Below are 57671 nucleotides of genomic sequence, written 5' to 3' on the forward strand. Positions count from 1 at the left end.
CTTCAATGGAGTCTTTTATTAAAATGGTGCCGAGCTTGCTGGATTTTCAAGCAGACTTAAGTTTTGATAAAAATATAATGACTGCAATCATGAATAACTTTTTACAATTACAGGGCAAAAGTTTGTCAGGACAGGAAGCCGAAGCCATGTTTGCTGGTTTTGAAACATCAGGGCAAGGCAAGCGCGATGGCAATAACATGGTCATGAGTATGCAATATAAGTTCGGTCAAAAGCTTTTTGGTCAAGCCATACAAAAGAAATAAGCAACAGGTAGTAAGTCGTTAAGTTTGAAAAAAATAAAACCGTCATAGATTGGTGGTTTTATATTTTTAGCTGCGGAATCATGATGTTCACTTTATCGGAACACAGCGGCCTAGCCATTGTTGAACAGTTGAAAAGTTGCTAGCGTCAATGGGCAACTAGCCAATCAAAACAACAATAGGAAAGACACGATGTCACACGATTATTTTTTTAGACGGAAACTTGTTCAATCATCCATGCCTAAATGTTCTTGGGTAAAACACAGTTTTGTTATTAGCATTTTTTTAATCGCTGTTCAGTCTATAGCTTTTGCGGGTACTTCAATTTCAGATCAACGTTTGTCGAATGAAACGCAAGGTAAAAAACAATTTAGTGAAGAAACCTTAGATATTATTGAGAGTGAAGCAGCTAAACCCAAAGAAGAGCAGCAGAAAAATTCAAATCATAAATCTAATCGTAATAATAAGATCATTCAAGAGACCCAGCTCGAAGGCTCAACCATGAGTGATTATTTGCTTCAAAAGAAAAGGGCAGCGGATCAGGTCGGGTTAATACAATCTCCAGAAGTGGCACCGATTAACCGTATTGTGCTGCAAGAGCGCCACGAAAATATTCGAGTAACGTATCCAGATGGCGTTGTGGTTGAAATGAAGCACTGACGTGCTTCATTTCATAGATCAGGAATAGCTAAAGTTAAACCTTAGATTTGTGGATGAGTGATTTTCCATGCACGATGAATTTTGCTGTTACGTTTAAAGTCTAGACCAATGGTTTCATTGCTGATTTCTTCAACATCAAACATTGCCATGATCACATCGTCCATCTCAAAACCACGGTAGTTGTTTGAGAAGTAAAGCGTACCGTCAGTGGTTAAACGGTTCATGGCACGTTTAAGTAAAGACATATGGTCGCGTTGGACATCAAAAGTACCATAGAACTTTTTAGAGTTTGAGAAGGTTGGTGGGTCAATAAAGATCAGGTCATATTGCTCGTGACCTTCTTTTAACCATTCAAAACAGTCACTAGAGAAGAACTGATGTTGTTCATCTGCATGATCTACAGTCAAACCATTTAGTACAAAGTTCTCTTTAGACCAGTTTAGGTAGGTATTTGACAAATCGACACTGGTCGTACTTGCTGCACCGCCAAGCGCTGCATGTAAGCTCGCTGTAGAGGTATAGCTATATAAGTTCAGGAAGTGTTTACCTTTGGCTTCTTTGGCAATCCGTAGACGCATTTGACGATGGTCAAGGAACAGACCTGTATCGAGGTAGTCTGTTAGGTTCACCAAAATCTTTGCTTTGCCTTCTTGAACGATAAAACGTTTAGACGCGGTACTTTGTTTGGTGTACTGATTTTTACCTTCTTGGCGGGCACGTGTTTTAATGAAAATCGCATCACGACCTAAGCCTGTCACTGCACGAATCGCTTGAAGTGCTAAGTTAAAGCGTTTTTTGGCTTTTTCAGGGTCAATTTTTTTCGGTGGTGCATATTCTTGTACGTGTAAACGATCACCATACAAATCTACCGCGACATTAAAGTCTGGCAAATCGGCATCATATAAACGTAGGCAGAAAATATTTTCTTTAACTGCCCATTTTTTAAGATTCTGCATGTTTTTTTGCAGACGGTTAGTAAAGTCTTCTGCACCTTCAATTTTTTCAAATTGTTGAGGTTCCCAATGCTCGAGGAAAGGCTTTTGAACTGCTGCAGGTTTGACTGTACCAAAACGGACGTAAATTGGGAGCTTACCATTCATCAAACGCAAAATTTGTGGATCATTAAAGGCAAGGACATCGGCCTGTTCAACTTGTGCTGCAATAATTGCAGCAGGCTGATTTGGGAAGTTCTTTTGTAATAATGCTGATAGACCTAAATACAGTGCGCGGTTAGAGGCTTTATCACCTAAACGCTCGCCGTATGGAGGATTAGTGACAACAAAGCTTTTCTTACCTGTTGTTTGGAATTCTGGCCAGTCTGCAAGTGTACGTTCTTCAATTTTAATTTGATCAAGTACAGATTCGAAACCTGCCGCGATAATATTTTGTTTGGTTGCTTTTACCGCTTCCCAGTCTGCATCAAATGCATAGAATTGTGGGAGTGGGTTTTCAAGTGCGGCTTTATGACGTTCAGCAGCTTCGCCTTTGATCGACATCCAAAGTTCATGGTCATGACCATTCCAACCATTAAAACCAAAACGACGAACAAGGCCTGGCGCGCGGTCAGTCAAAATCATTAATGATTCAATGATAAATGTCCCTGAACCACACATTGGGTCCAAAATAATATCGGGTTGATGCTGTTTAAGTTTTGCTTTCTGTAAGATAGCAGCCGCTAAGTTTTCTTTAATCGGCGCATCTGTCATGTAGCGACGGTAGCCGCGTTTATGCAGAGAATCACCTGATAAATCTAAGCAATAAGTATGTTCAGTTTTGCCAGCTAATACATACAACGTAATTTCAGGTTGCTTAATGTCAATGCTTGGACGTTTGCCCACAGCTTCCATAAAGGAATCGACCACACCATCTTTAACACGTAAAGTTGCAAACTGAGAATTGACTTTAATGTCACGTTCAATATGTAAACGCACGGCAAATGTACTTTGTGGTGCAAAAATAAGTGACCAATCAAAGTTTATTGCACCTTCATAGAGCTCTTCCGCTACATCACGTGCATCATGTGTGAACTCTAATTCATGTGTATGAATGGGGGTGAGTACACGTGAAGCCAAACGTGACCACATGCAAATACGGTATGCATCTTCAAGTGTGCCTTTGAATACAAGACGACCCGGGAACTGTTCAATATTTTGAACACCTAAACCTTCAATTTCCTCGCGGAGTAAGGTTTCCAGTCCATCTGCACAGGTAACCCAATATGTAGAAAGACGCGGTTTCGAATTCATGTAAATTTCCAAAGGCAAAAAAGCAATCGCATATTTTAACGTATTTTCGTGGATTTGGGCGGACGATATTGCGCTGAAACGGGAGAAATATCGGTAGATTTGAATGACTTTATCAAATTTATTCTGTGTACATTGTGAGAAATATCACTTAATGGTACAAAAATTGCTATAACCCTGATCAAAATTCGATCTTTATAATATTGATATCATTAGGGGTATTTATGACAGGGCTGGCAATCAATAGTCAATCAAACGCATTTTCAATCGCCACTTTAATCTACGCGCGCTTACGTCGTGTGTCAGGACGGGTTATTGACGCATTATATGTGGTTGAAAATGTCGAATATGCACGCTTTGTTTCTAACTTGGCTTTGGCAACGGCTGATCCTGAATTATCTCGTTTGGTTGCGCGGCTTTACAGCGAGTTGAATTTGCATGAAGCTGCCGTTTCTGAAGCAGAGGAACTGACGGACAGTTCAGTACAGCCTGAAACGGCAGAAATTTTAATGAGCGAACCGACTGCGGAAGATATTTATAAAGCGCAGGTTGCACATCGTTATATCGGCGCATTGCGTTAATTCAATCCTGCTGTGAGCAGTAGGTATATTTTTCTTGCTGCGCACAGCCTGAAGTATCAACCATCTTTCCATGTTTCAAGAGCTGTTGAACTGTGCAGAAGGCGGTTGTTCATAGCTGAACTTTATCTGTTTGAAAGTATTCAATTCAATCAAAAATAAGGACGGATGGAAGTCCTGTTTGAAGGTTTTTTGAAAGGGGAAAGGTGAAGTTTAATTTAAACCGTTTAATTTATCTAATTGAAATGATAGATAGGAATTTGAAAATTCATTTTGAATAACATCATGCGTTTGCATTGAACGTTGAAAACTTCAACTGCCATTTGCCAAGATTCTCTGTATAATGCGTTAACTTAACGATAAGGAATCTCTCATGCACTTGGCGGCATTGCATACACCGAGCCAGATTCAACTCAACCAAGATGGTAACTTAAAACATTTCCTCACCATCGAAGGCCTTTCTAAAGAAACTCTCACAAAAATATTGGACACTGCACAGTCCTTTTTTAATGACCAAAATCAGCTGATTACCAACAACCTTTTAGAAGGTCGTACGGTAATGAACCTGTTTTTTGAAAATTCAACACGTACCCGTACCACTTTTGAAGCGGCAGCAAAACGTCTGTCTGCAAACGTATTGAACATTGATATTGCACGTTCAAGTACATCAAAAGGCGAGACACTGCGTGATACCTTGTGGAATTTAGAAGCGATGGCGACCGACATTTTTGTGGTTCGTCATTCATCGTCAGGCGCGCCGCACTTTATTGCCAAAGATGTTTGTCCGCATGTGGCAATCATCAATGCAGGTGATGGCCGTCATGCTCATCCTACGCAAGCCATGTTGGATATGTTGACGATTCGCCGCGAAACCAAAAAGAATTTTGAAGACATTTCCATTGCCATTATTGGTGATATTAAGCATTCTCGAGTTGCCCGCTCAGATGTCGCTGCATTGCAAACATTAGGCTGTAAAGATATTCGTGTGATTGCGCCAAATACTTTGCTGCCTTACGGTTTTGATGACTATGGCGAAGGCGTTCGTCTGTTCAACAACATGGAAGCCGGTATTCAAGACTGCGATGTGATTATTACTTTGCGTATTCAAAATGAACGTATTGATTCTCCTGCGCTGTCATCTCAAGCTGAATTCTACAAAATGTACGGTTTGAATAAAGAACGCTTGGCATTGGCAAAGCCTGACTGCATTGTGATGCATCCGGGACCGATGAACCGTGGTGTTGAAATTGATTCGAGTATTGCTGATGGTGCTCAGTCAGTGATTTTACATCAGGTAACCAATGGTATTGCGGTACGTATGGCAGTACTGGCTTTGGCAATGCAAGGTCAGTTGCAAGAAAAAGGTTTAATTGAAGCGATTGCGGTTTAAGGGATAGTCATGAGTATTGTTAAAGTTGAAAATGTACGTGTCTTAGATCCAATCAATCAAACTGACAGCGTACAGACGGTTTATATTGAAAATGGCCGATTGGTTGCCGAAAGCAATGCCGCTGAAACCATTGATGGTCAAGGCAAATGGCTGATGCCAAGTATGGTTGACCTTTGCGCGCGTTTACGAGAGCCGGGTCAGCAACAGCATGGCACTTTAAAGTCAGAAGGTAAGGCTGCACGTGCGAATGGTATTTTGCATGTGTTTACCCCGCCTGACTCAAAACCGATTGTGCAGGACAATGGCGCATTGATTCATGGCCTGGTGGAAAAAGCCATGATTGATGGTGGCATTTATCTGCAGGTGATTGGCGCGCAAACTCAAGGCTTGTTAGGCAAGCAGCCGGCGAATATGGCAGGTTTGAAAAAAGGCGGTTGTACAGCAGTATCGAATGCCAATGCGCCATTTATGGACGATGATGTGGTGATTCGTACTTTGGAATATGCAGCTGGTCTGAACATGACCGTTGTGTTCTATGCCGAAGAACCGCAGATTGCCAAAGATGGTTGTGTGCATGAAGGCTTTGTCGCATCTCGTCAAGGTTTGCCAATGATCCCTGCATTGGCGGAAACCGTAGCCATTGCAAAATATTTATTGATGATTGAAGCTACTAAAGTGCGTGCGCACTTTGGTCTGTTGTCATCAGGCGCATCTGTCGAATTAATTAAACATGCTAAAGCGAAAGGCTTACCGGTGACTTGCGATGTAGCCATGCACCAATTGCATTTAACTGATCAGTTGATCGACGGCTTTAATTCACTTGCGCATGTGCGTCCGCCGCTGCGTTCTGAGCAAGATAAAGACTTGCTCAGACAAGCGGTAAAAGACGGTGTGATTGACGCGATTTGTACACATCATGAGCCGCTGAGCAGCTCTGCGAAAATGGCGCCATTTGCTGAAACACAGCCCGGTTTTACCGCATTTGATACTTATGTGCCTTTTGGTATTCAACTGATTCAAGAAGGCCTATTAAGCCCACTGGAATGGGTTGAGAAAGTCACACTCGCACCTGCTAAAGTAGCCAATATGCAACAACGTTGGGCAGATGAAGCGGGTTGGGTGCTTGTTGATCCAGAACTTGAGTGGACCATTAATAAAGACACGATTGTGTCAAATGGTAAGAACACACCATTAATTCAGCACACAGTCAAAGGCAAAGTGCTTCAAGCTTTTTATGCCGTTTAAGCTGAAGCTCGACATGGAAAGATATTGAGTCTTAGTATTTTAATAAGACATTAAAAAGTCAGCTTCGGCTGGCTTTTTTTTATAATAATTAAAGCGAATAGATCGCAAATAGAAGAAGAGTTGAAAATCTTGACAAGTCCGAACAAATTATTACATTTGATCAAAAAATAAGCATATAAACTAAAGTACACATGAAAATAATGACAACTGCATGGAGTACAAATATGAATATAGACTTATTAGCGCTGATTAAGCAGCACGTCTCCTCGATTGTGCTGGACGGTGATACACAATATTTAACTGAAAAAAATTCAGCCATTAGCCAATTTATTCCATTCCTGTTAAATATTTTTCGATCCAAACCTGAATTTATTGATGCCTTTCAAAAACAGTTAAACCCTCGTATTAGTGATATATTTTCGGCAAATCCCACATTAAAAGATCAATTTTTGCAACATCTCGGTGGCGGTACGGCCCCAACGTCAGAAATAGAGCAAACCTTAAACCACTCTATAGCTCCAACTTTAGGGGCACTTGAAAATGAAGCGGGTTCATCTGATCCCGTCGCAATCACGCATTTACTTGATAATCATGCAGATAGCATTTTGGCGGCACTACCACAATGGGCAGTGCCTTTACTCGCAGGTTTAGGGGTAAACACTGCAGCTGGCCGTACGTTACACCAAGCGCCTGTTGTTGAACCAACACCTGTTATCGTTGAAGAAAAACGTTCGAATTGGTTATTGCCGATTATTGCACTGCTTATATTATTAGGTCTGCTCGCATTTTGGTTTAAGTCTTGTACTAATAAAGAAGAACCAACCACCTCTGCAACAACAGTTGCACAGCCTGCTGCATCTCAGCCAGCACATTTGCAATTTAGCACCGGTACAGATGGGCAGTTAACCAACTGTCAAATTCAAACTGGTGATTCAAATTATCTTGAAATTTTGCAGCAACAAGTCAAACAGATCTTTAACTTTAATACGGGTTGTGGTGCTTCATCTGATGCCAGTTACCATACGCAATTTATTGATCAAGATACCATTCCAACGATTCTGCAAAAACTTAAAGGTGTACCAAATACCACTTTAACCTGGACTGAAAATCAGTTATCGATTTTGTCGCAAAATCCTGCGGATGCTCAAAACCTTGCCAATCAAATTAAGCCTTTAGCAAAAAATATGACGGTATTGGTTCAAGAAGGCGTGAGCGAACAAACAGCAGTAGATAACAGTATTACTGATGCACAAAAAGCATTAGCGAGCATTAACCCTGAACAAGTTCGTGCGCTAGATGTTGCGACTGCGCTGAACTTACAAATTATTAATTTTGCGACAGGTTCATCTGATATTCCTGACGTAAATAAATCGATTTTGGATCAGGCGGCAGCATTGCTGCAGCGCGCTACAGAAGTACATCTGACTGTACAAGGTCATACCGACGCTGTGGGTAATGCGGAAGCGAATAAAGCTTTATCGCAAGAGCGTGCACAAGCTGTGGTGGATTATTTGGTGTCGAAAGGCGTTGATCCTGCACAGCTTCAAGCGGTGGGTTATGGTCAAGAAAAACCGGTAGCAGAAAACAGCACCAAAGAAGGTCAATTCAAAAACCGTCGTATTGAGTTTGAAGTTTTAAATACCGAGAATGGTAAAGTACGAGATGTTACCAATGAAGGCGTGACTGAAAAGGCCAATTAAAACCGTACTAAATGAGATGATATATAAAAAATCCCTGCACATGCGGGGATTTTTCTCGTCAAAGCGCTGTAGTTTTGAGTAAAATACGCGCGAAGAATAAAATCATAATGGTAATTATACAATGAAAAAAATAGTCATCACGAGCCTCATGTTGTCTGCGGCATTGATATCCGGCTGTGATAATTTTAAAAATAAAAAAGATGCTGAGGCCAAAACGGAAGCGCCTGCTTTGGAAGATTGGAGTTGTACTGCACAAGCCAATATCGACCAATTGCAAGATCATTTAAAAAACGAATATCTCAAAGAATTAAACAAAGAAATACGTCAGTCCGATTATGAAGCCGATCAGCAACTCATGGATCTGATTGTAAAAAATCTAAAATTTAACATTCAAAATGTCACGACTTTAACTGAAGACCCTAATAAAGCCAAAACATTGGAATGTAGCAGTCAATTGTTGGTGGTTTTCCCGAAAGGATTACAAAAGCGTGCTGAAAACGCCTTTGCTGAACGACCATGTGACGAAGGCTGTGAAGAACGTGGTAATTATACTTTGAATGATTCACTCGAAGATGGTGAGTCAGGCTTAAGCATGGACAATGATCAGCTTAAAGGGAACTTTAGCTATAGCATCACTAAAACGGACAAAGATGGTTTAAGTTTAAGTGTCCCAAGTCAAAATGACGTAATTGATAGCGTTGTAACAGTGACACGTCATGCGGTGCTATATGCGGCATATAGTGCTCAAAATAAGCGAGATGAAGAATCCTATCAGCAAGGGATGGAGAGTCAATCTCAACAAATGAGCCTTGCACAAAAGGCAATGGATATTCGTAAGAAAGAGCTAGATCAGGATAATGCAAAAGTAGTAGATCGTCTCAATCAGACATGGGATCGTTTTAGTGATGAACAAAAGGCGCAGTTACAGCAAGATCAAGCAGACTGGTTTGAAAAGCGTGATATCGACTGTAAAGTGCTTGCACAAAAAAGTGTTTATTCATTAAATGAAAGTGAAAAAGAGACTTATCAAAAGCATTCGCAATACTGGGATGATGCGATGAATACGCAAAATCAAGAGTTGCAATATACCAAATGTTTTAATCAGAAAACTACAGAACGAATTGTGTATTTAAATAACGTGTTTAATTGATCTAAAAGAAGAAAAGCCCTCAATGAAGGGCTTTTTTTGAATCTTAGTTTATTGCTTGATGATCAAAACAGGAATTGGGCACTGCGTTAAAATATTTTGTGCCACGCTGCCTAGCATGGCTTTTTTCAAACCTGTGCGTCCATGTGAACCCATGATGATTAAATCCGCAGAGATTTCATCAGCCACTTGTAAAATCCCTTCAGTTGGCGATACACCATGAATCAAACGAGTTTTAACTTCGATACCATCACGTACAAAGGTTTGTTTGATATCTTCTAAACGCAGCTGAGCACTTTTTTCAGCTTGCATAAAATATTCAGTGATTGCAGGTGCAACAGCGTAGAAATCGACACCAACGAATGGATCCACAGCAACAACACTAACAATGGTCACTTGTGCATTTTGACTTTTAGCCAAGCTGAGCGCATGTTCAACAGCAGAATATGAAATTGGAGATTCATCCACAGGGACTAAAATTTGTTGATATTGACTCATATCTGCTTCCTTAATATTTTAAATGTTATCAATCTAATCTTGCTCTATTCACGATATTGTATGAATTAGACAAAAGGGTAAGCCTATGGGTGAAGGGTGTGCTGAATAGAAAAAAGCCCACATGATGTGGGCTTAGTCATCTTAAGCTTTTACAACCAACACAGGTAATTCAGTATTACTGAGTACATCTTGTGCGAAGCTGCCGAGCAGCATTTTCTTAAAGCCTTTGCGACCATGCGAACCCATCACGATCAAATCAGCTTTGACTTCATTGGCTGCTTCTACTACACCTTCAGCAGAAACTTGGCCTTTAATAATCTTACTTTGTGCTTCTACACCCACTTCAGTTGTAATTTGCACAGCTTCTTTCAATGCAGATTCTGCATTTGCATAAGCTTGTACGAAATATTCTTTCATGATTGATGAAGAATAATAGAAGTCTGCATCGGTAAATGGGTCTTCAGCAACAAGGCTGATTAAAGTGAGTTGGCTGTTAAATGCCTTGGCAATAATTGCAGCTTTTTTAACTGCAGAAAACGAGATTTCTGAACCATCGACAGGTACTAAAATGTTTTGATATGACATGGAACAATCTCCTGTAATTTTGCTTTTAAACCCTATAGATTATTGATAACACATTGTCGTGCATGGTTCAATTTATTAATCTAAAAAATATTGTAAATTCATAAAATTACATAAATTAATGTCGATAAATCGTCAAATAAATCTGAGCAAAAAACTCGGACTTTGCTCAAAAAATATTAAAATAAAATCGACTAATTTTCTCGGATTTTGAGCTTAAAAGATCAATTTGAACTTTATGAAAATAAGCCTAAACTATATACAATTTTAAATCTAAGATTTATAACAGAATTGATGCGATTGGATAGTTTGATATGTCATATAAAGCAGGGTTGGTTGTACTTAGCATGTGTTCAGTGTTGCATTTGTCTGGTTGTCAAAACACGCAAAGTAGTACCAAAGTGATTGCAGGTGCTTTTAATTTATCGACACAAGTTCAAAAGACCTTCATCAACCTACATGCTCCTGACAATGTTATTGTGCAGTCAAATATTCAATATCTACAAAATCCAAATTTAAACTTGGATATCTATCAACCTGAAACAAGTATGGCGATTGCACCAAGACCAACGATTGTTTGGATTCACGGGGGCGGTTGGGTCTCTGGCTCAAAAGAACATGCAGGGGGATATTTTAAACGGCTCGCAGCCCAAGGCTATAATGTGGTTTCGGTTCAATATCAGTTTGCACCTGAAGCCATTTATCCTGCACAGCTCAACCAAATAGATGCAGCACTGACGTTTTTGAATCTACATGCGGCACAATATGGCATTGATTCGCAAAATATGTATTTGGCAGGGGATTCTGCAGGTGCAAATATGGCCAGTCATTATGCCGCCTTGGTTACGAATCCAGATTTTGCGCAAGCGTCAAAGATTCAACCTGTATTAAAGCCTTCACAGCTTAAAGGGCTGATTTTACATTGTGGTATTTATGATTTAAACAGCTTTGTAAATACTGCACCCGACGAGATTGGACTGATCGAGTGGGGCGTCTATAACTTGGTTCAGGCCTATACCGGAGACAAAAAAGATGATGTCGAGTTTTTAACGCGTATTTCAACAGCCTCAAATATTAATGAAAATTATCCGCCAGTATTTATCAGCGGTGGTAATAAAGATTTTTTAACCAAAACGCAATCTGAGCCTTTTGTAGAAAAATTGAAGGCAAATAATGTACCTGTGACAGCGGTATTTTATCCAGATTCGAAAGAATTTTTGGTACATGAATATCAATTTATGATGAGTAAAAAGGCCAGCCAACAGACCTTTGATCGTACTTTAGAATTTTTGCAACAACACACACAGACCGTCAAAAATTAAAAACAGACTTAAAAGGCTTGCAGAATACTCTCTAACTCAATAACATACCTACCAGTTGGTATGTTTATTTTGGAATGATTAATGAATTCGGTCACTTTAGCTTATGGCTTACTGTCATTGGCGATTATCTCAGAAGTCATTGGTTCGACATTTTTGGTGAAGTCAGAAGGCTTTACCAAACTTGCGCCTTCATTGGCTGTCGCAGTTTTATTCTGTTTGGCATTTTATTTATTGTCTCAGGTGATTAAAGTCATACCACTTGGTATTGCTTATGCCATTTGGGCAGGCGTTGGTATTGTTTTAACCGCACTAATTGGCTACTTTATCTTTCGTCAAAGTTTAGACCTCCCAGCCATGTTAGGGATAGGCCTGATTGTTTCAGGTGTGGTCGTGATCAACCTGTTTTCAACTTCAGCTGGACATTAATATGGATAATCCGCATCAGCGCAAGAAAGAGCCTCAACTGATACGCCAAAGTATTTTGCAGCATGCAATCCGTCTTGCTGCTGATAAAGGTGTTAATGGGGTGTCGATTCAAGCCGTTGCGGATTTAGTTGGGGTTACAAAAGGTGGTGTATTTCATCATTTTTCAAATAAGCAAAAGCTCTTAGAGTCCATGATTGTGATGCTTTTGGCTCAATTAGACGAGGTCGTTGATCGTTTAATTGAGGAAGACCCTGAGCCATACGGTCGTTTTACCCGTGCCTATATTGAAATTACCTTAGAAAAACAAATCATGGGTTTGCAACAGTCATGGTCCGCGATTTCGATGACCATGCTGACCGATAAAACTTTTAATGAATATTGGATCGAATGGATGAACACACGCTTAGAGCGTCATCATCAGACCGATTCGGATATAGAACTCAAAATTGTACGTTATGCAGCTGATGGTATTTGGCTCACCGCTTTTACAGAAGTGGAAGATGAAAGTGAAACCCAATTATTAAAACAAGAACTGATCGCCCGAACGTATCGAGCGAAATAGATTAAATAACTGATGTTACACACGTAAAAGTAATTACGCATTTTTAAAATGATTTTTAAGTCTATTCGACGGAGGCTTACATCTAGGGATTAAATAAAGGGATTAGCCTTCGGTTGGAGGTGCTTTTGTTTAGGTAAAATGAGAAGCGTGCTTCGTAAGGAAGCCATCTTGCGGAGCATTGCTCCTCACCGCAAAACTTGTTCACTAGTGTCTAATTATTCAAAGTATCGCAAAAACATTTTTGATTAGAAATAGTCCTATCTCAAACACTTGCGGATGACGTTACCGCGTATCATTCTTTTATTTGAAGCAAATTATTTAACTGAGGGCTTAATTTCTCTTATATTTGAAAATAGCATGTACGACTAAACCAAAGACCAAACCCCAAAACGCGGAACCAATACCAAAAAATTGTACGCCCGATGCACTAAATAAGAAGGTGAGTAGAGCAGCGTCACGTTCACTCGCTTCTTGGAAAGCAATGACGATGTTGTGTCCAATGGTGCCGAGTAAGGCAATGCCTGCTAAAGCGGTAATAAACACCAATGGGAAAGCGGTTAAGAAACTCACCAAAGTGGCTGCAAACAGGCCCATCAAAATATAAAAGAAGCCACAGGTCATACCTGCGATATAGCGCTTTTTCTCATCGGGGTGGGCTTGGTCATCTAGACTGATGGCGGCACTAATCGCAGCAATATTGACACTAAAACATCCAAATGGCGCGAGTAGCGTTTGGGCTGTACTAGTCCAACCAATCAGTTGATTAACATGGGGTTGATAACCATAACTTTTAATCATGGCTAAACCTGGTAAATACTGAGAGGCCATATTGATTACAAAGAGTGGTAGTGCCAAACCCAGTATTGCTGAGATCGAAAATTCAGGTGTGACCCAAACCGGCTGTGCGAGTTCTAAATTAAGTGCAGGTAATTGAAAGCCAAGTAACAATGGGCAAAGCATGATGCCAATAATCACCGTAATGACAATGCTATAACGTGGTAACAGTCGTTTACTGAGGACATAAGCCGCGAGTAAACCAAGAACGAATGCCCATTCATTTTGTAAACTGACAAATAGCTCAATACCAAATTTAAGGAGTACGCCCGCCAACATCGCACTGGTTAGACTTTGCGGGATATAGCGCAGTATTTTTTCAAAAATGCCTAAAAATCCAAGTACTGCTGTCAATAAGCCACAGACTAAGAAAGCACCTAGGGCTGCATTCATGTTGTAACCATTTGCAGTCGCTAAAATCAGTGCCAGTCCTGCAGTGGACCAAGAAGTCGCAACGGGATATTTAAATTTCCAAGACAGAATCAGCCCGCATAAGCCGATACCCAAACCTAGAGCCCAAAACCAAGAGGTTATTTCTGCGGTGTTGGCACCGAGCAGTTGTGCAGATTGGATCACCAAAACAGCCGAGACGCTGATCCCGACAAAGAACGTAATAAAACCTGCAAAAGCAGCTGGAATGGAAAAGTCTTGGAGTAGTTTTTGCATAATGATCGAGCTATGAGTATTGTTGGCGCAGATTTAAGATGACATTTTTCAGGATGATACGCTCAAGTCCTGTACAGTAAAAGTGCTCATCGAGATATTATGGAAATACTTTATTTATTCACAAATGACACTTTAATAGAACGAATCGACAACCCACATTGTGGATGTTTAAACCATTCATAACATTAAAGGGATTTAGTTTTTCTAAGTAAAAAACAGAAATACTTTGCCCATGTCGGTTACATGGTAGATGTCGCAAGCTTTAGACCAAATCCACAAAATAGAAGACCAACAGCTGCGACACAGCATGCCGTAAATTTATAGCGATGGCCAAAATAGGTAGCCAGTTTTGCACCCGAAAAGATCAAAATCGTTAAATAGCTCATACTGATAATTTGCAGCACGATCGCGAGTGCGGTGAAAGTAATCGCAGGATATGGATATGCAGGATCGACGAATTGTACAAAGAACGATAAGTAAAAAAGAATGGCTTTCGGGTTTAAAATACTGATGGTTAATGCAGTCTTAAACGGTTTCAATTCATTCAAACTCAGTTGTTTGGTGTCGAGTTGTTCTGGCGTTTGAACGGCATTCCATGTTTGGTAGGCAGCCTTGAAAAGTTTGATACCTAAATAACTTAAATACAGCGCACCGACAATTTTTAATAATAAGAATAACCAAGGGAAGGCATGAAGTAAGGATGCAGCACCGAGAGCAGTGAGTAAGATTAAGATTAAATCGCCAGTATAAACGCCAAAAGCGCCTAAATAGCCGACCTTAATGCCATAGCGAGAAGCAACAGACATGACATAAAGTGAATTTGGCCCGGGTAAAATCACAATTAATATCGTACCAATAATAAAGGTCGTTAAGTCTGTGATTCCAAACACTGAAGACACTCAAATAAAAAACCGAAGCTGTAGTATACAACTTCGGTTCTAGATGAAACTGAAAATTTCTAATTTATGCTTTTATTTCAGCATCTAAGCCAAAAGTTTGACGCAGTAAGCTACTTAATTGCTCACGGGCTTTAATAAAGCCATCAATACCGCCTTGTAATAGTTGGAAAGACATTAAGTCTTTTTCAACTTCAGCTTTGAAAGTTTGCTTGTCGAGCACTTGTACATCGTGTTGACAGTGTGCATGTGCATGATGATTAGACAGTTGCACTTCAACGGTACGCTGATCTTTTTCCAGTTCTGCCAATAAATTTGGTGAAACTGTCAATAAATCACATCCTGCTAAGCCGAGCACTTGATCAATACTACGGAAGCTAGCACCCATAATTTCAGTTTTGATGTCATGTTGTTTATAGTAGTGGTAAATCTGCTTAACTGATAACACGCCTGGATCTTTCTCAATCGGGTAGCTATCCACATTTTCAGCTTTTTTGTACCAATCTAAAATACGGCCGACAAATGGCGAAATCAGCGTGACTTGAGCATCTGCGCAGGCTTGAGCTTGATGCAAACCAAACAACAGAGTCAGATTACAGTGAATGCCTTCAGCTTCAAGGGCTTTAGCGGCTTGAATGCCTTCCCACGTTGAGGCAATTTTAATTAAGATACGATTTTGATCGATACCATACTGTGCATATAAAGCCAATAACTCTTTAGCTTTTGCAATGGTGGCATCAGTATCATAAGACAAGGCTGCATCGACTTCTGTAGAGACACGTCCTTCGATCAATTTTAAAATTTCTACACCAAATTTGACCGTAAGAATATCGATGGTGCGCTCAACCAGCTCATCATTTTGATAACCTTCTTTACGCGCTTGTTCAAAAGCACTTTCAATCAGTTCTTTATTTTCAGGTTGATTTGCCGCTGCTGTAATTAAAGATGGATTTGTGGTCGCATCCAATGGACGGAATGTATTAATCGCAGCTAAATCACTGCTGTCAGCAACAATCGTTGTTAGGCTTTTTAATTGGTTTAACGCATTTTGAGTCATTTGAAATCTAGTTCTTAATGTTCTTGGTGTACATACTTTTATAACACAATCTGTTTAGAACCCAACCAAAAAACGCCTAATTAGGTGGTCTAAATCGTAGTTTTTCGTGAATTTCGGATGTGATTAATCAAAAAATGAGCAGCCGAGCCGAGTGGTTTTTCACGGTTCCAGACCAAGTCGACGAAATATTCAAATTTGGGTGTGAAATCTTGAAAGCTTAAGATTTTGAGTTGATCTTTGAGCGTCGGATTTTCATTAAACATCTCTAATGGAAGCACACCCCAACCCAAACCTTGAATAATCATAGAACAGGCTGAGTGGTGGTTATCTGTACGCCAACTGTGTTTGGAAAATAACAACTCTGGTTTGATGCTTTTATCACGACTTGCAACCACGATTTGCCGGCTTTGCAAAATTTGCTCAAAACTGACTTGCTTAAATTTCGACAGGGCATGTTTTGTCGCAGCAACAGGAACCAATGCTTCACGCTTCAATTCGACAAATTGTTCATAACTCTCAAGCTGTTCACGTTCAAACATTAGAGCAAGCTGCGCTTGACCCTGTAATAACATCTTTTGGGCATCTTCTTGAGGCGCAGAAAAAATATTGATTTGCAAAGATGGAAAATGAGTTTCTAGCAAAGAGATATAGTTGGTCCACTGCGTATGTAGTAGCTCTGATACCACCACGATATTCAGTGAAGACTCTAAACCATGACTCAGCGCAATTGCATGCTGTTTCCACTGATTAATTTCTATCAATAATTGTTCAGTTTTTTCATACAGGTTTAGCGCTTGAGCGGTGGGCACAGGTTCACGACCAACGCGCTCAAACAGTTTAAGGTTGAGATCAATTTCGAAATTTGCAATGGACATACTGACCGCCGAAGGTACTTTGCCGAGTTGTCTGGCAGCTGCGGAAAATGATCCTGTTTCCATGACTGTTTTAAAAATCATCAGTTGTTCTTGATTAATATTCATGTGCATTCAAAAAATAAAGAAATACAACCTTTCAATAATATTGAAAGAACCTGACTCGATTAATCAATAATATAAAAATAAAATGTGTTTTTTACAAATAATAGAGTGTTTCAAAATGACGATTTCCAAGAGAAGGATTATTCATGCGCTAAGCTATGAGATCATCCTATTGGTGATCATTGCTATTGCACTAAGTTTTATTTTTAAAGTTCCGATGGAGGTGACAGGTACGCTCGGTATTGCGATGGCGGTCACTTCTGTGATTTGGAACATGATTTTTAATCATTATTTTGAAAAATTTGAAGCAAAAAGAAAGTTAAAAAGAACCTTTGGTGTACGTGTTTTACATGCAATTGGATTTGAGGGCGGTTTAATGCTTGCAACCATCCCAATGGTGGCTTATGCCATGCATATGACCTTATGGCAGGCGATTTTGCTCGATTTTAGTATGACCATGTGTATTTTAGTCTACACATTTATTTTCCAATGGTGCTATGACCAGATCGAAGCGTACCTAGGTTACCAACCACAATATCGTTAAATTTCAATAAGAAAATCACATTGGCCTGTATTGCTAAGTACAGGCCTTTTTTGCATTAAAATAGTGCAAAAAATTAAAAATAACAATATATAGGCTTTGTTGCACAAACCTATCTGTAAAGGCTTTTTCAGCGATATAATTTTCAAATGAAGAAGCCTACACACAAAATCTACCGCACAACCAATTGGCCCGCATATAACCGAGCACTCATGAGTCGCGGAAATATTGCCATTTGGTTTGATCCTGCTACGCAATGGTATGCTCCATCAAAAGGCAAACAAGGGCGAAATCAAACCTACTCCGACGCAGCTATCCAATGCTGCTTAATGATTAAATCCTTATTCCGTCTATCTTTAGGTATGGTCACTGGCTTTGTGCAAAGTCTGATTAAACTTTGTGGATTAAATTGGACCGCACCAGATTACAGTACGCTTTGCAGAAGACAAAAACATATTGATATTGCGATTAATTATCAAAAAAGCAGTGGTGGGCTTAACTTGCTGGTAGACTCTACCGGTCTAAATTTTTTAGGTGAAGGTGAATGGAAAAGGAAGAAACATGGACCTAAATATCGTCGCCAATGGCGTAAACTTCATATTGGTATAGATGCTGAAACCCTTCAAATACGCGCCATTCAACTCACTACAAATAATGTGAGTGATTCACAAGTGCTTGGTGATTTACTCGATCAGATTCCACAAGATGAGCAGATTGACTCTGTTTATACCGATGGAGCTTATGACACCAAGCAATGCCGTCAGGTCATTGTAGATCGGCAAGCGCATGCGGTGATTCCACCTAGAAAAAATGCGAAACCATGGAAAGATACAAAGATCAGCTCGCTAGCGCGAAATGAATTACTTCGTACTGTTAATCTTGCGAAGCAGTGCTTCTCAGGCAGGACATTATGGAAAAAATGGTCCGGCTATCATTGCCGAAGTTTGGTCGAAACTAAGATGCATTGCATCAAATTATTGGGGGATAAACTCAGTGCAAGAAAATTTGATAGCCAAGTCAATGAAATTCATGCACGTGTAGCAGTCCTCAACAGATTTACGGAATTAGGTCGACCACTTACCCAAGTTACGCCTTAAATTTGGCTCAATTAGGGGGCTTTGTATTTCAAATCTTTGTGCAACAAAGCCATGTATAGGTATAAAAAAAACCGCTCATATGAGCGGTTTTTTATAGTGCAGATTAATTATTTTTCAATAATTGCTGTCACACCTTGACCACCTGCAGCACAGATCGAAACAAGAACGCGACCTGAACCTTTTTGGTTCAGCAATTTTGCAGCAGTCGCAATAATACGACCGCCAGTTGCAGCAAATGGGTGACCTGCAGCAAGAGATGAACCTTTCACGTTCAATTTAGAACGATCAATTGAACCCAATGGGGCATCTAAGCCTAAACGTTCTTTACAGAATTTAGGATCTTCCCATGCTTTTAGTGTAGATAATACTTGAGAAGCAAATGCTTCATGAATTTCATAGTAATCGAAATCTTGTAGCGTAATACCTGCACGTTCAAGCATACGAGGCACTGCATACGCAGGCGCCATCAATAAGCCTTCTTTTTTCTCTACAAAGTCAACCGCCGCTGTTTCTTGGAAGGTTAAATAAGCAAGCACTTCGTGACCGTTTGCTTTCGCCCATTCTTCAGAGGCAAGAAGGACACATGATGCACCATCAGTTAGTGGAGTCGAGTTACCCGCTGTCATGGTACGTGCATCGCCTTTACCAAATGCTGGTTTTAACTTCGCTAGTTTTTCTACTGATGAGTCTGCACGTAAATTGTTGTCACGCTCTAAACCAAGGAATGGCGTAATCAGGTCATCGAAGAAACCTTCTTCATATGCAGCTGCCATTTTTTGATGTGAAGATGCAGCAAGTTCATCTTGCGCTTCACGAGAGATACCCCATTCAAGTGTCGTAATGGCTTGATGGTCACCCATAGAAAGACCTGTACGTGGTTCACCGTTCTTCGGTGCATCCATCAAATCTTTAACATTAATTTTAGTTAATGCTTTTAGGCGGTCTTTACCCGTTTTTGCAATGTTCAATTCAAGTAAAGCTTTACGTAAACCATCACCAAAAGCGATCGGTGCATCAGAGGTTGTATCTACACCACCAGCAACACCCACTTCGATTTGACCCAATGCGATTTTATTAGCAACCAAGAAAGCTGCTTGTAAACCTGTACCACATGCTTGTTGAATATCGTAAGCAGGTGTTTCAGGAGCAAGTTCAGTATTGAGTACACACTCACGGGTCATGTTAAAGTCACGACTATGTTTTAACACGGCACCAGCAACAACTTCACCAAGGCGTTGACCTTGAAGGTTGAAGCGTTCAACAAGACCATTTAATGCAGCTGTGAACATATCGCTGTTTGATGCAGTGAAGTAAGCGCCGTTAGAACGAGCGAAAGGAATACGATTACCACCGATAATAGCAACGCGGCGAACTGTGTTTTGACTCATGGTATTATCCTGTTGAACAGACGTTTGAGTTGTTGATTTTGAAGCTGTTTTAGGGTTTGAAGCGGGTGTCTTAGTACGTGTAGATGCACGACGAGGAAGGCTTGTTTTAGCGGCATCACTTGTAGACTTGGTTGCTGTGCCCGTACTTTTAGCGGTACGTGGCGTACTCTTTGATGTATTTGACACAGTTTCCGTAGTCGGACTTTCGACTGCTGGATTTTCTTGAGTTGTTTTGCTCATAAGGCTTTTCCAAGCATGTTGATGATCTTCTTGACGGTTACATTAGCATATTCACCAAAGGGGTAAATTGACTAAAATGACATTCGCTAAAGCATTCAGGTCAAGCCATCTGCGGTTTAACTCAAGTATGATTCCATGGAAACTGATGGAACTATTGAAATATAAGTATCTGACATCATCTTGAAGTTAAAGGGATATCTTCAGATCCATCAAAAATTAATCTGTATGAGAGATAATAAATATGACTGATCAATACCAAACATTTGCAAAATCTCCTATTGGTAAATTTGTCATCAAAAATTTAGGTTTACCATCACCGACTTTTTTAGAGCGTTTTGAGTCTGCAACACCTGTAGTTAAAGGTGCGGTTTTATTCGGTGCAGCGCCTGCTTCAACATTATCTGGTGCTATTGCACAAGTCTTGGCAAATATTCATGCCAATAGCTATGCAGGCAATAATGCTGAATTACAACAAGCTGCGGCAAAATCAGGTCTAAACTTAAGCGCATTCAACGAAGGCGATAAAGAGTCTAAGTTTAAAGTTGTGGTGTTTGATGCTTCAGGTATTCAAAACTCAGAACAATTGCATGCCTTATATGCCTTTTTTAACCCAATCGCACGTCAAATTCAGGCGTCTGGTCGCGTTGTCGTTGTTGGTACAACACCAGAGACTGCGAAAACTGTGAAACAAGCCATTGCACAACGTGCATTAGAAGGTTTTGTAAAATCAGTGGGTAAAGAGTTTAAAAAAGGGATTGCTGCACAGTTAGTCTATGTAGACGAAGGTGCTGAAGCAAACTTAGAATCTGCATTACGTTTTGTGATTTCACCACGTTCAGCATATGTATCGGGTCAAGTGATTCGTGTATCTAAAGCAGATGTTGTGGATGTTGACTGGAATAAACCGCTTGCAGGCAAAACAGCTGTAGTAACAGGTGCAAGCCGTGGTATTGGTGAAGCAATTGCACATGTATTGTCACGTGATGGCGCGCATGTGATTTGTTTAGACGTTCCACAGCAGCAAGCAGACCTTGACCGTGTTGCAGGTGAAATTGGCGGTTCTACGCTCGCGATTGATATTACTGCAAGCGATGCAGGTGAAAAAATCAAAGCGGCTGCAGCTGCTCAAGGTGGTTTGGATATCATCGTGCACAATGCCGGAATTACCCGTGACAAAACTTTGGCCAATATGAAGCCAGAGCTTTGGGACTTGGTGATTAACATTAACTTGTCTGCGATTGAGCGTGTAAATGATTACCTTCTTGAAAATGATGGCTTCAATGCAAATGGTCGTATTGTTTGCGTGTCTTCTATTTCAGGTATTGCAGGTAACTTAGGTCAAACCAACTATGCTGCTTCTAAAGCTGGTGTGATTGGTGTGGTTAAATTTACTGCTCCATTATTGAAAAATGGCGTAACCATTAATGCTGTTGCTCCAGGCTTTATTGAAACGCAAATGACTGCTGCGATTCCATTTGCAATCCGTGAAGCAGGTCGTCGTATGAACTCGATGAGTCAAGGTGGTTTACCTGTAGATGTTGCAGAAACGATTGCGATGTTTGCTTCAACTGCGTCGACTGGCTTGAACGGTAACGTGGTACGTGTGTGTGGTCAAAGCTTGTTAGGGGCTTAATAATTTCCTCTTAAAATTCCCTCTCCTTTAAGGATATGGTTAGGGAGAGGTAAATAATTGCTATAAATGGAATGGGGCTAGCCCTCATTCCAGCCTTCTCCTCGAGCCATATATGGCGCAAGAGAAGATGCTTTTAAAACATTGAAATAAAAACTTCCAAAGGTTTAGTATGAATACTCGCCATTTTAGTCAACTTCCAAAACCTTATTTAGCCTATCCAAAAGTGATTCAAGGCTTGATTTTTAAAAAGCCTAAAGCTGAAAAAGTGCTACCGCAAGTTGAATATGTGGTGGATTCATTTAAGGTCGATCAAAAACATTTAAAAGCTTATAACGAAGTCTGTGGCTTTAAAAACAATGGTTATATCCCAGCGATTTATTTGGCTGTGCTTTCTCAAAGTTTGCAAATGCATATGATGACTACGGAAGCTTTTCCATTTGCGATCTTAGGTTTGGTACATATTCGTAACCAAGTGAAGCAATATCGCAAAGTTGGTGTGAATGAAACACTGTCATTGTCATGCAAATTTGGTGAATTACAGCCACATGATAAAGGCGTGCAATTTGACTTTATTACCACTGCAAAAGTGGGCGATGAAGTGGTTGTAGAATCATTAACCACGTATTTAGCACGTCAAAAAACAGAGAACAAAGCTGCGGCAAAATCTACCGAAACAAAGCCAGCAGAGTTGCAAGTTCAAGCTGAATGGAATGTTTCTGAAAATACCGGTCGCCGTTATGCGTTGACTTCTGGTGACTTTAACTTGATTCATATTCATGCTGTAACCGCTAAAGCGTTTGGTTTTAAACAAGCCATTGCACATGGTATGTGGAGTAAAGCCAAAGCCTTGTCGAGCTTAACTTTGCCAGATGCCTATGAAGCAGATGTCTGGTTTAAACTGCCGATGTATCTCCCATCACAAGTTGAGTTTTTAACGGCTCAAACTGGACAAGATACCGAGTTTGCAATTCGAAATAGCAAAAACAAAAAACCGCATGTCGCGGGAAGTGTGAAAGCACTGTAAGACTTAAGCCTAAATCGATATCGGTTTAGGCTTTTTTGTTTTAATCTCAAGCGATTCATATTCAAAGGAATGATGATGCAGGCGCTCAAAGAATATCTATTTGCACAGAAGAATAATTATCAAGGTACGGTTGACGAGGCGTTTCAAGATTTGGCGGCGCAATTTAGCCGTATGCAGGATGCTCGAACCCACTTAGGCGGAGCCGCCTTAGTGGTGTATTTTAAAGGTCAAAAAGTCGTGGATATTTGGACTGGTAAAAAGTCAGCCGAAGAAGCTTGGCAGGCCAATACACCCTCAGTCTGTTATTCCACGGGTAAAGGCGTACTTGCAACGCTAGCACATATTTTAGTGAGCGAAGGCTTTCTTGATTACGATACTCCCGTTGCAACATATTGGCCGGAGTTTGCTCAAAATGGTAAGTCGGATATCACATTAAGGCACATGCTGAGTCATCAGAGTGGTTTATACGATATCCGTAATATCATCGAAACAGCATCTGAAATGGCTGATTGGCCACATATGCTTAAAGTCATCGCACAAGCTAAGCCACGTTTTGAGCCATTAACTGATGCAGCATATCAACCGTTAACCTTTGGTTGGCAAGTCGGTGGTGTACTTGAAAACGCTACAGGTCGACCGCTTACAGAATTGATGCAACAGTATTTGGTTGAACCTTTAGAGTTGGATCATGCTTTTTTTGGTGTACCAGAGCATCAACTCAGTGAGGTTGCCCGCTTGATTCCGAAAAAGAAAAAATTAGAACGTGCTGTAGATACAACTGTACAAGAGAATACCCAAGTGCAGACAACGAAAAAAAAGACAGAGACACGAAAACCATCAATCTTTGATCAGCTTCTGCAACTTTCGGGACAAAATTTGCAAGACTTTCAAGATGGTATGATTCCAAAAGGAATGCGCAAGTTTTCATTTTTTAGTGATGAGGGTTTGCAAGCCATTATTCCTGCGGCAACAGGCGTATTTAGTGCCAATAGTTTAGCGAAAATCTATGCAATGCTAGCCAATCATGGTCAGTGGCAAGGACAGACCTTAATCACACCACAAGTTTTTGAATCTTTAAGTAAAATTCAATATAAAAAGCGTGATCGTATTATGCCTTTACCGATGAATTGGCGTTTGGGATATCATCGAATTTTAACTTTAGGCAAATCGAGTCAAGGTTTTGGACATATTGGTTTTAATGGTTCTGGGGCTTGGTGTGATCCGCAGCGTGATTTAAGTTTTGCTTATACACATAACTTTGCGACGGGTTCAATCACCGGCGATTATCGCTTATGGGGCCTAACTCAAGAAACCTTACGCTGTGCAGATAAAGTATTAAAAGGGCGTAAAGGCTGGATTTAAGATACTTCGGAATAGAACAGAAATTGGGGAAATGTGAAAAATATGCTATTTTCCCTCGCAGTTTTAGACTGCTGTGATATCCCTATGAAAAAAGCTGTTTTGATTCCCTTAGTAGCAACATCGGCAATGTTGGGTTGTCAGGATTCAACTCAAACGAAAGTAAAAGAGATAGAAGCGATTACTGCTGAAAAACAGCAAGCTGCATGGGTGGGTGATTTTAAAGGTACAACGCCGTGTATGGGCTGTCTTTCTCGTTGTGAAGATTGTCCCGGTATGGCTGTGGCTATAGAGCTACATGAAGACCAAACCTATACACTCACTCGTGAAAGTCTAAGTGGTCATAACGAAGTAGAAGTGCTAAAAGGTGTAATTCGTTTTAAAGATGAATCAAAGCAGCAGCTAGAACTTATGAATGTGCAAACGCGTAATCTTTTGTATGTTGATTTGGATCAGCAATTACTTGAAATTCGTGAAGACCAAACGGCGAAACGCTATCAAATGCAGAGTGATTTTTTGCTTAAGCGGGCAGAGACTTAATTATAATTAAATCGTTCTTTCTTTACGTAGTTTGTCAGTCATGATAAAAAACCACTTTATAGTCTAATTTTTATAAATAATGATAAAAAAAGAATTATCAATTACGGAGTTATTTGGAATTTTATCCATAGCAGCCCTCACAATTTCTGTTATTTCGAATGCATTTTTCTATTACTCTTTAGATGCTATATGGATAATGTCTGTTTTATCTCCATCATTTTATATTTTTGAAATTATTAAGGTATTAGTCTTAAGTTGTTCAGTCATAGCCGTAGTTGGTGTTCTATTAGATTTCTATAAATTTTTATTTAAACAATATTGCAAAAGTAAGCCTAAAAAGAAAATTTTAGTTTCTAATCATATTACGGAAGCAGAGCTGAAAGAAAAAATCGAACAGTTTTTAAAAAAGCATAAGCTGCTACAAGCTATATTTGTCATTATTGTATGTGTTAGTGGGCTAATTACGCTCTATGTAAATAACTTTATTGGTCAAACTTCAATGCTATGGGGTGCTGTTCTAATTGGTATAACTCTCAATATTTTTACCGATGATGAAGTGCGCAGAGATAAACCACTTAAATTTTTGGTGTTAACCATTCTTGCCATATTTGCTACCTGTTTTTCTGCACAGTTAAAATTAAATGATATAAAGAAGTCGCCTGTAGCTACATTGAAAATCAAAGACGTAAATAAATGGTATGTTCTGGACAGTTTTCAAGGTAATGTAATCTTGTTTAATGATTCAGAAAATAAATCAAATATTAAAGTCGTTAAATTCGAAGATATTGATCGAATTAGTTCCACTGACTAAGAACTTCATTCACTCTTAGACAAAAAAACAGTATGCTTACACCTGTAAAAAGGAGCATACATGTATCAAGTACTTGCACGAAAATACCGTCCACGAAATTTCATTGAACTCGTGGGACAAAACCATGTGTCACGCGCACTTACCAGTGCCTTAGAACGTGGTCGGTTACATCATGCGTATTTATTTACAGGTACTCGTGGCGTGGGTAAAACCACCATTGCCCGTATTTTGGCAAAATGTCTGAACTGTGAAACGGGTGTAACATCAACGCCGTGTGAAGTCTGCCCAACGTGTAAAGCAGTAAATGAAGGCCGTTTTATTGATTTAATTGAAATCGATGCGGCATCACGGACCAAAGTTGAAGATACCCGAGAGCTTCTCGACAACGTTCCTTATGCACCAACCCAAGGTCGCTTCAAGGTTTATCTGATCGATGAAGTGCATATGCTCTCTACGCATTCATTTAACGCGTTATTAAAGACTCTAGAAGAACCGCCAGAGCATGTGAAATTCTTATTTGCAACTACAGATCCACAAAAAATACCGATTACTGTCATTTCACGTTGCTTGCAATTTACTTTGCGTCCTTTAGCGGTGGATGAAATCACATCGCATTTGACAGATATCTTACAAAAAGAACAAATTCAAGCGGAGCAAGATGCGATTTGGCAAATTGCTGAATCGGCTCAAGGTTCACTGCGTGATGCATTGTCACTAACTGATCAAGCGATTGCCTATGGTCAGGGTTCAATTCAGCACCAAGATGTTAAAGACATGTTGGGCCTAATTGACCGTACGATCATTTATGATTTGATTTTAGCCATTCATCAAAATCAGCGTGAATGCGTGAGTGCTTTACTCATGCAATTCCGTCAACAAGCGCTGGATGTTTCGCTGGTATTAGATCAGTTGATTTCAACGTTACATGAACTGGCATTATTACAATACTTGCCAGACTTAGCGTTGAAATATAGCGCTGAGATCAATCAAAAAATTATGCAATTGTCGCAGTTGATTTCAGCTCAAGATTTGCAGTTGTATTATCAAGTCGCATGCAAAGGTCGGGCAGACTTGCAGTTGGCAGTCACGCAAGAGCAAGGTTTTGAGATGTGTGTGCTGCGTCTATTAGCATTCCGACCATTACAGCCAAACGAAATGTTGGTCTCTGCCGTACAGCAAGAGTCAGCCGCACAGCCACAGCTCGCTCAAAATCAGGCCGAAACAGTTCAGCCGACTCAAACACAGTCTTTGCAGCAACCCAATACCGTTGTTGAGTCTGCTGCACAGGTTGCCACTGTTGAGCAGCCTGAAGCTGTACCCGCTGTAGACACATCGCCAGCTTTCGATGATTTTGATGATTCACATTATGATGACGATGATGGCTATGTTTCTGCACCTGCAGTCGATGAACCTTCATCTGATGATTTTTTAGATGATCCTGAAGAAGACGCAATAAGCCAAACTTCTACAGCATCTACAGCAAATGGCACTCTAGATACGCAAGAGGTTGCACCGGTTGAGTCTGTATCGACACAGCAAAATGACACGCTTGTTATGGATGCCGTGGCAGAAGATACATTATTTGATTTAGATCCGACGCCGAGTACTGAAACTGAAGAAGTTGATGTGAGCGCTATAAATTTTGAAGATATTGCACCTTTAGAACCAACAGCTTTAGAGTCAAAACGTGTAGAGCCTGAAACAGCTCAGCCACATTTGATAAATGCCATTGAACCACAACATGTGGTGAATGAATCAGTTTCGGGTGCTCAAGGCGACAATGGTTTTGATCTAGCATCACCACAAGTTACGCAAAGTTCCATTTCTTCGGATGCTGTTCAAACGGGTTCATCTTCTACCTTGATGCCACGAGATATTTTGACTTTACAGCCTCAAACCCTTGAAGGTGAGTGGACGGTCGAAAAGTGGGAGTATTGGTTCCGAAATAGTCAACTTTCACCTGCGGTACAAGAGTTGGCGCAGCATGGCATTATGCGCGGTACGATTGACGGTGAATCGACTTTCCATATTCCAAAGCGATACGAAGCTTTAGTGACTCAATTGCAGCATGTATTGGAACAAGCCATTCATGCGCAATGGTCAAAATGTCGTTTCCATATCAACTTTGAAGATGTCGAAGAAACCACACCGTATGCTTTACAACATGTCCGCAAGGAAAAGGCCTTTGCACGTGCAAATGAGTTATTACATGCAGAGCCTGTTGTGAAAGACTTACTCAAAAGCTTTGATGGTGAGTTGCAAAATATCCAGCTTAAATAAATTTTAAGCTAGATATAAAAATTAAAGTAAAAATTGAGTTAAAGCATCTCGCATATCATCGGGTATCGAGGTGCTTTTTCGCGTTTGGCGGTCAACAAACACATGCACGAAATGTCCTTGGGCTGCAGCCTCATTTTGTCCTTGTTTAAAAATAGCCAAGTCATAGCGCAGTGAAGAATTACCAATTTTTTCAATCGCAACCCCAACTTCAATGATTTCTGGATAGGACAGCTCTTGTAAAAAGCTGCAGGCTGAATCGACCACTAAACCAATGATCGGGGTATTTCGCAAATCAAAACCGGCATGTTGAATCAATAGCGCATTTGCAGCGGTATCAAAATAGCTGTAATAAGTGACATTATTGACATGGCCATACATATCGTTGTCTGCCCAACGCGTTTGGATTGGAAATAAAAAACGATAGTTTTGGCGGCGTTTAGTTTCAGGTTTCATCGTTCGTATTTTCTTTATTTCAAAATGAGTGAACTTTAGGCATAAATTGATTGGTAAATCTGGCGAGCGTCTTCAAACTGCAGTTCTCGCGGATTATTTTGTAATAGTCGTGTTTGTAATAGCGCATCTTCTGCTAAACGATCGAGCATATTTTCAGGCACATTGAGTTGACTGAGTTTAAGCACCAAACCGCTCTGATCTAAATGATTTTGCATATGATCAATAAATAAATCACATAAACCATCGGTACAGCCCGTACTGTATGGGTCTAGCCAACTCATAAGTTCTGCATAATGCTGCTTGGCCTGAGGTGCATTAAACTTTAACACTTCAGCGAGAACCAGTGCATTGGTATGACCATGCGAGAGATGAAAGTGTCCACCGAGTGGATAGGCGAGTGCATGCACCGCTGCAACTGGTGCATTAGCAAAGGCCTGACCTGCAAGCATTGAACCGACCAGCATGTGCTGACGCGCTTCGAGGTTATGTCCGTCGTGTAAAACCAGCGCTAAATTTTTATTTAATAAACGCAAAGCTTGTTTAGCAAGCATATCCGCATACGGATTTTTTTTAATTTTTGATGTATAGGCTTCAATGGCATGCACCATGGCATCGATACCGGTTGCTGCGGTAATGTGTGCGGGAAGATTTAATGTAAAGTTCGCATCGAGGATACAGACATCGGCATACAGTACAGGGGAGACGATACCTGTTTTGGTGGTTTCACCTGTAGTGACGATAGAGATTGGTGTGACTTCAGAGCCGGTCCCTGCCGTTGTCGGGATCAAAATGAGCGGTAAGCGTGGTCGTTTTGCATTACCAACACCATATAAATCACTGATCTGTTGTGTTTGCTTAGGATGAGCCAAGATCGCGATAATTTTAGCCACATCCATTGAACTGCCACCGCCAAAACCAATAATCAAATCTACTTTTTCATTCTTGGCAAATTGAACTGCATCCAAAACTATATGTTCTGCAGGGTCAGCTTGAATACTGGAATAAATTACATAGTCTTGATGGATACTTTCTAAAATATCCAAAATGGGTAAATGTAATTGTTGTTGCAACATACCGGGGTCGGTCACAAGCATGACACGTTTGGCTTGAAAGTCGCCTAGGACCTCTCTCAGTTGGGAAATAGAGCCTAAGCCTGAAATAATATTGCTGACGGTTTGAAACTGAAATTGACTCATTGGCTTATCCCTAATTTTTTATATCCAAATAAACATTATTCTTGAGTGTTGATATAGGATTCATCCTGTAAATAACTTAACATAAGACGCTTGAAATAAAAGTAGTCTTGAGGTTGTTATGTCATCCAGCACGCCATATAAGGTGTTGTGTGTTTGTTTAGGAAATATTTGCCGTTCACCTACGGCTGAAGTGGTTCTCAGACATTTTTGTGATGAAGCGCAACTCAATGTTCACGTCGACTCTGCGGGTACGAGCAATTATCATCCGGGCAAAGCGCCTGATCTACGTAGCCAACAGCATGCAAAATTACGTGGCTATAACTTATCTGCATTACGCGCACGTCAGTTAACGGTTCATGATTTTATTGAATTTGATTTGATTTTGGCCATGGACTACGAAAATTTAGACAATATTCAAAACCTCATGCAAAAGGCGCAGCAACAATTCGGTCAACTACGTGCACAAGTGTCTTTGATGAGTCAACATGATCACCAATATCCGCAACAAGAAGTACCAGATCCGTACTATGGTGGTGATGCAGGGTTTGAACATGTATTAGATCAATGCGAATCTAGCAGTCAGGCTTGGGTCAATTATTTAAAAACTCAGTTACAAGCACAGCAAAAAAATTAAGGTTTAAGAATGCAAATTCAAACACAGGTTCAGCTTAAGCCATTTAATACATTAAGCCTCGATGCTGTTGCATCTCATTATGTACGCGTTCAATCGGTAGAAGATATCCAAGCAGCGCTCGACTTTGCCAAAGCTGAGCAATTAAATATATTGGTGCTTTCAGGGGGCAGTAATATGCTGTTGCCTGAGCAAATACATGCTTTAGTGATGCACATGGATATTCAAGGTATTGAATATGTACAAGACGATGCCGATACACAGACTTTAAAAGTGGGTGCTGGGCAAGTGTGGCATGACTTTGTGCTATGGACGACGGCACACCAGTTTTATGGCTTACAAAATTTAGCATTGATACCCGGTTTAGTCGGTGCTTCACCTGTGCAAAATATTGGAGCTTATGGTGTTGAAGCGGGTGAGTTTATTGAATCTGTACAGGTCTATGACCGAGTAACAGAACAGCAAAGTAGTATTAGCGCTGCCGATTGTCATTTTTCATATCGCCATAGTATTTTTAAAGATGAGCCAGAGCGTTTTATTATTACGCATGTCACGTTTAAACTTTTAAAACATGCAGATTTAAAATTAAATTATGGTGATTTAAAGCAGGCAGTGGGTGAAGACTTAAGTGCAGAAAACCTACAACAACAAGTCATTCATATTCGTCAAACCAAACTCCCAGATCCAAAAGAATTTCCAAATGTCGGAAGTTTCTTTAAAAATCCTGTGATTAGCCAGCAAGCCTTTGACCAAATTGCGCTGCAATTTCCCAATTTACCCCATTACCCACAACCGAATAATGCGGTAAAACTGGCAGCGGGCTGGTTAATTGACCAAGCAGGTTGGAAAGGGAAATCTGTGGGTTCAGTGGGTATGTTCCATAAGCAAGCTTTGGTGTTGGTCAATTATCAGGACGCCACGCTGCAAGATGTACGTACAACTTACAAAGCTGTACAACATGATGTTTTTGAAAAATTTAATATTGAACTACATCCTGAGCCTGTATTATTTGATACAAATGGCTTGATTCGATCTCACGCAGATCAATAAAAACACATAGGTTTTAGATTTATGCATAAAACACATTGGATGGTTCGCTTAGTACAAATTGCTGCAGTGCTATTTGTACTTTTGGGCTGTCTAATGATTTTTATCTATACGCCGTTTTATTCTAAATTGATCGTTAAAAGTTTAAATTATTTCGTTCCTGTAGAAGTCAATCAGCTCGCAGCGCAAAGTCAAAAACTCGGCGCCTTGAGTGATGATGATAACTATGAGCCGGGTTCTGACTTATGGATAGCGCGCCAAGCGTATTTAAAACTCATGGAGCAAGCCATACAGTCTGATGAGCCTCAAGATTTAACCCTTATACAAGCACGTTATAAGGCGTTACAGCAGCTCATTGAAGAAGAACATGAAAAAGAAAAGAATGATAGTCAAAAGGACATACCGAAAGTACCTCTGCTGAATCCTTCTGCGTCCGAGGCGGCTTCTTCTGAAGCATTGGCGGAAAATCCTGCTCAAAAAATGAAAGAGCTGCTTGAGCTCAATAGTGCGGAAAATAAAGGACTGATGACTCAATATACCGAGTTCTTAAAAACCCATGAAATTGAGCAAGCGGCTTCAGAAGCGGAACCGATCGATGATGAAACATATCTTGATCTTGCCAAAATGAAAGATAAAACCCTGAAGCAGCCAACCGCAGAGCCGTATGCGATCGTGGTGTTAGGTGGTGGTTTAACCTTAGATAAAAATGATAAAGATATCGTAGTGAATGACTACACACGACTTCGACTGGAAAAAACACTCGATGTTGAACGAGCCAATAAGTTACCGATTGTACTGAGTGGTGTTGAAGCACCGTATATGCAAGCATGGTTGAAGCAATATGATGTCGATGCGAAATTGCTTGAAGACCGCAGTATGAATACATGCGAAAATTCGCGTTTTAGTTCGTTGCTTTTACAGAAAAAAGGCGGAGCACCGACGGTTATTTTAATCACCGACCAATATCATATGCCTCGAACACGTCGTTTATTTGCATTAAATGGTATCGAAACCATTCCTGTTGTTGCACCTATGCCAACAACATTAACTACATGGCGACCAAGTGAAAAAAATTATGACCATAGTCGTCGTGCTAATTATGAATTATTAGCCACCTTACGTGATGTTTGGTTTGGCTCAAGTGACTGTCGGGAGGTCCCATAATGTCAGATATCCCATTTCTTAATCCTTCGATCCTTAAACAATTAGATCTTCCTGTTCCAAGTCGAGAATTAACCCCACAAGTATTAGAACCTCTAAATTTAAATCGACCTTTTGAACCTAGTGTTGAAATACAGTCTTATAGACGACTTTATGGTTTAGATGCCTTGAACTGTGAACATTGGCAAGGCTATGTAGAAATGCCTTTGTTCAAATTACATGTACAAGTATTTCAACCGAAACTGAAAACTGAAACGGATATCATTAAAGGCACTGTATTTTTATTGCATGGTTATTTAGAGCATAGTGGAATATATCAGCCGATTATTCGTGAACTCTTAGATCAAGGTTTTAGTGTTTTAACCTATGATTTACCGGGGCATGGTCTAAGTAATGGATCGCCAGCCAGTATTCAAAACTTTGATCATTACCAACAAGTTTTGGAAGCAGTATATCGTTATGTGAAACATGCGACTCAACTACCAACCCCATGGTTAGGGATTGGGCAGAGCACGGGTGGAGCGATTTGGCTGCATCATCTGTTAGATTTTGCTGAACATCGCAAAAACCCTTATGTCGAACGGGTTTTATTATTATCTCCGCTGATTCGCCCTGCAAAAACGGCATGGTGGCATAACTCGGTTGGATTAGGCATTATTCGTCGTATTAAACGTGAAGTGCCACGTCATTTTAGACGGAATAATCATAACCCTGAGTTTTTACGTTTTGTCCGCTTAAAAGATCCACTACAACCTCGAATGATGGGGATGGATTGGATTTTGGCCATGTCAAAATGGATGCAGGAGATGGAAGAACGCCCAGCGTGCCGTATTCCAGTGTGGTTAGCGCAAGGCGCACAGGATCAAACTGTAGATTGGCGTTATAACATTGAGTTTATACGTCGTAAATTTCGTTTACAGACGCTTCTCATGCTTGAAGAAGGTTCGCATCAGCTGATTAATGAACGTGCCGATATTCGTGCTGCATTAACAGGTTTGATCCCGGCATTCTTGCATGCTCAATCGAATAGCAAGTCTTATTACTAACTGATGTTACGCACTAACATCAGGGGCGTAATTTGATTTAAATAAAAGTACGATACGCGGGAAGGTCATCCGCAAGTGTTTGAGACTGGACTACTCCTAATCAAAAATGTTTTTGCAATACTTTGAATAATTTGACGCTAGTGAACGAGTTTTGTCGGTGAGGTGCATTGCACCGCAAGATGGTTTCCTTACGAAGCTTTGCTTCTCATTTTGCCGAAACAAAAGTACCTCCAGCCGAAGGGTAATCCCTTTATTTAAGCCCTAGATGTAAGACTCCGTCGAATAGGCTTAAAAATTATTTTAAAAATGCGTATTTACTTTTACGCGCGTAACATCAGTTACTAATTGACGATTGAGCACAGCTTACCTTAATCAGTGTGATGGATCTAGACGAAAAAAAAGAGGCGTAGTTGCCTCTTTTTTATGCGGTAGGAATCAGAACTTTTCTAGATGAGCCATATTCCACATACGGAAATAGAAGTTTTCTTCATCTTTATTTTCACAACTGAGTAACTCCCCATCCTTTAACCAAAAATGTAGCTGTGCATAGTTTTTAATTTCACGGTTGTTAATGCGCTGTGCTAGATGGTGTGCACGGATATCCGACGGGTGTTGTAAACCCGCAGAGGCAATAAGTTCAGATAAACCATGCATGGTGTTTTTGTGGAAATTAAAAACACGTTCTGCTTTGGTCGGAACATGGATGGCTTTTTGACGGTCTTTGTCTTGTGTCGCAACGCCAACTGGACATTGGTTGGTATGACAGCTTTGAGCCTGAATACACCCGACTGCAAACATAAAGCCACGAGCTGAGTTGACCCAATCTGCGCCAATTGCCATGGTACTGGCAATATCAAAAGCACTAATAATTTTACCACTGGCACCGACTTTAATTTTTGAACGTAAGCCTGCACCAATCAGGGTGTTATTAACAAAGAGTAGGCCTTCACGCAGTGGCGTACCCATATTATCGATCAATTCAATCGGCGCAGCGCCAGTCCCACCTTCAGAACCATCCACTACGATAAAATCAGGTGTAATCCCTGTATGTAACATGGCTTTTACGATACTCATAAATTGCCATGGTTGCCCGATACACAGTTTAAAACCCACTGGTTTGCCTTCTGACAGTTCGCGCAATTGCTGAATAAATTGCATCATTTCAATAGGGGTGCTAAAGGCAGGATGGCTAGATGGAGAGATACAGTCATGTTCACGGCTGACACCACGGATTTGAGCAATCTCTTCGGAAATTTTGTCTTTAGGTAAAATGCCACCATGGCCTGGTTTTGCACCTTGAGATAATTTGATCTCAATCATTTTGACTTGAGGGTGCTTGGCTTGTTCAGCAAAACGTACAGGGTCGAATTGACCATCAATCGTACGGCAGCCAAAGTAACCACTACCGAGTTCCCAAACAATATCACCACCATTTTCTAAGTGATAAGGACTGATACTGCCTTCACCAGTGTCATGGTAGAACTTGCCCATTTTTGCACCTAAATTTAAGGCACGAATGGCATTGGCACTTAAGCTACCAAAACTCATCGCAGAGATGTTTAATATTGATGCGCTATACGGTTGCTTGCATTGCTCATTGCCGATATTGATGCGGAAAGTTTCAGGAATGGCCGGAATACAAGGCGACAAAGAGTGATTGATAAAGCGGTAATCATTTTGGTAAACATCAACAATTGAACCAAATGGTTTATCTGCATTTTGATTTTTTGCCCGTTGATAGACCAAGCTGCGTTGCATACGAGAAAAGGGCAATGCATCTTGATCAGATTCAATAAAATATTGGCGAATTTCAGGTCGAAATTCTTCAAATAGAAAACGAAAGTGCCCCATGATAGGGTAATTTTTTAAAATCGAATGTTTGTTTTGTATGACGTCATACAAACCCAATAAGCTTAAAAGCCCAGTAATGACCCAGATACTATTCAATAAGGTTTGTGGAATAAAATATTGAATATAACGAGGGGAATAACCTAAATGAAAACTCGAAATGAGTAGGAAGATAAAAATACAAGCAAACCAAATTGAATGCCGAGAAAAAAAAGTATTTAGTAGCTTGTGGCGAATAGTTTGCGCTGGACTGGCCATATTTGAAAAATCTTATTCAGCTCATTTGCTCATAATTTGCCGAGTTTATGGACAATGCTCAAGCTTTAATTTGTTGATTCAGTGTAGCATTTATAAAAAACAACATTGAAGTTGGATGAATTTTTCATTTAAAGCCAAATCAGATAAGAAAAGCAGGAATGTTCTTTAAGAAAATTTGTGAAAAGCAGCGCGGTTCTTGTTATTTCACAGTACGCAAAATGGAGGTTAAAGTGATTTTACTTTCTAAACACGAGGTGCTGAATATGACTATGAAATCTATTCGTTATAATAATGCCGACCTAGCCTGCCTATGTCAGTAATTGATTATAGCCATGAGAAATTAGCGCTATGGCATAAGGTATTCAGCAGATACTTATGCTGTAGTTCCTTTGACCTAAACGACTAAAATTACAAAAATATTCTAAGAAATTATCCAGTCCCAGCGTTGGGACTTTTTTATGTGTTGATAATTTAAGTGAAAATCTAAGCAAAAAATTAAGTGCTAAATATTTATTATGAAATAAAAGTTGCTGCCTAAAATTTAATATTTCAGGTAGCAGAAAGTCTGAGATCGGTTTAGTCATTGCGTTGTTGTACAACCATAGCGACTTCTTCAGGTTCAATTTTCTGAATCTTTTTACCAAAACTACGCAGCCACCATGTTAACTGAGAGGTAAAAGGTACTGTTGCACTAACTTCCACCCAGCCATCTTCGGTTTTTTGAATCACTTGATCTTTACTTAGCTGACTTTCTTCAAAATAAACAGCCTCTGCTTCAGACATGGTTAATTTGAGCTGAATCATTTCAGTCGGTTTATTGAAGTCCACACGGAAGCCAAGCGCTCCAGAGTCAATATAGGCATCGATATCAAAATCGACAGGGTGTAATGCGCGTGAATTTAAGACCGTAGCAGATTTAAAACGATGTAAAGCAAAGGTTTGGATGTCTGTTTTGTCATGACGTGTACAAACCAAATAGATAATTGCACCTTTTTGGACCAAAGCCAGTGGATTTAAAATATAGGTCTTTTCTTCACTTTGTTGTCCACGACCTTGATAAAGACATTCGAGTTGTTTGTCTTGTAGTAAGCCTTCATAAATTGATTGCTGTGCAGCTTTTTCAACTACAGGAGGAATCAATGGCTGAGTAGCTGGCACGATTCGCACGCGGTTAATCCACTGACGGACATTATTTTGCGACGACAGACTTCGACGTGCGAGGTCAAACCAAGGATTCATTTCTTCAATTAAGCTCGGTGGAAGCAAATGTTTTAAGTGCTCCTCAACCATCATAAAGGTGACCGCTTGTGAGCTAGTCATATGAGGCAAGCTTTGAATTGGTGCATCGGAACGCCAACGCCAGCCTTGTGGAGTTGTTTTACTGCTCTCAATTGGGAAACGCAGAGAAATTTGATTTAAGTCACGCTGAATAGTGCGTAGGCTGATATCAATGCCTTCACGGTTCAGTATTTCTTGTAATTCACGCGTACCCATCCACTTACCTGTGGACAGTCGTGAAAGAATTTGCCACTGACGATAGAGGCTGTTCGACGTTTCTTTTTCTTGTGAAGACATAATCTAGTGCTTGAACTTGGACTTAAATGAATAAAATGATGCTGTGGGACACAATAAGAAATCTTCCTGCGTTAAGCAAGTCTTCATCTGAAAAAACTAAGATGATTTTTAATAACGCAATTTGACACAACTTGAGCAGTTACATGCTGTACCACTTTGCAAAAATGATGCATAAATAATCAAAGAGAAGCAGCATATGTATTGATGGCATATATATTGCTTTATCTGATTTACAAAACATGAGAAAAATATGGAGTTGCTATGCTGAAAGAAAATCGTAATACAACTTCAAATGGAATTGAGGGTTATGAGGCAAAGTTAGTCAATACTTCTGTCTCTACATTAAAAAATTTACCTCTTGCTCGAGGACATGCGCTGTTTAATCAATTTAATTCGGATTTTTTTAATGAAATGCGCGACTGCAAAACGGTAGCTAAAGAATCATGCCAACGGATAGAGCAGTGGTTATCACAGCATACACTTGATGAATTAAAACAACTAAATCAGGTAGCAAAACAACATTTTCTCTATGAGGGTATTACCTTTACAGTGTATGGCGAAGATGAGGGCATTGAACGCACTATTCCTTATGATCTTATTCCCCGTGTGATTGCACGAAAGGAATGGAATAATTTATCACTGGGCTGCGCACAGCGCGTGAAAGCTCTCAATCTGTTTTTACATGATGTTTATCATCAACAAGATATTTTAAAAGAAGGAATTATTCCTGAACTGCAAGTTTTAACGCATGAAGCCTATTTGCCACAAATGTATATGCATGGGCTAAAAGGTAAAATTTATAGCCAAATCAGTGGTATTGATATCATTCGAGATCAATCAGGCGATTTTTACGTCCTTGAGGATAATCTTAGAACACCATCGGGTGTGTCGTATATGTTGGAAAGTCGTAAGATCAGTCAAAAACTGATGCCTGAACTTTGCCAGCAAAGCAACATCATGGGGATTGAGCAGTATCCGCAGCTTTTACGTGAAATTCTTGCAGAAAATGCCTATGTCGATAACCCGTTTACCGTGGTTTTAACCCCAGGGCGTTTTAACAGTGCGTATTATGAACATGCCTTTTTGGCAAGAGAGATGGATGTACCCTTAGTGACATCGCGTGACCTTTATGTAGAAAACGATAAGGTTTATGTGAAAACCATTAAAGGCCGACAACAGGTTGATGTAATTTATCGTCGTGTGGATGATGCTTTTCTCGATCCATTATGTTTCAAACCTGACAGTACTTTGGGCATAGCAGGGCTCATGTCAGCGTATATGCAGCATAATGTGGTCATTGCAAATGCACCGGGAACAGGCGTAGCAGATGATAAATCGATATATCCTTATGTGGATAAAATGATTCATTTCTATTTAGGCGAACAAGCGATCCTGAAAAATGTGCCGACTTATCAATGTCGTGAGCAGAACGACTTGGACTATGTGCTGTCGAATATCGAAAAATTGGTGGTGAAAGAAGCACAGGGTTCAGGTGGATACGGCATGCTGATCGGTCCGCAAGCCTCTTTACAAGAATTAAATAGTTTTAAAGATAAGGTGGCCGCAGCACCACATTTATATATTGCACAGCCGACTTTAAATTTATCTGTTAGCCCAACCCTAAGTGAGGCAAATGTTTCGGAACGCCATATTGATCTGCGTCCATTTGTATTGAGCTCTCCATATCGAACTGAGATTGTACCGGGTGGCTTAACTCGTGTTGCAATGCAAGCAGGTTCATTGGTGGTGAATTCTTCGCAAGGCGGCGGGATTAAAGATACATGGGTAGTAGACGATTTACGCTCATAGCACTTCAGTGAAGGAGCAAAACATGATTTTATTAAACAGTAATGCAGAACATATTTTTTGGTTGGGACGTTATTTAGCACGCACTCAATATTTATGCAGTATTTTTCCATTTCAAGATGTCGATATGGCATTGAACTATGCACATGCTTTTTGTTTACCAGCCTTCGATGTCGACTCAATGAATGAATTGGTTTTAAATGCAGAGCAACCGGCGTCATTTTACAGCCAATTTAAATATGCGCAAAGTAATATACAGGACTTAAGGGGTGTACTTTCAGCAAAAAGTTATGCAGAACTCAGCCGTTTAATTCGTAATGCGAGTGATAACCCGGGTTATATCTGTGACGTGGTAACAGATTGCCAAGATGTTTTAGAGTCCGAATCTGAAGATGTATTTTTATTTTTTAGCTTAGGACAAGCCATAGAGCAGCTTGATCGCCAGTTACGCATGCAGCAGGACATTCAACACACCATTGCGAAGATTGAACATATCGTAATCGCTTTAGTTCAGTTTGGCTGGGAAAGCGTGCAAGAGGCATGGCAGGCACTAAAGCAACAACCGAATAGCCAAAATTTTTACCATTTCAGTGATCATATCCAAAATATGTTTGAGGTGGCTGTATGAGGCTCATGATCAACCATCAGACCCATTATGTTTACACTGATGTGGTTAGCAGAAGCATTCAATATATCAAAATGACCCCATCCACTAATGCGCATCAACAGGTGCAAAATTGGGATGTGAGTGTGCCGGGGCAACGTGATATGCAATTGGATACTTTTGGTAATGTGTGGTTGACCACAACGCAGCGCGAACCTTATCTGCAAATGACCATTATGGCGCAGGGCATCGTAGAGATGAATTTGAGTTCAAATGATTCAAATGCGGATGATTTAAACCCGAAATTGTTTTTACAGCCAACACCGAGTACGCAATGCGACATTTACATGAAAAGTTTTGCCGATTGTTATGTCCCTCGTATCAATCGTGTCAATCTAATTCGTTTGGCTGAAGCGATCTTGGCGCATATTCCCTATGTTTCGAATCAGACATCTGTACATACTTCTGCAATAGATGCTTTTCATTATAAGCAGGGGGTATGTCAGGATCATACTCATGTCATGATCGCAATGTGTCGCTATTTGGGTATTCCTGCACGATATATTTCTGGGTATTTATTTGTACCGAATAGTAGCCATCTTGCTAGTCACGCTTGGGTAGAAGTCTATATCGAAAATAAATGGTATTGTTTTGATGTCAGTAATCAGCTATTTACACCACAATCACATATTTATGTCGCGATTGGGCGGGATTACTGGGATGTAGCTCCTGTTCGAGGTGTTCGTGATAAAGGTGGTATTGAGTCTATGAGCTCAATTGTACAAGTGTTGAGTTGTTAATCATTTGAGGGATAAAAATGACCTATTGTTGTGCATTACGATTAAAAGATGGCATGGTATTTGTCAGTGATACACGTACAAATGCAGGAGTTGACCATATTTCAGTTTTTCGTAAACTTTATACCTTTGGTATTGCGGGTGAGCGATTTATTACCATCCAAACCTCTGGGAATTTAGCTACTACACAAGCGGTCATCGGGCATTTACAAAATCAGCTAGAGGTCAAACAAGAGCCGAATTTATATAGTGTAAATACGATGTTCGAAGTGGCTGAATTGGTCGGGCATACCTTAAAAAAAGTTATCTCTGATGTCACCTCTGATATTTTAGAACAAAGTAATTATTACTGTAGTTTATTAGTAGGTGGTCAAATTGGTAGCGCTGATATGCAGCTATATAATATCTATCCGCAAGGTAATTTTATTTGTGCGACACCGGATACCCCATATTTTCAAATTGGAGAAAGTAAATATGGTAAGCCGATACTTGACCGAACTTTGCGTTACGATATGCCACTCGATGAAGCAATGCGTTGTAGCTTAATTTCTTTTGATTCAACGATACGTTCGAATGTGTCTGTAGGTATGCCTTTAGATGCTTTGGTTTATAAAAAGGACAGTTTAGAAATACCAAATGGTAAGCGCATTTATGAAGAAGACCCATACTTCACCATGATCAGTAAAGGCTGGTCAGAAGCATTGCGTCAGGGCTTAATAGAATTGGCAAAACCAACAGCTGACTATTTTCAATAACGATTTGATCAACGAATAGATCAATTTAAAAAGCGAATAAAAAAAGCGAGATAAAAAAGCCCAGATTTGATCTGGACTTTTTGATTTGGCTAATTAAGCTAATTTACGTACAGGGCGCGCGCTCATACGGCATAATAATTCATAGCCAATGGTTCCGTTCGCTTCTGCAACGTCATCAACTAAACGGTCTTTACCCCAAAGCTCAACTTCAGTGCCTATTGGTGCATTCATACCAGTGATATCAATCGCAATCATATCCATGGCAACACGGCCAATTACACGCGTTTTCTGACCGTGGATCGATACATAGTTTTGTTTAGGGAAGGCACGTGGGTATCCGTCCCCATAACCAATCGACACAATCGCAAGATCCATTTCTTGTTCTGCAACGAAAGTCGATCCATAACCCACAGATTCACCAGCTTGAATGGTATTTAGAGCTATGACTTCAGCGGTAAACGTCATCACCGGTTTAAGATCTAACACTTCTACAGAACGATCTGAAAAAGGTGTTGCGCCATATAGCATGATGCCTGGGCGAACAAAATCAAAATTCAGTTCTGGCCATTTGAAAATTGCAGCTGAGTTACAGCACGAACCCATGATTGGCGCACAGGCTTCTTTTACGTGTAAAAATTGTTCACGTTGTTGGTCATTTAGTGGATGATTTTCTGCGTCAGCATTGGCAAAATGCATAGTCAGTACGCAAGTAAAACCTTCCGCCTTTAATGCATTGATGACATCAATAATTTCAGGCACTTTAAAGCCTAAACGGTTCATACCGCTGTTGAGTTTGACCCAAACTTTTAGACCTTGAGCGATATAGGCATCTTTATGCGCACGTAACCAATCTAGTTGTTGCTGATGATGCACCACACATTCAATTTTTTTATCGATGATAATTTGCATTTCATCATCAGAGAAAATGCCTTCAATCAAGGTAATGGGTTGTTCATAACCCAGTTCACGAATTTCTAAGGCTTCTTCTAGGCAGGCAACACCGAAGGCATCGCTGTCTTTTAAGGCTGCTAAGCAGTCTTTAACTCCATGTCCATAAGCATTGGCTTTCACCATGCTTACAATTTTAGCGGTTGGGGCAAGTTGTTTGACACGGTTTAAATTATATTGAAGTGCTTGTTGATCAATATAAACTGTAGCTTGGCGCACCCTAAATACTCCTACAGGGTCGATGAATTAATGGATGATAAAGAGTCTTTACTCTTCATCATCATACTGAGCATAAAACTCAGGGGAGAGGTTACTAAATTTGGTGTATTGACCTTCGAAGGCAAGACGCACAGTACCAATTGGACCGTTACGCTGTTTACCAATAATAATTTCTGCAGTACCTGCTTCTTTAGACTCTTTGTTATAAACCTCGTCGCGGTAAATAAACATGATCAAATCGGCATCCTGCTCGATCGCACCCGATTCACGTAAGTCAGACATCACTGGGCGTTTATTGGGACGGTTTTCCAGTGATCGGTTCAACTGTGACAGTGCAATAACAGGGCAATGCATTTCTTTAGCCAGTGCCTTTAAGCTTCGGGAAATTTCCGAAATCTCGCCAACACGGTTATCACCCATACCGGGTACTTTCATAAGCTGCAAATAATCGACCATGATACAGCCAAGTTTACCGCCGTGCATTTTGGCAATTCGGCGCGCACGGGCACGTACTTCAGTTGGAGGTAGTGCAGACGAGTCATCGATATACAAATTCTTTTCTTGGAGATGCACAATGGTACTGGTGACTTTTGACCATTCATCTGCATCCATTTTACCTGCACGTAAATGCCCTTGGTGTACACGTCCGAACGAGGATATCAAACGCATCGCAATCGAGTCAGCGGGCATCTCCATAGAGTAAACTAGAGCGGGCAGGTTGTTATTAAACAGCACACTTTCAACCAAGTTCATGGCAAAAGTAGTTTTACCCATCGATGGACGGGCCGCTACAATAATCAAATCGCCTGCTTGCATACCTGAGGTTTTATTATCTAGTTCAACAAATCCAGTGGTTAAACCCGTGATACTGCCTTCAGTTTGTGAAAGTTCATTCAACTTATCAAAAACACTAGCAACGACAGAGTTAATAGCTTTAGGGCCTTGTGCTTTGGCGTTGTTGTTGTGTTGCTCGGCAATCGAGAAAATATTGGTTTCTGCGAGATCTAAAATTTCACTGACCGTACGACCCTTGGTGTCATAGGCATTTTGTAAAATTTCTGAGCTGACTTTAATCATGCTGCGTAAAGTGGAAAATTCTTTAATTTTTGCAGCATACGTTTCAAGGTTATAGAAACTTGAAGGTGAATCTGACATGAGTTGCATCAGATATTCTTCGCCACCAGCTGCATCGAGCAAGTTTTGTTTAATCAGCCAGTCATTGACCAAGACCGCATCATAAGGTGAGCTATCTTTTGACAGTTGATCGATGGCACGGAAAATATATTTATGACGGGTCGCATAAAAATCAGCTTCAGTCAGTACATCACCCACTTGCTCAAAAGATTCTGCAACGGTCATCAGTGCAGCAAGCACGGCTTGTTCAATCGCAAGGTTATGGGGTGGGGTACGAAACTCTTTCAACGAACTTTGTTCTGTGGTTTTTGCTGTTGGCGTAGAGTTTGGCTTGCTGGCATTCGCCTGTGACATAAAAATCCCTGATGCTGAAACCATTTAATGTGATGGAAATGGGTGCTAATTACAGTTTTTTCAACTCTTCATTGAACTGAAATGATAGGCGTTTTCTACAGAAATGCGAACAAGTATTTCCGATTAATTCGTCATACATTGAATTGAATGAAGAGTTAAAAATATAAAAAAGTTGGAGCACTATTTTTTACAGATAAAAAAAGAGCATGCGTAAGCATGCTCTTTTCTTTGCAAGAAATTACTCAGCTACGATAGTAACTAGAACTTCTGCAACAACATCATGATGCAATTGGATTGCGATGTTGAATTCACCAGTGTTGCGAAGCGCACCATTTGGTAAACGAACTTCTGCACGGTCTACAACAAGACCAGCATTAGTTAACGCGTCAGCGATGTCACGAGTACCGATAGAACCGAATAGTTTACCTTCGTCACCAGCTTTAGCAGTGATCACGATGTTAACTTCGTTCAATTGGTCAGCACGTGCTTGAGCAGCAGCTAATACTTCAGCTTCTTGTTTCTCAAGTTCAGCACGACGAGCTTCAAATGCAGCAGTGTTAGCTTCAGTAGCAGCAACTGCTTTACCTTGAGGGATAAGGAAGTTACGGCCGTAACCAGCTTTAACTGAAACTTTATCGCCTAATTTACCAAGGTTTTTAATGCGTTGTAATAAGATAATATCCACAGCTCAACCTCACTTATGATTGTCAGTGTAAGGGATCAAAGACAAGTAGCGAGCTTGTTTGATAGCAAGCGCTAATTGACGTTGGTAACGAGCTTTAGTACCTGTAATACGGCTAGGAACAATCTTGCCGTTTTCAGTGATGTACTGTTTTAAAGTGTCGATATCTTTGTAGTCGATGTACGTAACGTTCTCAGCTGTAAAGCGGCAGAACTTGCGACGACGGTAAAAACGTGCCATGTTATGTTCTCCTTATGCTTCAGCAGAGTCTTGAGCTTGTTGTGCTTCTTCACGTTGAGCTTTACGCGCACGTTTTTCTTCAGCACTCTTAGCCAATAGTGACTCTTCAGTGATAGCGTTTTCACGACGGATGATAAGGCTACGAATGATTGCATCGTTATAACGGAACAATTCTTCTAGCTCATCAAGAGTAGTTTGACCACACTCAACATTCATAAGAATGTAGTGAGCTTTGTGGATCTTGTTGATTGGGTAAGCCAATTGACGACGGCCCCAGTCTTCAAGACGGTGAATTTGACCTTCAGCTTCTTTGATGTGAGTTAGGTAACGTTCTACCATACCCACAACTTGATCGCTTTGGTCTGGATGTACCAATAGTACGATTTCGTAGTGACGCATTGTCAGCTCCTTACGGTTTAGGCAGCCCCAATCATTAATTGATTGAAGCAAGGAGTCACAACCAAAGTTGTGTCGCAAAGTTTGCGAAGCGTGAATTTTAGAGCGTTTAGGTTTGAAATACAAGGCATACACCTAAAAAGGCTTAATTATTTTGTGGTTTAATGACTATCTTTAATACACAGCTAGAATCGGATGCAGATTGTAAAATAGGAGATATGTTTTCAATTGCGGGGAGCTTATCTTGTATTTGATGAGTTACGATCATATAGACGTTGTAATGATATAAATTTGATTTAAATTAAAGATCTTTTGTCATATTTGATTGTAGATATCGCTTTGAATGCTAATACGAATATGAAATATTTTTGTACTTGTCTGAAATCTATTGTACATGGGTAGATATTGGGAGAATCAGCGTTAAAACAGTTTTAGTGTGTATAGTAGTATTTCGATTTAAATTTTTGCTTTGCATTGAAGATGTGTAGAAATAAAAAAGATAGAGTAAAACTCTATCTTTTTTAAAAAAATACAATTGGCTTTAGAGGAGCAGTGGAAGTAAAACTAAAAATTAAACTAATCACTGTGATCAATTTGACTGAAAACATGAAATATTGTTTTGCCCAAATTTGATCATCTTCAGCTTTGAATCCTTGAATGGTTAAATAAATCCAATACAGACTTAAGGCATTTAGGACAATCATATAAATCCAATTCGCATAACCAAAAAAGAATAAACCGTTCATGGTGATGCAGAACAAAATCACGTAAACCAAAGATTCAACCTTGGTTCGATGAATTGAACGTGCTACAGGTAAAATTGGAATACCTGCATTTTTATAGTCATCAAATCGGTAAACTGCAATTCCCCAAGAATGAGGCATTTGCCAAAATGCATAACCAATAAAAATCAGTAATGCACCTAAATCAAACTGGTTTGCAACAGCCGTATACCCGATTACAGGTGGCGCTGCGCCAGAAAGACTGCCGATAATGGTTTGATGAATTGTTGTTCGTTTTGTCCATAAGCTGTAAAAACCAACGTATACGACAAAACCAATAACAGCAAAAAGAAAAGCGTAAGCATTTACCCAGAACCATAAAATGCTAAAACCAATTACACCTAAAACTAAAGCAAAAACTAAAGCAACAGGAATCGAGATTGATTTTTTAACCATCGCACGATTTTGTGTGCGTTGCATTTTTGAGTCGATGTCTTGGTCAATAACGTTATTGACAACACATCCAGAAGCGACCACAAAGAGGGTGCCTAAGAGGGTAAGAAGCAACAGAAGGAAATCTACAGAACCTTGGGCAGCTACAAAGTAGCCACCCAAAGCGGTAACAAAGTTACCAAAGAGAATTCCTGGTTTAGTCAGGAATAAATACTTTTTCAGCATGACGACCAGTTTAGATCATCATGTTGAAGTGAAGGTAGTTCATAATCCACACAGAACCTACTAAAAGGATAGCAATTGTGAGGATTGTATAAACAAATGCAATCACGTTCCAGCGTTGCTCTGAAGAAGAGTTCATATGCAGGAAGTAAACTAACTGAATAAGAACCTGAGCAACCGCAGTAATCGCGATTACGGCAACCAATAGACCGCGGCTAAAACCACCTGCCATTACCATACCGAATGGAATTACGGTAAGTAGAACAGAAAGGATAAAACCGATTGTATATTGTTTAACGTTACCGTGAGCTGCACCAGCAGAGTTATGATCGTGACTCATTAGATAACTCCCATCAAGTAAACAACGCTGAATACACAGATCCAAACGATGTCAAGGAAGTGCCAGAACAAGCTTAGGCAAGCAAGACGACGAGTGTTTGGAAGTGTCAAACCATATTTCTTGATTTGGAACATCAACACAAGCATCCATACCAAACCAGAAGTTACGTGAATACCGTGCGTACCAACTAAAGTAAAGAACGCAGATAAGAACGCACTTGTGCTTGGGCCATGACCAGCATGAACTAAATGATTGAACTCATAAAGTTCCATGCCAATGAAGGCTGCACCAAATACCCAAGTAACTGCTAACCAAGTTAAAACTTGACCAACATTTTTCTTGTATGCTGCAAGAACAGCAAAACCAAAAGTTACAGAAGAGATAAGAAGGGCGAAAGTTTCAGTTAAAACGAAACCTAAAGATTCACCAAACAGCTCTTGTGCACTTGGCGTACCCACTGGAACGTGGCTACTTAATACAGCGAACGCGATGAAGAGTGTCCCGAAAAGAACCAAGTCACTCATCAAGTAAGTCCAGAAACCAAAGACAGTGATGTCAGTATCATCGTGATGATGATGTTCGTCATGTCCGTGGTTGTCGTGATGAAGTACTTCAGCCATTGTCTTAGTCCTTCTTCAAATGTTTTTCAAGAAGCGCGTAGCGTTCATTTTCAATACGTTCAACTTCTGCAGCTGGAACATAGTAGTCCACTTTCTTTGTGAAAGAAGAAACGATGAAGCTGATAATTGAAGCAATGAAAGTTACAACGACTAACCACCAGATATGCCAGATTAATGCGAAGCCCATAACTGTAATAAACATTGCAATTACGAAACCTGCCGCACGGTTTGTAGGCATATGGATGTCTTCGTATGTAGTTGGCTTAGCGTAAGCAACACCATTTTCTTTGTCAGTCCAGAAAGTATCAATACCATTGATCTTTGGAAGATAAGCAAAGTTATAGAATGGTGAAGGAGATGAAGTAGCCCACTCAAGAGTACGACCATCCCAGATATCGCCAGTAACGTCCATGTTGTCTTTGCGTTGAAGGAAACCAACAACGATTTGCATAACAAAACAGAAGATACCGATAGCAACCAATACAGAACCAAATAAAGCGATCGCTAAGTACGGATCCCATTCAGGGTTGTCATATGTATTCAAACGACGAGTCATACCCATGAAACCAAGGATATAAAGTGGCATGAATGCAAAGTAGAAACCGAAGAACCAGAACCAGAACGCTGCTTTACCCCAAGTTTCATTCAGTTTCCAACCAAACATTTTTGGCCAGTAGAAAATGATACCCGCGAACATCGCGAACACTACACCACCAATAATTACGTTATGGAAGTGAGCGATAAGGAATAAAGAGTTGTGTACTAAGAAGTCCGCTGGTGGAACTGCCATTAATACGCCTGTTAAACCACCAATACCGAAAGTCACAAGGAAGCCAAGTGTCCAAAGCATTGGAGTTGTATAGGTGATGCGACCCTTGTACATGGTGAATAACCAAGAGAAGATTTTCACACCAGTAGGGATCGCAATGATCATGGTCATGATACCGAAGAACGCGTTAACGTTGGCACCAGCACCCATTGTAAAGAAGTGGTGAACCCATACAACTAGTGAAAGAACACCAATTGCTACAGTTGCGTACACCATAGATTTGTAGCCGAACAACGCTTTGCGTGAGAACACAGCAGTAACTTCTGAGTAAATACCAAAAGCTGGTAATACCAAGATGTAAACTTCCGGGTGACCCCAAGTCCAAATCAAGTTTACATACAACATTGGGCTACCACCCATGTCATTTGTAAAGAAATGGAAGCCGAAGTAACGGTCAAGTGAAAGCATTGCAATAGTCGCAGTCAAAACTGGGAATGTTGCAACGATAAGCACTACAGTAACTAATGCAGTCCAAGTGAAAATAGGCATGTCCATAAGTTTCATGCCAGGCGCACGCATTTTGATGATGGTAACGAAGAAGTTAACACCAGTAAGAAGCGTACCTAGACCAGAAACCTGAAGTGCCCAGATATAGTAGTCTACACCTACACCTGGAGAGTATTCGATGCCAGAAAGTGGAGGGTAAGCCATCCAACCTGTTGCAGCGAATTCACCAATTGCAAGAGAAGCCATCATCAAGCCCGCAGCGCCGGCGAATAACCAGAAGCTAAGAGAGTTTAATAATGGGAATGCTACGTCACGTGCACCAATTTGAAGTGGTACAGCAACGTTCATTAAACCAACAACTAGACCCATTGCTACGAAGAAGATCATGATTACGCCATGGGCAGTAAAGATCTGGTCATAGTGTTCTGGGTGTAAGTAACCTTCACCGCCACCTTTTGCAAGGAACAGTTGAAGACGCATCATAATCGCATCGGCAAAACCACGCACAAGCATGACAATTGACACGAGGATATACATGATACCAATTTTTTTATGGTCTACAGATGTGAACCATTCGTTCCACAAGTAGCCCCATTTTTTAAAGTAGGTGATACCAGCAACAATTGCGATACCGCCAAGGATCATCATTGCAACAGTAACCAACACGATTGGGTCGTGTGGAATTGCATCTGGTCCTAACTTACCTAATAAGCTCATGTCTTATTCCCCTGCAACAGTCGCATGTTCAACGCCTGCATGAGCTTCAGAAGCAGCAGCTTCGTGTCCAACAGTAGCTGTATGATCAGCACCGTGGTAGTTGCTCATGTATTTGTTAATCACTGATTCGAACAATTTAGGTTCAACTGAAGAATAGTAAGTCACTGGGTGTGGCTTAGTAGGGTAAGGCTTCATTGCTTCAGCTAGAGCCTTCTCTTCAGGAGTAGTTGCTTTGGCAACTAAAACTTCGATCTGGTGTTTAGAACGGTTGCCGTCACGTAAGGTTGCAAATTCAGCTTGGTCTAAAACAGTTTTTTGAACCGCTTCAGGATTAACTGAAGAACCATTACCAGCTTTAACAGCAGAAACCCATTCAGCAAACTGAGCATCAGTCACAGCATGTGCACGGAAGCGCATTTGTGAGAAGCCATAACCTGAATAGTTAGAAGAGAAACCACGGAAGCCTTCAGCAGGACTAGTTTCATCAGCTAATAAGTTCAAGTGAGTTTGCATACCTGCCATAGCATAAATCTGACCACCTAACGCCGGAATGAAAAATGAGTTCATTGTGAAGTTAGATGTTAAACGAAGGCTTACAGGAGTTTTCTCAGGGAAGCGGATCTCGTTTACAGTCGCGATGCCTTGTTCAGGGTAGATGAAGATCCATTTAAATTGTTCAGCAATAACTTGAACAGTTAAAGGAGCTTTATCTGACTCGAGTGGACGGTAAGGGTCATACTTGTGGGAACCCCACCAAGTTAACCAAGCTAAAATAGCGATAATAATTACGGGAATACCCCAAACTACAACTTCAATTGCAGTCGAGTGTGCCCAAGTAGGTGCATAGTCTGCATCTTTATTTGACGCGCGATATTTCCAACCAAACCAAAGAGCCATAAGTGCTGATGGAATAACTACCAACAACATTAGGTAGATCGCAGTAAGCATGAGGTTTGACTGACCTTCAGCAACTGGACCTTTTGAGTTTAGAAGTACCATATCACCACCACACCCAGTTAAGAGTGCAGCGATCGCAGATAAAGACAATACAGCTAAAATTGTTTGTCTCATTTTACAACCTCGGTGAAGAGTCCCATTCCCTAATTTTTAAAATTGGGATAGCGAATAAAGTGTCGCATGATTGTGATTTTTCAGATATGAAAAAAAGTTCACAATGATGTGACACCGCTACGTTGTAGGGCATTATGCCTGATATCGGCAAACTAAGCTATACATAAAGATGCTTTAAATGACTGTATTAAAACCCTATTTTGTTGGTCGGGATTGTGTTTTTTTTATCTGAATTTTATTTTAATTTCAATGTAATGCACAAAAAAGGGATGAGAAATTCATCCCTCAATAAAAGTGAAAGTTATTGGTTTATTACCTTGGTTTTTGCTAACTTGTCATGCAAAGTTTGACGCTTTTTGCCGAAAATAAAAACGGAATCAATGATTGCGCTTAAAGGCATCGATAAAAAGTTCAGAAAAATAAATAAAACACTACGTAAAGTGAAGCCACGCATGAGGTTTACAGGTTGGCTGGTTTCGGCATCTACGATTTTAATTTTGGTGATTTTTTTACCAATACTTTGACCAGATTTAGCAATCAAATACGCTTGAATGAAAAGCATAATGAAGAGGTAAGCAAACATTGCAATCCAAGCTTGGTTGGGAAACATCTCAACCATTTGTGTTTGTAGTGCTTGTAAAACATTAGGGTCAGCATTTGGGGTCATCACAGCTTGCATAAACTGTTCATTTAGATTGGCAAATTGTGTCTTTTCACTTGGATTAAAAAATGCCGTTAAGATAAAAGTTGCCGGTATCCAAAGCAGTAAATCAACGATCTTAGCCAAAACACGTTTAGGAATACTGGCTAGGCTAGTTTGCAATTGTACCGCTTGAGGCTGTGCGTAGGTGTTCGATGGCGTAGTTGCAGTTTGATTTGATTCGAATGCTGTCGGTGCTATATAACCTGCAGGCATATAAACCAACTGACCTTGAGTGAGTTCACCCAAAGCTTTCCATTCGGTCATACCTTGGTGCCAAACCAAGTCCGTGAGTAACACTTGTTGGCTCGCGAGCATTTGATTAAGTTGTTCTAAGGTGTAGGGACCAGCTTGTTGGTTATTTCGTGCCAAGTAAATCTGCATAAAACTAAAATCTCAAAAAACGTCTGTAAAAGTATAAATAAAAAAAAAGACCCACATGTGGGTCTTTTTTTAACACAGTTTATTAAGCTTGTTGAGCTTTTTCTTCAGAAAGGAAGAACCAAGTGTCTAATACTGAGTCTGGGTTAAGCGAAACAGACTCAATGCCTTGTTCCATTAACCATTTAGCTAGGTCAGGGTGATCTGAAGGGCCTTGACCACAAATACCTACGTATTTGCCAGCTTTACGACAAGCATGGATTGCCATAGAAAGAAGTGCTTTAACGGCTGGATCACGTTCATCAAATAGGTGAGAAACGATACCAGAGTCACGGTCTAGACCGAGTGTTAACTGAGTTAAGTCGTTAGAACCGATAGAGAAACCGTCGAAGTGTTCAAGGAACTGTTCAGCCAATAATGCGTTAGTTGGAAGTTCACACATCATGATCACTTTAAGACCGTTTTCACCACGTTTAAGACCGTTAAGCGCTAACAATTCAATAACACGTTTCGCTTCAGCGACAGTACGTACGAAAGGAATCATGATTTGAATGTTGGTTAAGCCCATTTCGTCACGTGCTTTTTTCAGTGCGCGGCATTCAAGTTCGAAGCAGTCACGGAAATTGTCAGACACATAACGGCTTGCACCACGGAAGCCAAGCATTGGGTTTTCTTCTTCAGGTTCGTATAACTTACCACCGATTAAGTTTGCATATTCGTTTGACTTAAAGTCAGACATACGAACAATCACTGGTTTGTCAGCAAACGCTGCAGCAAGTGTAGAAATACCTTCAACTAGTTTTTCAACATAGAATTCGATAGGAGATGCATAACCCGCAGTACGTGACATTACAGCAGCACGAGTTTCACGTGGTAGGCTGTCAATATTAAGCAATGCTTTAGGATGTACGCCGATCATACGGTTGATGATGAACTCAAGACGAGCAAGACCAACACCTTCGTTAGGAATTTGAGCAAAGTCAAATGCGCGGTCAGGGTTACCTACGTTCATCATAATTTTGAACGGAAGTTTAGGCATAGATTCGATAGAATTACGTTGGATTTCAAAGTCCAAAGCACCTTCGTAAATAAAGCCTGTGTCACCTTCAGCACAAGAAACAGTCACTTCTTGACCGTCAGTCAATACTTCAGTCGCATTACCACAACCTACGATTGCAGGAACACCAAGCTCACGTGCAATAATCGCAGCGTGACAAGTACGGCCACCACGGTTAGTGACAATCGCAGCTGCACGTTTCATTACTGGTTCCCAATCTGGGTCAGTCATGTCAGATACAAGTACGTCGCCGTCTTGAACTTTGTCCATTTCTTTGATCGAAGTCACGATACGAACGCGACCAGAACCAATACGTTGACCGATTGAACGACCTTCACAAATAACATTACCTTTTTGTTTAAGAAGGTAGCGTTCCATTGTGCCCACGTTTTGGCGGCTCTTCACAGTTTCAGGACGTGCTTGAACGATATAGATTTGGCCATCATCGCCATCTTTCGCCCATTCGATGTCCATTGCTGAACCGTAATGGTTTTCAATGATCAATGCTTGTTTAGCAAGTTCTTGAAGTTCGTGGTCATTTAAAGCGAATTGTTGACGATCTGCTTTTTCAACGTCTACAACAACCACTGATTTACCAGCAGCGCCTTCTTCACCATAAATCATTTTTTGGTGTTTAGAACCAAGGTTACGACGTAATACAGCGTGTTTGCCTGCATTTAAAAGTGGTTTAGATACATAGAATTCGTCAGGGTTAACTGCACCTTGTACAACCATTTCACCCAAGCCATAAGAAGCTGTGATGAAAACTGCGTCGCGGAAACCAGATTCTGTATCTAGTGTAAACATTACACCAGCTGCACCTGTTTCAGAGCGAACCATGCGTTGAACACCTGCAGATAACGCAACGACGTCATGTGCGAAGTTTTGGTGTACACGGTAAGAAATTGCGCGGTCGTTATAAAGTGAAGCAAATACTTCTTTAATCGCAATAAGGACGTTGTCGATACCACGGATGTTCAAGAAAGTTTCTTGTTGGCCAGCAAATGAAGCATCTGGTAAGTCTTCTGCTGTTGCAGATGAGCGAACGGCAACCGCAATATCAGGGTTGCCGTTTGAAAGAGCTGTGAAAGCCTCACGAATTTCTGTTTCAAGTTCAGCTGTAAGCGGAGTGTCTACAATCCATTGACGGATTTTTGCACCAGTTTCAGCAAGTGCATTTACATCGTCAACATTTAGTGCAGCAAGTTCAGCGTTAATTTTAGCGTTTAGGCCACTTTGCTCGAGGAATTCACGATATGCTTGAGCTGTAGTAGCAAAACCACCAGGAACAGATACACCAGCATTTGCTAGATGGCTGATCATTTCACCTAATGATGAGTTTTTACCACCCACGAGTTCTACGTCGTGTTTCCCTAATTTTTCTAGACCAATTACGCGCGCTTCCAAAGTTGTTACTCCACTTTTGCAGTATTAATCACTATCTTGGCATGAAATTATAACAAATTACTTAGCATTCTAAATTTACTAAGTGACAGTCATGTAAGATGGTTTACTATAAAGATTATATAGCACTAAGACAAATTTTGGAGGAGAATTTTAATGTCAGAAGGTAAACAGATTCAGCGTAGTGTTTTCTTTGTTTCGGATGGTACCGCGATTACCGCAGAAACCCTTGGACACTCACTGTTAGCCCAGTTCCCTCATGTAGATTTTGACATTCATATTATTCCATATATTACCTCTGAAGAAGCTGCTACAAATGTGGTTGCAGAGATCAATCTTAGAGCGCAGCAAGACGGTCAAAAGCCTTTGGTGTTTGATACCCTTGTAGACCCGTATGTACGTGACATTATTAATACTGCAAATGCGATAAATCTTGATGTTTTTGAAGGGCTTATTAGTAAATTGTCTGACGAGTTAGGCACTGCACCTACGACTTTAGTCGGTCAGACCCATGCAGTAACAGATTCTGAGTCTTATAAAGCACGTATTGATGCGGTGCATTTTGCTTTAGATAACGATGATGGGGCACGTACTCGTCATTATGATAAAGCTGATTTGATTTTAATCGGGGTATCACGTTCGGGTAAAACACCAACTTCCATCTACCTCTCTTTGCAATTTGGTATTCGTGTAGCGAACTATCCTTTGACAGAAGAAGATTTGGATGACAACCGTTTACCTGCAGTTTTACGTGAGCATAAACATAAGTTGTTTGGCTTGATGATTGATGCAGAGCGCCTTGTAGCAATTCGTTCAGAGCGTAAGGCCAATAGTCGTTATGCAAGTTTTAGTCAGTGCCAAATGGAACTACGTGCGATTGAAGGTATTTATATTTCTGAAGGTATTAAATACTTAAACGTTTCAGAAATGTCGATTGAAGAAATTTCTACACGTGTTTTACAAATGACCGGACTGAAGCGTCGCATTGGTTAAATGTAAATTGAGCCACTTTGGTGGCTCTTCTGATGATAATAAATTACTGTATAAATTATATAAAAATAGTATTAATTTCTGGTTTGTCATACTTTTAATGAATGATAAATATTTAAGATATTGATGAAAATTTTCCTCAATATTTAGACTTAAATTTTAAGCAATTTTTGCATTCATTTGTGTACCAATTCGATAAATTTCTTTGCCTGAAAATTTATAAAATATGGCCAAATTGACAGCACAAATCTTTTATAAAAATCCGTGTTTTGCTGTATTTTTATCTATGAATTAAGCCTGAATAATCCACTTGATATGAGTTGTGTAAATACAAGATTTAGCTGATATGGTTTAATATTTAATCAATTTTTCAAAAATACTGATTTAAATGCTAAAAAAATAGGCAGAAAATAGAATAAAAAATAATCAAACAGTTGCTTTTGGGTGCTAAATATAAAGAAATGGCACCATTTATTTAATTGATATGGGTGAAAAATAGTCAAATTAATAACATTCAGGCTCTAAACTCCGATATAAATTGATATTTAAACTGGATTTCAATCTGTTATTTTCCTATTAAATATAGATAACAATATAGGTAAATATCGGTTGAACATAAGCATCAATATAAATTTTTCAACTTACAGTTAAGGAGTAAATAGAGCTGTGTAAAAAAATAAGCACTGAAAAAATTATTGGTTTGACTAATCTTCTTATAGCTATATTGATCATAATTATTTCAAAGTTACACCTCTATAAACTCGCTCTATCTACAGGTGTAGTGCTGATGCATGATTTATGCAATAGAGCTGATAAAGCTATTTTTCATTTATGAGTTTATAAGAATTTTTAGCCTTATCGAATTGAAGTATCCAATATAGTAGGGGAGCTACCAAAAGCCGCCAGAGATGGCTTTTGGTATTGTGATTTTTGATCAATCACAAAAATTTAATAGATGTCATGTGAAAATAATTGCAATGTCATTACTTTTCTTTGGATTGGTTAGATTCACTGCGAACAATGACATCACACTCAAACGTATGCTCATCTAAAGCCGTGATTGAATTACTCTGAATTTTTGCAATTGGCCAAGTATTTAAGATGCAGTTTGGCTGCTGTAATGCTGCATAATAATGATCAGATTTTAGGAAGGTTTTGTTCTGAATTGCGGTATTTGGACTGAGTAAATGTCTTAACCAATGGTTCGGCACTTGATCTTCTAAAAAGCGAATCGCCAAAATACTCTTAATACGATTGCTAAATAAACGTCGATTTTTTGCAATCAGTGGGTGCTGGATTAATTTATTCAGTAGACGTTCGGTGCGTGGTAAGACAAATTGCGGTTTGATTTGATAGACCATGATGTTATCTGCAACCTGACATAGATGGTGCAATTCAGAGACCACATGCTGATCTATCCCAATAATTGCGATTTTTTGCTTCTTAAAGTCATAATCTTTGATCTGTTCTGAACTGATGATCGTTCCACGAAAGTGTTCAAAATCCTCTAGATGATTATTAAAAATATGGTGGGTTGCATCCTGCTTGTTGGCCATATTTATTCCTTGTCTTTTGTTTTTTTAGTTGAGTCTTAGATAGGAATATATTCTGTGATGGGCCAGTCGGGGTAAAGCGTTTTTTCAGTCTGATGAGTCATACAATTTGTCTAGAATTGATTTGCTTGGCCCTTGTCATTTATACATTTCTAGGAGTGAACTGATTTTTTTATGCGTTGTAGTTCATTAACCGCTCAAGCAGATCGATAAAACAATGAGCGACCTGCATGAACAGCTTTTGAGATCTATAAATTTTGTGAGTTTTAAAGTGGTTCATCATCTGGTGAGTTATAGTCAAGCTGACTCGTGGTTAAATGTTTAAGTTCGGGTTGGTCGGTGTGTGTACGTAAATAGTCCATATCACGAATATTTTTTTGTACAGCAACTGCACCAAACAAACTCATTAGGAAAGCCATCATGTAAAAACCTTTTTCACTTAATGCCAGTTCAGCATTCCAAAGGCCAATGGCAAGAAGTACAAGGCAAATAATGACGGATGCCCAGCAAAGTCCGAAGTAGATTGCAGTGACATGCATTCCTTCTAAACGGTCACGAATGATTTTTTGTAGTGAAACCGATGAAAATAATCCATAGAGCAATAAAATGAGATAAAAGCCTTTTTCATTCAACATCATATTTGCCTTGAATAAACCTATGCAAAACACCACAGCGCCTAAGATCAGTGCACACCAACTTGCTGCGATAAATGCGGGTGTGGGTTTATTAATATATTGGCTCATCTGCTTATTTTTCTCTTTGTTTTGCTTATGTTTAATATTTATACAGTAATAAAAATGAGTAAAGCAATTATTTCGTTGAGGCAATGATGGTTTTTAAGTGTAGCTTTAGTAAATGTTAGCCAAAGCATTGTTCTCGGTTGTATCCGTCTAAAAGAGCCACAAAAGACGTAATCGCAATTCTGGCTTTAGACGGATCAAACGCTTGGATTAAATCATCAAGCTTAGAGTCTTAAGCTAGATCATTTTTGATTTGCATTAAACGTTCGAAATTTTCAATGCGCTTATCGGTATCGTAAATGTCGCAGGTGAAAATAAA

The 57671-nt window shown here is 40.0% G+C and carries 53 protein-coding genes and 1 pseudogene (2 of these 54 cut by a window edge); 27 read left to right on the forward strand and 27 right to left on the reverse strand.

Translation table 11 applies throughout. The features are described from left to right. Both FTU22_RS06250 and FTU22_RS06255 read left to right on the forward strand, forming a co-directional pair. Positions 1 to 263 carry the 3' end of a DUF945 family protein gene (locus FTU22_RS06250; RefSeq protein WP_180093531.1) on the forward strand. It extends 1039 nt beyond the left edge of the window, so the window shows 263 of its 1302 coding nt (coding positions 1040–1302); its start codon lies off the left edge, out of view; the stop codon is at positions 261 to 263. A 189-nt stretch (positions 264 to 452) separates the two neighbouring features. Beyond that, positions 453 to 920: a hypothetical protein gene (locus FTU22_RS06255; protein WP_180093533.1), complete on the forward strand. Its 468-nt coding sequence runs from the start codon at positions 453 to 455 to the stop codon at positions 918 to 920. Between the two features lie 41 nt (positions 921 to 961). On the opposite strand, the gene rlmKL is transcribed toward FTU22_RS06255, so the two are convergent. Then, positions 962 to 3166, reverse strand: a complete 2205-nt coding sequence (gene rlmKL, locus FTU22_RS06260) for a bifunctional 23S rRNA (guanine(2069)-N(7))-methyltransferase RlmK/23S rRNA (guanine(2445)-N(2))-methyltransferase RlmL (protein ID WP_180093535.1) — start codon at positions 3164 to 3166, stop codon at positions 962 to 964. 221 nt (positions 3167 to 3387) lie between these two features. Between rlmKL and FTU22_RS06265 the strand changes: the two genes are divergently transcribed. From FTU22_RS06265 to FTU22_RS06285, 5 genes are all read left to right on the forward strand, one after another. After that, positions 3388 to 3744 (forward strand): hypothetical protein, encoded by a 357-nt coding sequence (locus tag FTU22_RS06265; protein ID WP_168377769.1) that lies wholly within the window; start codon positions 3388 to 3390, stop codon positions 3742 to 3744. A 370-nt stretch (positions 3745 to 4114) separates the two neighbouring features. Beyond that, entirely contained in the window at positions 4115 to 5131 is a 1017-nt protein-coding gene (locus tag FTU22_RS06270; RefSeq protein WP_180093537.1) for an aspartate carbamoyltransferase catalytic subunit, read from the forward strand. Positions 5132 to 5140: 9 nt separating this feature from the next. Beyond that, complete coding sequence (locus FTU22_RS06275) at positions 5141 to 6376, forward strand: dihydroorotase (RefSeq protein ID WP_180084800.1); 1236 nt, start codon at positions 5141 to 5143, stop codon at positions 6374 to 6376. Between the two features lie 224 nt (positions 6377 to 6600). Further along, positions 6601 to 8076 carry an OmpA family protein gene (locus FTU22_RS06280; protein WP_180093539.1) on the forward strand — a complete coding sequence of 492 codons (1476 nt, stop codon included), beginning with the start codon at positions 6601 to 6603 and terminating at the stop codon, positions 8074 to 8076. A gap of 121 nt (positions 8077 to 8197) precedes the next feature. After that, positions 8198 to 9226: a DUF1311 domain-containing protein gene (locus tag FTU22_RS06285; RefSeq protein ID WP_180093541.1), complete on the forward strand. Its 1029-nt coding sequence runs from the start codon at positions 8198 to 8200 to the stop codon at positions 9224 to 9226. Between the two features lie 48 nt (positions 9227 to 9274). Here the strand turns inward: FTU22_RS06285 and FTU22_RS06290 are convergent, their stop codons facing one another. Both FTU22_RS06290 and FTU22_RS06295 read right to left on the reverse strand, forming a co-directional pair. Then, positions 9275 to 9721, reverse strand: a complete 447-nt coding sequence (locus FTU22_RS06290) for a universal stress protein (RefSeq protein ID WP_078188616.1) — start codon at positions 9719 to 9721, stop codon at positions 9275 to 9277. A 141-nt stretch (positions 9722 to 9862) separates the two neighbouring features. After that, the gene (locus FTU22_RS06295; protein ID WP_078191806.1) at positions 9863 to 10306 is read right to left on the reverse strand and encodes a universal stress protein; all 444 of its coding nucleotides are present in this window, start codon (positions 10304 to 10306) and stop codon (positions 9863 to 9865) included. A gap of 311 nt (positions 10307 to 10617) precedes the next feature. On the opposite strand from FTU22_RS06295, the gene FTU22_RS06300 reads away from it, so the two are divergent. From FTU22_RS06300 to FTU22_RS06310, 3 genes are all read left to right on the forward strand, one after another. After that, positions 10618 to 11625, forward strand: a complete 1008-nt coding sequence (locus FTU22_RS06300; protein WP_180093543.1) for an alpha/beta hydrolase — start codon at positions 10618 to 10620, stop codon at positions 11623 to 11625. Between the two features lie 81 nt (positions 11626 to 11706). Continuing rightward, positions 11707 to 12051, forward strand: coding sequence for an SMR family transporter (locus tag FTU22_RS06305; RefSeq protein ID WP_078188613.1), 345 nt, complete (start codon positions 11707 to 11709; stop codon positions 12049 to 12051). 1 nt (position 12052) lies between these two features. After that, entirely contained in the window at positions 12053 to 12613 is a 561-nt protein-coding gene (locus tag FTU22_RS06310; protein WP_180093545.1) for a TetR/AcrR family transcriptional regulator, read from the forward strand. Positions 12614 to 12943: 330 nt separating this feature from the next. On the opposite strand, the gene FTU22_RS06315 is transcribed toward FTU22_RS06310, so the two are convergent. The 4 genes from FTU22_RS06315 to FTU22_RS06330 form a co-directional block, all read right to left on the reverse strand. Beyond that, a complete protein-coding gene (locus FTU22_RS06315; protein WP_180093547.1) occupies positions 12944 to 14113 on the reverse strand; it encodes a benzoate/H(+) symporter BenE family transporter in 1170 nt (389 codons plus the stop codon). A 239-nt stretch (positions 14114 to 14352) separates the two neighbouring features. Further along, complete coding sequence (gene leuE / locus FTU22_RS06320) at positions 14353 to 15003, reverse strand: leucine efflux protein LeuE (protein WP_180093548.1); 651 nt, start codon at positions 15001 to 15003, stop codon at positions 14353 to 14355. A 73-nt stretch (positions 15004 to 15076) separates the two neighbouring features. Beyond that, positions 15077 to 16066: a transaldolase gene (gene tal, locus FTU22_RS06325; RefSeq protein ID WP_078191801.1), complete on the reverse strand. Its 990-nt coding sequence runs from the start codon at positions 16064 to 16066 to the stop codon at positions 15077 to 15079. Between the two features lie 89 nt (positions 16067 to 16155). Next, entirely contained in the window at positions 16156 to 17046 is an 891-nt protein-coding gene (locus FTU22_RS06330) for a LysR family transcriptional regulator (RefSeq protein ID WP_180093549.1), read from the reverse strand. Between the two features lie 115 nt (positions 17047 to 17161). Here FTU22_RS06330 and aceI point away from each other — a divergent pair, with 115 nt between their 5' ends. Together aceI and FTU22_RS06340 are read left to right on the forward strand one after the other, a co-directional pair. Then, positions 17162 to 17587 carry a chlorhexidine efflux PACE transporter AceI gene (gene aceI / locus FTU22_RS06335; RefSeq protein WP_078191799.1) on the forward strand — a complete coding sequence of 142 codons (426 nt, stop codon included), beginning with the start codon at positions 17162 to 17164 and terminating at the stop codon, positions 17585 to 17587. 146 nt (positions 17588 to 17733) lie between these two features. Next, positions 17734 to 18681, forward strand: a complete 948-nt coding sequence (locus tag FTU22_RS06340; protein ID WP_180093550.1) for an IS5 family transposase — start codon at positions 17734 to 17736, stop codon at positions 18679 to 18681. A 107-nt stretch (positions 18682 to 18788) separates the two neighbouring features. Here the strand turns inward: FTU22_RS06340 and FTU22_RS06345 are convergent, their stop codons facing one another. After that, the gene (locus FTU22_RS06345) at positions 18789 to 20309 is read right to left on the reverse strand and encodes an acetyl-CoA C-acetyltransferase (RefSeq protein ID WP_180093551.1); all 1521 of its coding nucleotides are present in this window, start codon (positions 20307 to 20309) and stop codon (positions 18789 to 18791) included. Between the two features lie 241 nt (positions 20310 to 20550). Here FTU22_RS06345 and FTU22_RS06350 point away from each other — a divergent pair, with 241 nt between their 5' ends. The 6 genes from FTU22_RS06350 to dnaX all read left to right on the forward strand — a co-directional run bounded on the left by FTU22_RS06350 (position 20551) and on the right by dnaX (position 27956). Beyond that, positions 20551 to 21942, forward strand: coding sequence for a 3-oxoacyl-ACP reductase (locus tag FTU22_RS06350; protein ID WP_180007894.1), 1392 nt, complete (start codon positions 20551 to 20553; stop codon positions 21940 to 21942). Positions 21943 to 22111: 169 nt separating this feature from the next. Then, on the forward strand, positions 22112 to 22966 hold the full coding sequence (locus FTU22_RS06355; RefSeq protein ID WP_180093552.1) for a MaoC/PaaZ C-terminal domain-containing protein: 855 nt from the start codon (positions 22112 to 22114) through the stop codon (positions 22964 to 22966). Between the two features lie 75 nt (positions 22967 to 23041). Continuing rightward, on the forward strand, positions 23042 to 24328 hold the full coding sequence (locus tag FTU22_RS06360) for a serine hydrolase (protein WP_180093553.1): 1287 nt from the start codon (positions 23042 to 23044) through the stop codon (positions 24326 to 24328). 84 nt (positions 24329 to 24412) lie between these two features. Beyond that, the gene (locus FTU22_RS06365) at positions 24413 to 24865 is read left to right on the forward strand and encodes a copper resistance protein NlpE N-terminal domain-containing protein (RefSeq protein ID WP_180093554.1); all 453 of its coding nucleotides are present in this window, start codon (positions 24413 to 24415) and stop codon (positions 24863 to 24865) included. Between the two features lie 79 nt (positions 24866 to 24944). Next, positions 24945 to 25676, forward strand: coding sequence for a hypothetical protein (locus FTU22_RS06370; protein ID WP_180010374.1), 732 nt, complete (start codon positions 24945 to 24947; stop codon positions 25674 to 25676). A 60-nt stretch (positions 25677 to 25736) separates the two neighbouring features. Beyond that, positions 25737 to 27956, forward strand: a complete 2220-nt coding sequence (gene dnaX / locus FTU22_RS06375) for a DNA polymerase III subunit gamma/tau (protein WP_180093556.1) — start codon at positions 25737 to 25739, stop codon at positions 27954 to 27956. A gap of 21 nt (positions 27957 to 27977) precedes the next feature. Here dnaX and FTU22_RS06380 read toward each other — a convergent pair whose 3' ends face one another. Together FTU22_RS06380 and FTU22_RS06385 are read right to left on the reverse strand one after the other, a co-directional pair. Continuing rightward, positions 27978 to 28409, reverse strand: a complete 432-nt coding sequence (locus FTU22_RS06380; protein WP_180093557.1) for a thioesterase family protein — start codon at positions 28407 to 28409, stop codon at positions 27978 to 27980. A gap of 35 nt (positions 28410 to 28444) precedes the next feature. Beyond that, complete coding sequence (locus tag FTU22_RS06385; RefSeq protein WP_180093558.1) at positions 28445 to 29605, reverse strand: iron-containing alcohol dehydrogenase; 1161 nt, start codon at positions 29603 to 29605, stop codon at positions 28445 to 28447. Positions 29606 to 29723: 118 nt separating this feature from the next. Between FTU22_RS06385 and FTU22_RS06390 the strand changes: the two genes are divergently transcribed. Genes FTU22_RS06390 through FTU22_RS06405 form a run of 4 tightly spaced genes read left to right on the forward strand, consistent with a single transcriptional unit; the run spans position 29724 to position 33490 of the window. Continuing rightward, positions 29724 to 30239, forward strand: a complete 516-nt coding sequence (locus tag FTU22_RS06390) for a low molecular weight protein-tyrosine-phosphatase (protein ID WP_078193981.1) — start codon at positions 29724 to 29726, stop codon at positions 30237 to 30239. A 9-nt stretch (positions 30240 to 30248) separates the two neighbouring features. Beyond that, a complete protein-coding gene (gene murB / locus FTU22_RS06395) occupies positions 30249 to 31286 on the forward strand; it encodes a UDP-N-acetylmuramate dehydrogenase (RefSeq protein ID WP_180076990.1) in 1038 nt (345 codons plus the stop codon). A 21-nt stretch (positions 31287 to 31307) separates the two neighbouring features. Next, positions 31308 to 32447 (forward strand): YdcF family protein, encoded by a 1140-nt coding sequence (locus tag FTU22_RS06400; protein WP_078188595.1) that lies wholly within the window; start codon positions 31308 to 31310, stop codon positions 32445 to 32447. Then, on the forward strand, positions 32447 to 33490 hold the full coding sequence (locus FTU22_RS06405) for an alpha/beta hydrolase (protein WP_180093559.1): 1044 nt from the start codon (positions 32447 to 32449) through the stop codon (positions 33488 to 33490). The genes FTU22_RS06400 and FTU22_RS06405 overlap by 1 nt, the downstream gene beginning before the upstream one ends. A gap of 435 nt (positions 33491 to 33925) precedes the next feature. On the opposite strand, the gene FTU22_RS06410 is transcribed toward FTU22_RS06405, so the two are convergent. Together FTU22_RS06410 and FTU22_RS06415 are read right to left on the reverse strand one after the other, a co-directional pair. Next, complete coding sequence (locus FTU22_RS06410; protein ID WP_180076992.1) at positions 33926 to 35596, reverse strand: FMN-binding glutamate synthase family protein; 1671 nt, start codon at positions 35594 to 35596, stop codon at positions 33926 to 33928. A gap of 576 nt (positions 35597 to 36172) precedes the next feature. Beyond that, complete coding sequence (locus tag FTU22_RS06415) at positions 36173 to 37171, reverse strand: YafY family protein (protein WP_078193976.1); 999 nt, start codon at positions 37169 to 37171, stop codon at positions 36173 to 36175. A gap of 375 nt (positions 37172 to 37546) precedes the next feature. On the opposite strand from FTU22_RS06415, the pseudogene FTU22_RS06420 reads away from it, so the two are divergent. From FTU22_RS06420 to FTU22_RS06435, 4 genes and pseudogenes are all read left to right on the forward strand, one after another. Next, positions 37547 to 38980: pseudogene (locus tag FTU22_RS06420) on the forward strand (circularly permuted type 2 ATP-grasp protein); the annotation flags it as partial. Between the two features lie 22 nt (positions 38981 to 39002). Continuing rightward, positions 39003 to 39605: a hypothetical protein gene (locus FTU22_RS06425; protein WP_180035275.1), complete on the forward strand. Its 603-nt coding sequence runs from the start codon at positions 39003 to 39005 to the stop codon at positions 39603 to 39605. Then, positions 39602 to 40381, forward strand: a complete 780-nt coding sequence (locus FTU22_RS06430) for a transglutaminase family protein (RefSeq protein ID WP_180093561.1) — start codon at positions 39602 to 39604, stop codon at positions 40379 to 40381. The genes FTU22_RS06425 and FTU22_RS06430 overlap by 4 nt, the downstream gene beginning before the upstream one ends. 17 nt (positions 40382 to 40398) lie before the next feature. Continuing rightward, positions 40399 to 41133, forward strand: a complete 735-nt coding sequence (locus FTU22_RS06435; protein ID WP_180023501.1) for a proteasome-type protease — start codon at positions 40399 to 40401, stop codon at positions 41131 to 41133. Positions 41134 to 41226: 93 nt separating this feature from the next. Here the strand turns inward: FTU22_RS06435 and alr are convergent, their stop codons facing one another. The 12 genes from alr to ppsA all read right to left on the reverse strand — a co-directional run bounded on the left by alr (position 41227) and on the right by ppsA (position 54072). Next, positions 41227 to 42300 carry an alanine racemase gene (alr, locus tag FTU22_RS06440; protein WP_180093563.1) on the reverse strand — a complete coding sequence of 358 codons (1074 nt, stop codon included), beginning with the start codon at positions 42298 to 42300 and terminating at the stop codon, positions 41227 to 41229. A gap of 48 nt (positions 42301 to 42348) precedes the next feature. Further along, complete coding sequence (gene dnaB / locus FTU22_RS06445) at positions 42349 to 43788, reverse strand: replicative DNA helicase (RefSeq protein ID WP_078188586.1); 1440 nt, start codon at positions 43786 to 43788, stop codon at positions 42349 to 42351. Between the two features lie 238 nt (positions 43789 to 44026). After that, positions 44027 to 44473 (reverse strand): 50S ribosomal protein L9, encoded by a 447-nt coding sequence (rplI, locus tag FTU22_RS06450; RefSeq protein ID WP_078188585.1) that lies wholly within the window; start codon positions 44471 to 44473, stop codon positions 44027 to 44029. Between the two features lie 9 nt (positions 44474 to 44482). Then, on the reverse strand, positions 44483 to 44710 hold the full coding sequence (rpsR, locus tag FTU22_RS06455; protein ID WP_004278792.1) for a 30S ribosomal protein S18: 228 nt from the start codon (positions 44708 to 44710) through the stop codon (positions 44483 to 44485). A gap of 12 nt (positions 44711 to 44722) precedes the next feature. Beyond that, on the reverse strand, positions 44723 to 45109 hold the full coding sequence (gene rpsF / locus FTU22_RS06460) for a 30S ribosomal protein S6 (protein ID WP_004696436.1): 387 nt from the start codon (positions 45107 to 45109) through the stop codon (positions 44723 to 44725). A 518-nt stretch (positions 45110 to 45627) separates the two neighbouring features. Further along, positions 45628 to 46506 (reverse strand): heme o synthase, encoded by an 879-nt coding sequence (cyoE, locus tag FTU22_RS06465; RefSeq protein ID WP_180093565.1) that lies wholly within the window; start codon positions 46504 to 46506, stop codon positions 45628 to 45630. Between the two features lie 10 nt (positions 46507 to 46516). Next, complete coding sequence (locus tag FTU22_RS06470) at positions 46517 to 46843, reverse strand: cytochrome o ubiquinol oxidase subunit IV (RefSeq protein ID WP_078188582.1); 327 nt, start codon at positions 46841 to 46843, stop codon at positions 46517 to 46519. After that, positions 46843 to 47463: a cytochrome o ubiquinol oxidase subunit III gene (gene cyoC / locus FTU22_RS06475; RefSeq protein WP_078188581.1), complete on the reverse strand. Its 621-nt coding sequence runs from the start codon at positions 47461 to 47463 to the stop codon at positions 46843 to 46845. The genes FTU22_RS06470 and cyoC overlap by 1 nt, the downstream gene beginning before the upstream one ends. Positions 47464 to 47467: 4 nt before the next feature. Beyond that, positions 47468 to 49456 carry a cytochrome o ubiquinol oxidase subunit I gene (gene cyoB / locus FTU22_RS06480; RefSeq protein WP_078193968.1) on the reverse strand — a complete coding sequence of 663 codons (1989 nt, stop codon included), beginning with the start codon at positions 49454 to 49456 and terminating at the stop codon, positions 47468 to 47470. A 3-nt stretch (positions 49457 to 49459) separates the two neighbouring features. Then, positions 49460 to 50527 (reverse strand): ubiquinol oxidase subunit II, encoded by a 1068-nt coding sequence (cyoA, locus tag FTU22_RS06485; protein ID WP_078193967.1) that lies wholly within the window; start codon positions 50525 to 50527, stop codon positions 49460 to 49462. 301 nt (positions 50528 to 50828) lie between these two features. Continuing rightward, positions 50829 to 51611 carry an RDD family protein gene (locus tag FTU22_RS06490; protein WP_180093567.1) on the reverse strand — a complete coding sequence of 261 codons (783 nt, stop codon included), beginning with the start codon at positions 51609 to 51611 and terminating at the stop codon, positions 50829 to 50831. Between the two features lie 82 nt (positions 51612 to 51693). Beyond that, complete coding sequence (gene ppsA / locus FTU22_RS06495; RefSeq protein WP_111884281.1) at positions 51694 to 54072, reverse strand: phosphoenolpyruvate synthase; 2379 nt, start codon at positions 54070 to 54072, stop codon at positions 51694 to 51696. A gap of 153 nt (positions 54073 to 54225) precedes the next feature. Between ppsA and FTU22_RS06500 the strand changes: the two genes are divergently transcribed. After that, on the forward strand, positions 54226 to 55062 hold the full coding sequence (locus tag FTU22_RS06500) for a pyruvate, water dikinase regulatory protein (protein ID WP_078193964.1): 837 nt from the start codon (positions 54226 to 54228) through the stop codon (positions 55060 to 55062). 980 nt (positions 55063 to 56042) lie between these two features. Here the strand turns inward: FTU22_RS06500 and FTU22_RS06505 are convergent. The 3 genes from FTU22_RS06505 to FTU22_RS06515 all read right to left on the reverse strand — a co-directional run. Continuing rightward, entirely contained in the window at positions 56043 to 56615 is a 573-nt protein-coding gene (locus FTU22_RS06505; protein ID WP_180023505.1) for a flavoprotein, read from the reverse strand. 263 nt (positions 56616 to 56878) lie between these two features. Beyond that, positions 56879 to 57355 carry an inner membrane protein YiaA gene (gene yiaA, locus FTU22_RS06510; protein WP_180093569.1) on the reverse strand — a complete coding sequence of 159 codons (477 nt, stop codon included), beginning with the start codon at positions 57353 to 57355 and terminating at the stop codon, positions 56879 to 56881. Between the two features lie 229 nt (positions 57356 to 57584). Next, positions 57585 to 57671: the 3' portion of an LLM class flavin-dependent oxidoreductase gene (locus FTU22_RS06515; protein WP_180093571.1), read on the reverse strand. Its footprint extends 921 nt past the window's final position; the window shows 87 of its 1008 coding nt (coding positions 922–1008); the start codon falls outside the window, past its right edge; it ends in the stop codon at positions 57585 to 57587.

The sequence above is a fragment of the Acinetobacter sp. YH12076 genome (assembly GCF_013419525.1).
Lineage (GTDB): Bacteria > Pseudomonadota > Gammaproteobacteria > Pseudomonadales > Moraxellaceae > Acinetobacter > Acinetobacter amyesii.

Bases quoted from the DNA above. Each gene is read 5' to 3' on its own strand.
- FTU22_RS06305 (WP_078188613.1), top strand. From the start codon at position 11,707: ATGAATTCGGTCACTTTAGCTTATGGCTTACTGTCATTGGCGATTATC.
- FTU22_RS06330 (WP_180093549.1), bottom strand. From the start codon at position 17,046: ATGAATATTAATCAAGAACAACTGATGATTTTTAAAACAGTCATGGAA.
- FTU22_RS06500 (WP_078193964.1), top strand. From the start codon at position 54,226: ATGTCAGAAGGTAAACAGATTCAGCGTAGTGTTTTCTTTGTTTCGGAT.
- yiaA (WP_180093569.1), bottom strand. From the start codon at position 57,355: ATGAGCCAATATATTAATAAACCCACACCCGCATTTATCGCAGCAAGT.
- rlmKL (WP_180093535.1), bottom strand. From the start codon at position 3,166: ATGAATTCGAAACCGCGTCTTTCTACATATTGGGTTACCTGTGCAGAT.
- FTU22_RS06470 (WP_078188582.1), bottom strand. From the start codon at position 46,843: ATGAGTCACGATCATAACTCTGCTGGTGCAGCTCACGGTAACGTTAAA.
- FTU22_RS06415 (WP_078193976.1), bottom strand. From the start codon at position 37,171: ATGTCTTCACAAGAAAAAGAAACGTCGAACAGCCTCTATCGTCAGTGG.
- FTU22_RS06265 (WP_168377769.1), top strand. From the start codon at position 3,388: ATGACAGGGCTGGCAATCAATAGTCAATCAAACGCATTTTCAATCGCC.
- FTU22_RS06285 (WP_180093541.1), top strand. From the start codon at position 8,198: ATGAAAAAAATAGTCATCACGAGCCTCATGTTGTCTGCGGCATTGATA.
- rpsF (WP_004696436.1), bottom strand. From the start codon at position 45,109: ATGCGTCACTACGAAATCGTACTATTGGTACATCCAGACCAAAGCGAT.
- FTU22_RS06340 (WP_180093550.1), top strand. From the start codon at position 17,734: ATGAAGAAGCCTACACACAAAATCTACCGCACAACCAATTGGCCCGCA.
- FTU22_RS06380 (WP_180093557.1), bottom strand. From the start codon at position 28,409: ATGAAACCTGAAACTAAACGCCGCCAAAACTATCGTTTTTTATTTCCA.
- cyoB (WP_078193968.1), bottom strand. From the start codon at position 49,456: ATGAGCTTATTAGGTAAGTTAGGACCAGATGCAATTCCACACGACCCA.
- FTU22_RS06360 (WP_180093553.1), top strand. From the start codon at position 23,042: ATGCAGGCGCTCAAAGAATATCTATTTGCACAGAAGAATAATTATCAA.
- FTU22_RS06345 (WP_180093551.1), bottom strand. From the start codon at position 20,309: ATGAGCAAAACAACTCAAGAAAATCCAGCAGTCGAAAGTCCGACTACG.
- FTU22_RS06385 (WP_180093558.1), bottom strand. From the start codon at position 29,605: ATGAGTCAATTTCAGTTTCAAACCGTCAGCAATATTATTTCAGGCTTA.
- cyoC (WP_078188581.1), bottom strand. From the start codon at position 47,463: ATGGCTGAAGTACTTCATCACGACAACCACGGACATGACGAACATCAT.
- FTU22_RS06430 (WP_180093561.1), top strand. From the start codon at position 39,602: ATGAGGCTCATGATCAACCATCAGACCCATTATGTTTACACTGATGTG.
- FTU22_RS06355 (WP_180093552.1), top strand. From the start codon at position 22,112: ATGAATACTCGCCATTTTAGTCAACTTCCAAAACCTTATTTAGCCTAT.
- aceI (WP_078191799.1), top strand. From the start codon at position 17,162: ATGACGATTTCCAAGAGAAGGATTATTCATGCGCTAAGCTATGAGATC.
- FTU22_RS06275 (WP_180084800.1), top strand. From the start codon at position 5,141: ATGAGTATTGTTAAAGTTGAAAATGTACGTGTCTTAGATCCAATCAAT.
- FTU22_RS06295 (WP_078191806.1), bottom strand. From the start codon at position 10,306: ATGTCATATCAAAACATTTTAGTACCTGTCGATGGTTCAGAAATCTCG.
- FTU22_RS06350 (WP_180007894.1), top strand. From the start codon at position 20,551: ATGACTGATCAATACCAAACATTTGCAAAATCTCCTATTGGTAAATTT.
- FTU22_RS06425 (WP_180035275.1), top strand. From the start codon at position 39,003: ATGATTTTATTAAACAGTAATGCAGAACATATTTTTTGGTTGGGACGT.
- rpsR (WP_004278792.1), bottom strand. From the start codon at position 44,710: ATGGCACGTTTTTACCGTCGTCGCAAGTTCTGCCGCTTTACAGCTGAG.
- FTU22_RS06310 (WP_180093545.1), top strand. From the start codon at position 12,053: ATGGATAATCCGCATCAGCGCAAGAAAGAGCCTCAACTGATACGCCAA.
- FTU22_RS06405 (WP_180093559.1), top strand. From the start codon at position 32,447: ATGTCAGATATCCCATTTCTTAATCCTTCGATCCTTAAACAATTAGAT.
- FTU22_RS06435 (WP_180023501.1), top strand. From the start codon at position 40,399: ATGACCTATTGTTGTGCATTACGATTAAAAGATGGCATGGTATTTGTC.
- dnaX (WP_180093556.1), top strand. From the start codon at position 25,737: ATGTATCAAGTACTTGCACGAAAATACCGTCCACGAAATTTCATTGAA.
- FTU22_RS06290 (WP_078188616.1), bottom strand. From the start codon at position 9,721: ATGAGTCAATATCAACAAATTTTAGTCCCTGTGGATGAATCTCCAATT.
- FTU22_RS06255 (WP_180093533.1), top strand. From the start codon at position 453: ATGTCACACGATTATTTTTTTAGACGGAAACTTGTTCAATCATCCATG.
- FTU22_RS06300 (WP_180093543.1), top strand. From the start codon at position 10,618: ATGTCATATAAAGCAGGGTTGGTTGTACTTAGCATGTGTTCAGTGTTG.
- dnaB (WP_078188586.1), bottom strand. From the start codon at position 43,788: ATGTCACAGGCGAATGCCAGCAAGCCAAACTCTACGCCAACAGCAAAA.
- FTU22_RS06370 (WP_180010374.1), top strand. From the start codon at position 24,945: ATGATAAAAAAAGAATTATCAATTACGGAGTTATTTGGAATTTTATCC.
- FTU22_RS06490 (WP_180093567.1), bottom strand. From the start codon at position 51,611: ATGCAGATTTACTTGGCACGAAATAACCAACAAGCTGGTCCCTACACC.
- cyoE (WP_180093565.1), bottom strand. From the start codon at position 46,506: ATGCTGAAAAAGTATTTATTCCTGACTAAACCAGGAATTCTCTTTGGT.
- FTU22_RS06365 (WP_180093554.1), top strand. From the start codon at position 24,413: ATGAAAAAAGCTGTTTTGATTCCCTTAGTAGCAACATCGGCAATGTTG.
- FTU22_RS06400 (WP_078188595.1), top strand. From the start codon at position 31,308: ATGCATAAAACACATTGGATGGTTCGCTTAGTACAAATTGCTGCAGTG.
- FTU22_RS06390 (WP_078193981.1), top strand. From the start codon at position 29,724: ATGTCATCCAGCACGCCATATAAGGTGTTGTGTGTTTGTTTAGGAAAT.
- cyoA (WP_078193967.1), bottom strand. From the start codon at position 50,527: ATGAGACAAACAATTTTAGCTGTATTGTCTTTATCTGCGATCGCTGCA.
- murB (WP_180076990.1), top strand. From the start codon at position 30,249: ATGCAAATTCAAACACAGGTTCAGCTTAAGCCATTTAATACATTAAGC.
- FTU22_RS06270 (WP_180093537.1), top strand. From the start codon at position 4,115: ATGCACTTGGCGGCATTGCATACACCGAGCCAGATTCAACTCAACCAA.
- FTU22_RS06315 (WP_180093547.1), bottom strand. From the start codon at position 14,113: ATGCAAAAACTACTCCAAGACTTTTCCATTCCAGCTGCTTTTGCAGGT.
- tal (WP_078191801.1), bottom strand. From the start codon at position 16,066: ATGACTCAAAATGCGTTAAACCAATTAAAAAGCCTAACAACGATTGTT.
- FTU22_RS06280 (WP_180093539.1), top strand. From the start codon at position 6,601: ATGAATATAGACTTATTAGCGCTGATTAAGCAGCACGTCTCCTCGATT.
- FTU22_RS06505 (WP_180023505.1), bottom strand. From the start codon at position 56,615: ATGGCCAACAAGCAGGATGCAACCCACCATATTTTTAATAATCATCTA.
- FTU22_RS06410 (WP_180076992.1), bottom strand. From the start codon at position 35,596: ATGGCCAGTCCAGCGCAAACTATTCGCCACAAGCTACTAAATACTTTT.